This window comes from Spirosoma migulaei (assembly GCF_054776855.1).
This window is the reverse complement of the sequence record NZ_BAAHBG010000001.1, coordinates 256,926-300,057: the sequence shown is the minus strand read 5'-3', so window position 1 is coordinate 300,057 and position 43,132 is coordinate 256,926. Positions and strand designations below refer to the sequence as shown.

At 47.8% G+C, this 43,132-nt stretch carries 28 protein-coding genes and 1 pseudogene; 15 read left to right on the top strand and 14 right to left on the bottom strand.

Annotated elements, in window-relative coordinates; genetic code table 11:
• Positions 1–40 precede the first annotated feature (40 nt).
• Positions 41–100, top strand: a pseudogene (locus ACYVGO_RS01110) (two-component regulator propeller domain-containing protein); the annotation flags it as partial.
• 72 nt (positions 101–172) lie between these two features.
• Positions 173–2,329, top strand: coding sequence for a hybrid sensor histidine kinase/response regulator transcription factor (locus tag ACYVGO_RS01105; protein WP_460966927.1), 2,157 nt, complete (start codon positions 173–175; stop codon positions 2,327–2,329).
• 94 nt (positions 2,330–2,423) lie between these two features.
• Here the strand turns inward: ACYVGO_RS01105 and solA are convergent, their stop codons facing one another.
• On the bottom strand, positions 2,424–3,584 hold the full coding sequence (gene solA / locus ACYVGO_RS01100) for an N-methyl-L-tryptophan oxidase (RefSeq protein WP_460966925.1): 1,161 nt from the start codon (positions 3,582–3,584) through the stop codon (positions 2,424–2,426).
• Between the two features lie 249 nt (positions 3,585–3,833).
• On the opposite strand from solA, the gene ACYVGO_RS01095 reads away from it, so the two are divergent.
• The gene (locus tag ACYVGO_RS01095; RefSeq protein WP_460966923.1) at positions 3,834–6,272 is read left to right on the top strand and encodes a PAS domain-containing sensor histidine kinase; all 2,439 of its coding nucleotides are present in this window, start codon (positions 3,834–3,836) and stop codon (positions 6,270–6,272) included.
• Between the two features lie 133 nt (positions 6,273–6,405).
• On the top strand, positions 6,406–6,843 hold the full coding sequence (locus ACYVGO_RS01090; protein ID WP_142773916.1) for a response regulator: 438 nt from the start codon (positions 6,406–6,408) through the stop codon (positions 6,841–6,843).
• 62 nt (positions 6,844–6,905) lie between these two features.
• Here ACYVGO_RS01090 and ACYVGO_RS01085 read toward each other — a convergent pair whose 3' ends face one another.
• Positions 6,906–7,115 carry a hypothetical protein gene (locus ACYVGO_RS01085; RefSeq protein WP_460966921.1) on the bottom strand — a complete coding sequence of 70 codons (210 nt, stop codon included), beginning with the start codon at positions 7,113–7,115 and terminating at the stop codon, positions 6,906–6,908.
• A gap of 339 nt (positions 7,116–7,454) precedes the next feature.
• Between ACYVGO_RS01085 and ACYVGO_RS01080 the strand changes: the two genes are divergently transcribed.
• From ACYVGO_RS01080 to ACYVGO_RS01070, 3 genes are all read left to right on the top strand, one after another.
• Positions 7,455–8,057: a TetR/AcrR family transcriptional regulator gene (locus ACYVGO_RS01080; protein ID WP_460966919.1), complete on the top strand. Its 603-nt coding sequence runs from the start codon at positions 7,455–7,457 to the stop codon at positions 8,055–8,057.
• Between the two features lie 141 nt (positions 8,058–8,198).
• The gene (locus tag ACYVGO_RS01075) at positions 8,199–8,732 is read left to right on the top strand and encodes a YceI family protein (protein WP_460966918.1); all 534 of its coding nucleotides are present in this window, start codon (positions 8,199–8,201) and stop codon (positions 8,730–8,732) included.
• 12 nt (positions 8,733–8,744) lie between these two features.
• Complete coding sequence (locus ACYVGO_RS01070; protein WP_460966916.1) at positions 8,745–9,449, top strand: DsbA family oxidoreductase; 705 nt, start codon at positions 8,745–8,747, stop codon at positions 9,447–9,449.
• Positions 9,450–9,549: 100 nt separating this feature from the next.
• On the opposite strand, the gene ACYVGO_RS01065 is transcribed toward ACYVGO_RS01070, so the two are convergent.
• Complete coding sequence (locus tag ACYVGO_RS01065) at positions 9,550–10,227, bottom strand: outer membrane beta-barrel protein (protein ID WP_460966914.1); 678 nt, start codon at positions 10,225–10,227, stop codon at positions 9,550–9,552.
• Between the two features lie 280 nt (positions 10,228–10,507).
• Here ACYVGO_RS01065 and ACYVGO_RS01060 point away from each other — a divergent pair, with 280 nt between their 5' ends.
• The 7 genes from ACYVGO_RS01060 to ACYVGO_RS01030 all read left to right on the top strand — a co-directional run bounded on the left by ACYVGO_RS01060 (position 10,508) and on the right by ACYVGO_RS01030 (position 23,513).
• A complete protein-coding gene (locus ACYVGO_RS01060; RefSeq protein WP_460966912.1) occupies positions 10,508–13,690 on the top strand; it encodes a SusC/RagA family TonB-linked outer membrane protein in 3,183 nt (1,060 codons plus the stop codon).
• A gap of 23 nt (positions 13,691–13,713) precedes the next feature.
• Positions 13,714–15,177 carry a SusD/RagB family nutrient-binding outer membrane lipoprotein gene (locus ACYVGO_RS01055; RefSeq protein ID WP_460966910.1) on the top strand — a complete coding sequence of 488 codons (1,464 nt, stop codon included), beginning with the start codon at positions 13,714–13,716 and terminating at the stop codon, positions 15,175–15,177.
• Positions 15,178–15,205: 28 nt separating this feature from the next.
• Positions 15,206–15,721, top strand: coding sequence for a hypothetical protein (locus ACYVGO_RS01050; protein WP_460966909.1), 516 nt, complete (start codon positions 15,206–15,208; stop codon positions 15,719–15,721).
• A gap of 944 nt (positions 15,722–16,665) precedes the next feature.
• A complete protein-coding gene (locus ACYVGO_RS01045; protein WP_460966907.1) occupies positions 16,666–17,070 on the top strand; it encodes a hypothetical protein in 405 nt (134 codons plus the stop codon).
• Between the two features lie 85 nt (positions 17,071–17,155).
• Positions 17,156–18,385 carry a helix-turn-helix transcriptional regulator gene (locus ACYVGO_RS01040; RefSeq protein ID WP_460966905.1) on the top strand — a complete coding sequence of 410 codons (1,230 nt, stop codon included), beginning with the start codon at positions 17,156–17,158 and terminating at the stop codon, positions 18,383–18,385.
• A 377-nt stretch (positions 18,386–18,762) separates the two neighbouring features.
• Positions 18,763–21,816, top strand: a complete 3,054-nt coding sequence (locus ACYVGO_RS01035; RefSeq protein ID WP_460966903.1) for a SusC/RagA family TonB-linked outer membrane protein — start codon at positions 18,763–18,765, stop codon at positions 21,814–21,816.
• Positions 21,817–21,827: 11 nt separating this feature from the next.
• Positions 21,828–23,513: a RagB/SusD family nutrient uptake outer membrane protein gene (locus ACYVGO_RS01030; RefSeq protein ID WP_142773928.1), complete on the top strand. Its 1,686-nt coding sequence runs from the start codon at positions 21,828–21,830 to the stop codon at positions 23,511–23,513.
• A 104-nt stretch (positions 23,514–23,617) separates the two neighbouring features.
• On the opposite strand, the gene ACYVGO_RS01025 is transcribed toward ACYVGO_RS01030, so the two are convergent.
• Both ACYVGO_RS01025 and ACYVGO_RS01020 read right to left on the bottom strand, forming a co-directional pair.
• Entirely contained in the window at positions 23,618–23,980 is a 363-nt protein-coding gene (locus ACYVGO_RS01025) for a hypothetical protein (protein ID WP_460966901.1), read from the bottom strand.
• Positions 23,981–24,629: 649 nt separating this feature from the next.
• Complete coding sequence (locus ACYVGO_RS01020) at positions 24,630–25,268, bottom strand: deoxynucleoside kinase (RefSeq protein WP_142773931.1); 639 nt, start codon at positions 25,266–25,268, stop codon at positions 24,630–24,632.
• Positions 25,269–25,446: 178 nt separating this feature from the next.
• On the opposite strand from ACYVGO_RS01020, the gene trhO reads away from it, so the two are divergent.
• The gene (gene trhO / locus ACYVGO_RS01015) at positions 25,447–26,424 is read left to right on the top strand and encodes an oxygen-dependent tRNA uridine(34) hydroxylase TrhO (RefSeq protein WP_460966899.1); all 978 of its coding nucleotides are present in this window, start codon (positions 25,447–25,449) and stop codon (positions 26,422–26,424) included.
• 132 nt (positions 26,425–26,556) lie between these two features.
• Here the strand turns inward: trhO and ACYVGO_RS01010 are convergent, their stop codons facing one another.
• The 9 genes from ACYVGO_RS01010 to ACYVGO_RS00970 all read right to left on the bottom strand — a co-directional run bounded on the left by ACYVGO_RS01010 (position 26,557) and on the right by ACYVGO_RS00970 (position 43,024).
• Positions 26,557–27,516, bottom strand: a complete 960-nt coding sequence (locus tag ACYVGO_RS01010; RefSeq protein WP_460966897.1) for a D-2-hydroxyacid dehydrogenase — start codon at positions 27,514–27,516, stop codon at positions 26,557–26,559.
• A gap of 203 nt (positions 27,517–27,719) precedes the next feature.
• Complete coding sequence (locus ACYVGO_RS01005; RefSeq protein WP_460966896.1) at positions 27,720–28,631, bottom strand: sugar phosphate isomerase/epimerase family protein; 912 nt, start codon at positions 28,629–28,631, stop codon at positions 27,720–27,722.
• Positions 28,632–28,650: 19 nt separating this feature from the next.
• On the bottom strand, positions 28,651–30,420 hold the full coding sequence (locus ACYVGO_RS01000; RefSeq protein WP_460966894.1) for an L-lactate permease: 1,770 nt from the start codon (positions 30,418–30,420) through the stop codon (positions 28,651–28,653).
• A 154-nt stretch (positions 30,421–30,574) separates the two neighbouring features.
• On the bottom strand, positions 30,575–32,752 hold the full coding sequence (locus ACYVGO_RS00995) for an alpha-amylase family protein (RefSeq protein ID WP_460966892.1): 2,178 nt from the start codon (positions 32,750–32,752) through the stop codon (positions 30,575–30,577).
• 111 nt (positions 32,753–32,863) lie between these two features.
• Complete coding sequence (locus ACYVGO_RS00990) at positions 32,864–35,047, bottom strand: hypothetical protein (RefSeq protein WP_460966891.1); 2,184 nt, start codon at positions 35,045–35,047, stop codon at positions 32,864–32,866.
• Positions 35,048–35,357: 310 nt separating this feature from the next.
• Positions 35,358–37,067: a GMC oxidoreductase gene (locus tag ACYVGO_RS00985; RefSeq protein WP_460966889.1), complete on the bottom strand. Its 1,710-nt coding sequence runs from the start codon at positions 37,065–37,067 to the stop codon at positions 35,358–35,360.
• A 189-nt stretch (positions 37,068–37,256) separates the two neighbouring features.
• On the bottom strand, positions 37,257–37,817 hold the full coding sequence (locus ACYVGO_RS00980; RefSeq protein WP_460966887.1) for a gluconate 2-dehydrogenase subunit 3 family protein: 561 nt from the start codon (positions 37,815–37,817) through the stop codon (positions 37,257–37,259).
• 142 nt (positions 37,818–37,959) lie between these two features.
• A complete protein-coding gene (locus ACYVGO_RS00975; protein ID WP_460966886.1) occupies positions 37,960–39,411 on the bottom strand; it encodes a RagB/SusD family nutrient uptake outer membrane protein in 1,452 nt (483 codons plus the stop codon).
• A gap of 154 nt (positions 39,412–39,565) precedes the next feature.
• Positions 39,566–43,024, bottom strand: coding sequence for a TonB-dependent receptor (locus tag ACYVGO_RS00970; RefSeq protein WP_460966884.1), 3,459 nt, complete (start codon positions 43,022–43,024; stop codon positions 39,566–39,568).
• Positions 43,025–43,132 lie beyond the last annotated feature (108 nt).

Below are 43,132 nucleotides of genomic sequence, written 5' to 3'. Positions count from 1 at the left end.
TGAATGAAAGAGTAAACTCCTTCGTCCTCTACCAAAATGCCTGCCCAATAATGTTATTTATTCGGCCATTCCCGACCGGCAGGGGAATCTGTGGGTTGCCACCAATAAGGGAATCTGCCGATTCAATAGACAAACCTTCCAGGTACAGAACTATACTATCGAAGACGGGCTGATGGCCAATGAATTTAATCGGCATCATATTCTGCAATTGCCGGATGACCGAATTATTCTGGGTGGAATAGAAGGGATTACAACGTTTAATCCTTCTCAGGTCAAAAACGACACGTTTCAACCCAGGGTTGAACTAACGGGCATACAGATTAACAACCGCCAAATTGAACCTGGAAAGGGCTCACCACTGGGCGAATTGCCCATCCATGCCCTTTCTGAACTCTCCTTACTGTCTAATCAGAATTACCTGAATTTTGAGTTTGCATCTTTACAGTACAACAAAGAAAAAAAGACCAGATATCGATACCGCATGGAAGGATTGGATGCTGATTGGATCGTTGTCAATCGGCCAATGGCAAGCTATACCGATCTAAAGCCAGGATACTATACCCTGTTTATCAATGCGTCCAATTCGTCCGGGGTCTGGAGTAAACACGTACGAACATTCAGGATCAAGATTCATCCACCCCTATGGGCCACCTGGTGGGCGTATACGATATACGGACTTTTACTCGTAGCCTTACTTTACGGCATATTCCGAACCTATGCTAACCGATTGCAGCTACAACAGTCCGTAATTCTAAAACAGAATGAGGTAGAATTAACGATAAAAGAAGCCCAGCAGCTTAAGAATATCGACGAAATTAAAACCCGTTTTTTCACCAATATAACCCACGAATTTAAAACCCCACTTACATTAATAATAGCCCCCACACACTACTTGATCAATGAGTTGAGTCAAACTAAATATGCTCGTCAGCTAGCTTCCATTGAGCAAAATGCGAATCAGTTACTACGGCTCATCAATCAGTTACTGGATCTCTCGAAGATCGAAGCCAGCGCTATGGAGGTACATGAATCACGCGGTAATCCAGGAGTATTTATCGGGCAAATTCTCGACTCATTTACTGAGTTGGCTAACCAAAAAGGGGTTGAACTAACCTATCATAATCAGGCAACGAGCGATTATCTATTCGACGCTTCGTTACTCGAACGAATTATATATAATCTGGTATCGAATGCCCTGAAATTTACTCCAACGGGTGGAAACGTAACTGTCCAGCTTAACGCAGCGAACGGTATCACGCTGGTAATTGCCGATAACGGAATTGGCATACCTTCCGAAAAAATAGCGGCTGTTTTCGAGCGTTTTGTTCAGGCAGATACGTCGTCGACCCGTACCCATGAAGGTACGGGCATTGGATTGGCACTGGTGAAAGAACTGGTAGACTTGCAGCAAGGAACAATTCGGATAGACAGCGAAGTGGACTCGTTAACGAACCAACATGGAACCACTATAACCCTTCAGTTGCCTTATCGGCAGGTTGAACCGTTAACAGGTCCTATTGATAAAGCGCTCGATATACGAGAAAGCCGATCAGAAGCGGTACCTATTGTGCTGCTGGTTGAAGACAACCCAGATATGGCCACTCTTATCATTGACTGTCTGCCCACAACTTATCAATTCATATGGGCTAAAAACGGAGTTGTCGGGCTGGCTCAGGCTGTCTCACAACTTCCCGATTTAATAATCAGCGATGTGCTTATGCCGGAAATGGACGGCTACACGCTCTGCCAGACGTTGAAAGCAGATGTCCGGACAAACCATATTCCCCTCATATTGCTGACGGCCAAATCATCTGTCGAAAGTCGATTAGAAGGCTTATCAGTAGGTGCCGATGATTACCTGACCAAACCGTTTTTATTGCCCGAGCTGCAACTACGAATCCGAAACCTGCTGGAAAGACAAAAGCTATTACGGGAGTTGATCCGCAAGAGTTTTATCAAAATTGATCAGGACGACATGCAACTAACGATCGTCGATCCTTTTCTGGCAAAACTCTACGCATGCATCGACGCTAAATTGGATGATTCAGCTTATGGAGTAGAAGAACTGGCAAATGACATTGGCATGAGTCGCTATACACTGCACCGAAAAACAAAAACGCTCACTACCATGCTGCCCAATGAGCTTATCCGAAACTATCGATTGAAACGCTCACTGTCTTTTCTCCGCAAAGGCAATACAGTAGCCGAAACCGCCGTGCTGGTTGGCTTTGATAGCCCTTCCTATTTTACCAAGTGTTTTCGAAATCACTACAACATAACCCCTAAACAACTGCTGCAACAAGCGGGCACCGAAAACAACATCGAATAAGGTATTCTCATCATTTACGAACGTTGCCGCAACGACTACGATTAGAGGCTTTGTATGATTTTGTAGCTGGTAAGCTAACGCTAAACCCAAAGAATTAGCGATCAAAACTAGCCAATCGAAACGCCTGGATATCAAACATGGTCTGTTCCTGTAGGGCCAATTCCGCTAAAATTTGGCCAACGGCAGCTGAATGCTTAAACCCATGACCCGAACAGGCAGAAGCCAGCAGTACATGGGGATTAGCCGGATGCTGGTCAATGATAAAATCGCCATTGGGCGTCATGGTATATAAACAAACTGCCGACTTAACACAGCCAGGCCCAATTCCTACAAAATTAGGCGCAACAAACCGTTCGTACATCGCGTGTGTCTCGGCCTCACTCACTTCACGATTCACCGACTGGGGCGAAGTAGGCTGAGCATATACTTCTGTTGCTAGTTTAAGCCCGCCAGCCGGACCACCAACTGCCGGAAAACCATACACTTCCCGATCGTTCAGAATAAAGACCGGCATCCGGTCGGGCGTATAGTGCTGGTAGTTATCCTGAATGTCGAACCAGTACAGAACCTGTCGGTACACCCGAAGCAAATCAGCAAAAGGTGTATCCCGGAGCGATTCGCTTATCCAGGAACCAGTCGTAAGAATTAACTTCCGGGTCTGATAAGTAGTGTGGTCAGTCCGAACGGTAAGCACTCCGTCCTTCCATTCATAGGATACCATTCGCTCGTTGGTTCGGATGGATGCTCCATTGCGGATGGCCTGATCAAGTTGCACAGAAAGGTAGCGTTCAGGATTCAGAAAGCCAGCTTCCTCTTCATAATAGCCAATATCATCCGGGCTAGTCCTGATTTGAGGAAACTCGTGCCGAAGTGTCGCGGTATCCAGAATCCGATGAGCGATGCCATAGGTTTTAGCCGCGTCAATTGTTGTTCGGAGCCAACCGGGTTTATGGCGGGTTTGCACATCCGACTGCTCTTTACCAATAAACAGGCCACCTGTAATGGTTAGTAGTTGCTCGCCCGTACGTTGTTCTAACTCTCGCCAGATTTGATAGGACCGCAACGCCAATGGTACAAAATAAACGCCTTCGCCAATGGCCTGTCGGGTAATTCGGGTTTCCCCATGCGTGGATCCCAACGTATGAGGTGGCCTAAACTGATCAATACCCAGCACGTAGGGTGTCTGTTTAGAAAGCTGGTAAATGGCAGCGCTGCCCATTGCCCCCAACCCAACTACAATCGCATCAAGAATCATAAAGCGTCACCGTCTGTATTTACTGACGAATAAACACCGAATGGTTAATAACCCCAAAAAGTCCTCGTTAAAAGAGGAGCTGTGGAACAAAATCAGATGAAAATAAGGAATAAAAGAAGTAGCTACTACGTTTACACCAAACGTTAAATAAGCAAACTTTCAAGTACCGGTTTTCCTTAAACGTAAAACCTTACTTTCTATATCTAGTTATTCACCAAGATAAATTTACTTGTAATCACTGTGTAATCAATGACCGACGAGCAAAAGCCCTTCGATCAGGACATGGCCGCAGAACTTGAGCGGTTACAATTTACTTTACAGGCTGCCGGTATTGGCACCTGGGATCTTAATTCGAGCACTCAACTCGTTCGCTGGAATGATCGTTGTCAGGAATTATTCAACTTCCCGGGTAAAGACACCCTTCCGTTCCAGCAGGTACTGAGTCGAATCCATCCTGATGATCAGGATCGGGTAAACGCGGCCATACAACAGGCACTCACTGCACAGTCGGATGGACTCTATGACGTACTTTTCCGTACCCTCGGAACCGACCACACGCCGTCACGTTGGTTGAATTGCAAGGGCAAAGCCTATATTGATCAAGCAGGAGTGCCTCAGCGACTTTCGGGTATTGCCCAGGATGTAACTCTTCAGATTCAGCAACAAGCGCATTTAGCCACGTCTGAGCAGTTCGATCAATTAGCGAATGAAGCCGCCGGCATTGGCACGTTTCATCTTCATCTGGCAACCGGCTACTTAACGTATAAAGCGTTACTGGCTAAAATCCTGACAGGGCAGGAAACCACCCGCTTTGATCATACAAAACTAACTAGTTTTATACACCCCGATGATCGCTCTATTCGGCAGAAAGCCTTTGCTGATGGGTTACTGACAGGAAAAATTCGATATGAAGTTCGATTTATCTGGCAGGATGACTCCGTTCATTGGATCCGCATGCTTGGCACGTATATTTTTGATGAATCAGGTAATGCCCAGGATGTTATTGGCGTTGTTCAGGACATTACGGATCAGGTTCTTTCCCGGCAACGACTTGAAGACAGCGAAGCCCAAATGCGTAGCCTGATCGAAAGTGCCCCCTTCCCAATTGGGGTTTACGTGGGCCGTCAAATGCAGATCCAGTTTGCCAATCAGTCCATTAAATCGGTCTGGGGAAAGGGCGACGAGGTGGTTGGTAAGTTGTATTCCCAAATCTTACCGGAGTTGGCTAATCAAAACATCTATGACCAACTAGATAGCGTATATTCTACAGGTACTCCTTTCCACGCGAAGAATCAACGGGTAGATATTACTATAGATGGGAAATTACAGCCTTACTATTTCAACTACAGCTTTACACCGCTCTATAACGCGGCTGGCCAGGTATATGGTGTAATGAACACGGCCGCCGAGATAACAGACTTAATTTTGGCCAAGCAACAGGTAGAAAAAACAGAAGCTGCGCTGCTTGGCGCTATTGAGCTGGCTGAACTGGCTACCTGGAGTCTGGACATTGAAACAGGCATATTTAGTTATTCAAAGCGATTTATGGATTGGCTCGGCTTCTCCGAATCGACCAAAAGTATGGATGAAGCCTACAATCCACTGCCCGATGACTATCGTCAGTCTGTTGCGGATGCCATAGCCGCTACTGTTGCGCCAGGCTCATCAGGTTATTACGAGAATGAGCACCCAATTATCAACCGGCTCACCGGGCAGATACGTATTATTCATGCCCAGGCCCAGGTATTTTATGATACGGATGGCAAACCTCTAACGCTCACAGGTACTGCGCAGGACATTACTACGCAACGTCAGTTACAACTCGCACTAGAGCAGCAGGTGCAGGAACGAACTGAAGAACTAGCCGCCACCAATGAAGAGCTTTCGGCAATTAATGAAGAACTGGCAGCTACTAATGAAGAATACGCGGCTACCAACGAAGAGCTAGAGGAAGCCAATCAATTGTTTAGCCGGTCCAATGAGAATTTACAACGATTCGCTTACGTTGCCAGCCATGACTTACAGGAGCCGTTGCGAAAAGTACAACAATTTGGCGATCTGCTGAAAAGCCAGTATGCCAGCCAATTAGGGGATGGCATCGGTTACCTGGAACGGATGCAGGCGGCAGCCAGCCGAATGTCGAACCTGATTAAGGACTTACTAAGTTTTTCCAGAATCTCCACCCGGCAGGAAGTTTCTTCATTAGTATCCCTGAATGGGGTGCTCAGCAGCGTTTTGAGTGATCTAGACCTTCGTATACAGGAAACAGGTGCGCTTGTGACCGTTGATTCATTACCAAGAATTCACGGCGACAAATCTCAGCTCGAGCAATTATTTCAGAATCTGCTCAGTAATGCATTGAAGTTTCGCCGAACGGATAGGCCCCCTTTAGTTCATGTCCGGGCCCAGCTTATAGCCACAAACGAACTTCCACTTTCTATAAAGCCAACCCGGATCACATCAAATTACCATCGTATTGATGTATCTGACAACGGAATTGGTTTTGATGAAAAATATGTAGATCGTATTTTTCAGGTCTTCCAGCGACTACATAACAAAAGTGAATTTGCGGGAACAGGTATTGGACTGGCCATTTGCGAGAAAGTAGTTGCTAACCATGGTGGTGCCATTACGGCACATAGTAAACTGGGGCAAGGTGCCACCTTTAGTTTGTATTTTCCGATATAAATCCACGGGTAATCGTAAGTTGCACATGTGGACTTTACTGCCTCTTTCAGCCTAACTACAGCGTAAACATGTAGCTATCAGAACAGTAAAGCCTAAAAATATTAGTTGAACTTAATTTTGTTTGATTGTTTATATGCCCAATCAGTTTCCAATTTTATTGGTCGATGATGACCCCAATGTAGCCGAGATATTAACTAAGGCTGCCCAATCCAGCTTTGCTGAAGCTTCTTTTATTCATGTAAGTAGTTTCGAAGAAGCGAAACGGTACATTGAAGAATTGGAAGGCAAAGGGCCCAAAATTGTATTACTCGATATTGACTTACAGGACAAGGTTGACGGATTAGACTTTTTGACGCTATTACGCGCCCATCCAAAAGGGCGCATCTTACCGGTAGTAGTACTCTCAGCCAGTAAAACGGCTCAGTTAGTAGAACGGGCTTACTCCTATGGAGCGTCTTCATTTACAGTAAAGCCATTTAGTTACTCAGATTGGAAAACGTATTTGAGTAACTTAAAAACGTACTGGTTCGAGACGGTTACGCTGCTGGATGTCAGGCATTCCAATGACTAATAGGCTGCCTGATCAAAATAGGCTCAAAATCGGAGGACGAATAGCTACTTTCAGAACCAGGCTTAATCATCATAGCTGGTTTCAGATTCCAGGCCAAATCCAATTTTTTGCAGGCTCCTAATGGCATCCTGGATAAACCCTGTAGCCTCCGTGATCTGACGGGCATCTGGATGACTCCCATCTACATGGCCCACTAAGCTGTTTGTCTTCAGGCGAAGCACTTCCAGCTCAGCAATTAGTTCGCTAAGTACAGACTTCATTTCCGGGTTCATAATTTCCTGTGCTTTTACATTATTTCCCCAAAGATAACTTGGCAAAAGGACTCATAGAAAAAGGAAAAAGGATTTTTAGGAATCTTCCAATGCAAAAGAGCAACAGGAGTATGCCCAGAAAGCAATGGGTATAGCCCCAAACTTTACTATCCCGTTCAGCTTCACTTTCATAAACCCTTCCACTTGCTTTATAACTAAACAAGGGGTACGGCCGCTCACTTGATACTACTAGTTTGCCCCATAAAGGCATTATATCTGGATTAGCTAAAAAGATAGTTGCTTGAACTTTCTATATGATAGAATAGTTAACACTGTTATAGATACTAACAGCACCCCAAAATGGGAATTCTAGAGCGTAGGCAACGCCAAAAAGTAGAAGTAAAAACCAGCATTTTACAGGCAGCCTGGCAGCTGGTTCTGGAAGAAGGCTGGCAGGCACTCTCTATCCGTAAAATTGCCGACGCCATTGAGTATAGTGTCCCGGTGATCTACAGTCATTTTGAGAACAAGGACGCTATTCTACAGGAATTCACCCGAGAAGGATTCAGCCTACTAACCGAGGAGGTTACACGGCAACGAGACAGCCAGCCAGAAGCCAGTCTGCAACTGGAAGCAATTGCAAAAGGATACTGGAGCTTTGCTTTTGCGAATAAAGAGTATTACCAACTCATGTTTGGGTTGGGCATTCCTCAGTGCGAGCAGGTCAATCAGGTTGCTGAAATGAAGCAATTCTCGGATGTGCTGGTTGGGGTGATTCAGGAAGCCATTAGTCAAAGCAAACAGCCTCAGGTCAATGCCTTTCTGAAGTTCCACACGTATTGGTCTATTTTGCACGGATTGGTATCAATTCAGATGATTGACCGAAATGCATCCACGAATCCATGGAGTCAACTTGTGCTTCAGGACGCAATCAGTGGGTTTATCAAAGCACTAAACGGCTAATTTTTTTATCCTTACCCTAACAGTGTTAGTATTTATACCACCATTAAAAAAACTGCTAAACGAGTAATTTCTTTAGTACAAAAACCGAAAAAAGAGTCAGACAATCAATCAGTTACAAACCTAAATTAATCAATTACAAGTATGGCAACTACAAACTGGGTCGTAGACCCAATGCACTCCGAAGTACAGTTCAAGGTAAAACACCTCGTTATCTCCACTGTAACCGGCACATTCCGGAATTTTGAAGGGGGCGCTACCACAGCCCACGACGATTTCGACGATGCCGAAGTTCATTTTTCCCTGGACGTAGCCAGTGTGGATACCAATCAGGAAATGCGGGATAATCACCTGAAGTCAGCTGATTTTTTTGATGCGGATACCTATCCTAAAATTGCCTTCAAATCGACCTCCTTCAAGAAAGTGGACGATGATGAATACACACTAACAGGCGAATTAACCATGAAAGGAGTTACCAAACCCGTAACCCTGAAGGCAGAATATGGTGGAGCAGCCAACGATATGCACGGCAACAAAAAGCTGGGATTTGAGGTTACCGGTAAGATTAACCGGAAAGAATTCGGCCTGACCCATAATGCGCTCACCGAAACCGGTGGATTGGCTCTCGGCGAAGACATCAAATTGATTGCGAATATTCAGCTGGCTCAGGCTGCTTAACCTAAACGAACAATGGACGTAGAAATCTGGAGTGACGTGATGTGCCCCTTTTGCTACATTGGCAAACGGAAGTTTGAGAACGCACTCAATCAGTTTCCCCATAAAGACCAGGTAAATGTTGTCTGGAAAAGCTTCCAGCTTAACCCGGACATGAAAACAGAACCGGGCAAAAACATTAACCAGTACCTGGCAGATATAAAGGGCTGGAGCCTGGATGAAGCTAAACGCATGAACGACCGGGTTACAGCCATGGCCAGCGAAGTTGGCCTATCGTACGACTTTGACAAAGCCGTTGTGGCAAACTCATGGGATGCGCACCGACTCATCCAACTGGCCAAACAGCACGGCCTGGGCGATGCCGCCGAAGAACGCCTATTCCGGGCGTATTTTACCGAAGGTCGCAATACATCAGACCACGCAACCCTGCTTGAACTGGGCACTGAAATTGGCCTGGATGCCACTGACGTTGAGCAATTGCTCAATAGTAATCAGTTTGCAGAAGCGGTAAGTCGGGATATTTACGAAGCCCAGCAAGTAGGTGCTCGGGGTGTTCCCTTCTTTGTGCTGGATCGCCGGTACGCCGTTTCAGGCGCTCAGCAACCCGAAACGTTCTTAGGTGCCCTCAATAAAGCCTGGTCAGACTGGGAGAAAACCAATCCTGTAGTTGCCTCAGAAGCAGCCGACGGCCCAACCTGTACACCAGGTGAAGCATGTTAACCCTCTGTTAGTCAATTACTAATGAACAATGGATAATGAATAACGATCTACATTACATTGATTCGTTATTCATTATCCATTGTTCATTAGTAATTGTTCATTAAAAAGTATATAATAGCTGCGTGCTCAGCCCCACAGAATACGCATGATAATACACATACGTTGGGTGTGCTTGCACATTATAACTAAAGCCTGGTTGAACAAGTAACGAGTAATGTTCATTCAGTCGATAAATGAGGCCTACGCCCACCCCTGGCGTAATGGTTACGGGCTCACCAAATTTCACCGCCACCTCCTGACCGTTCCCCAAGTCAACATAGCTCTTTGCACGAAACCCCAGTGATGCCCCTACCGAAAAATAGGGAGAGAGTCGTTTGGTCGATGATTGATAATTAATCTGAACGGGTATACTATACGCAAATTCATTCCGATGCGTATTGGTGTAATTAACCGGAATCTCATTCCCATTCTGAGAAAAACAACCTTTTGCCGACAGACTCTGGCCTGCTGCAATCCCTGCATTTACCGACCATTTTGGCGAAAACGCATAGCGAACTAAGAGTCCAAAGCCATATCCCTTACCGTTCGAAGAGGCAACTAGTTCTGTTGGTGATAGCTGCGTAATTGGGTCAGGTATTGGAACAATGCTTTTATAATCGCTATGACTCTGACTATACCCTAAACTTACTGCAAGGGAGAATTTACGTTGGCCAAAAGCAGGGCTTAGTATGCATAGTATACTTAGCCAGACGAGAATAAAGAGAGAGGTGATTTTCATAGGGTTGAGGGTTTCGATTCATACGTTTACGGTGCCCAAATTAACACAAAACCCTGTAATTTATGTTGCCAACTCCAATTTTTAATCGCCTTCTAATTACGAGCTAAAACTACGTATTAGCTAATGACTTTCAGGCAATTAACAACGACCTGGTGTTTCTACTCAGGCGGCAAAAAGAGTTAATCTTTATCGGGATTACCCAAATTCAGAAATCATCCCCCGTCATTTGGCAAAGTTGCTTTAGTGTCAACTTCTCTATGTATTCTAGCTCTACTCAAACATGAAAAACAGTCTACCAGGTTGTTGGCTATTTATATTCCTTCTTTCGCTACCAGCGATGGCACAGGAGGTAAACATAAGTGGCCGCGTCACCTCATCAGAAGACGGGTTAACCTTACCCGGTGTAAGTGTTCAGATAAAAGGAACAACCCGCGGCACGACAACGGATGCCAATGGAGCCTATAAAATCAGCGTCCCATCCAGCGCTCGACTGATCTTCAGTTTTATTGGTTACACCAGCCAGGAAGTTTCAGTAGGGAGTCAATCCACTATTAATATAGCCCTGGTCAGTGGGGCCCAGAGCCTGGACGAAATTGTGGTAACGGCCCAGGGCATTGAACGTGACAAGCGATCGCTGGGGTATGCTACCCAGGAAGTAGGCGGCAATATTCTGGCTCAACGCTCTGAACCGAACCTGCTTAATGCACTCCAGGGTAAACTTGCCGGGGTTAGCATTACCAGCGCCAGTGGAGCACCAGGGGCCTCAACCAACATCAACATTCGCGGAATTACTTCCTTTACGGGCAGCAACCAGCCACTGATTGTGGTCGATGGAATTATCTTCAGCAATGATGTTAATCTCACACAGAACACCCTCTTTGGTACCCAGCCCTCCAACCGACTAGCCGATATCAACCCGGAAAGCATCGAGTCGGTCAACGTACTGAAAGGTCCCGCAGCGGCCGTGCTCTATGGTTCGAGAGCTTCAGCGGGCGCTATTGTAATTACCACTAAATCGGGGCGGAACCAGAACAACAAGACGGAAGTAACCGTCAATTCATCCTACAACGTCCAGACTATCTATGGCCTTCCCAAATTCCAAAACGACTACGGGCAGGGAGCCAATAACCTGTTTACGGCTAATTCGGCCAACTCATGGGGGCCAGCCTTTGCTGGTGGACCTACCTCGGTTACGAACACACAAGGATTAGTGGTGCCTTATCAGGCTTATCCAAACAACGTCAAAGACTTCTACAAGCAAGGGAGCATCATCCAGAATTCGGTCAATATTGCCTCGGGTGATGCTACCCGAAACTATATTCTTGCTATTGGGAATACCCTTCAAAACGGGGTCATCCAAAACTCGAAGTTTAACCGAACCAATGTCCAGCTTGGGGGGGAATCACGTCTGCAAAATGGCCTGAAGATTAGTGGAACGGGCACTTATGTCCAAACCGTATCGACGGGTATTCCGGGAGGGAATGGTGCCAGTGCTTTCGGCCAGATCACCCGTATTCCCCGCAGTTATAATCTGCCCGGCGAGCCTTATCAGGATGCGAATGGGAAAAGTATTTATTATTCCACAACCAGCAATAATCCGGAATGGAGTGTAAATAACGAGCGGCTCGATAGCCAGGTCGACCGGTTTTTCGGCAATTTCCAGATCAGCTACGACATTACCAAGTGGCTGAACGTAGCCTACCGGGTAACGGGCGACACCTACACAGATCGCCGTAAACTGATCCTGCCAATTGGCGCAGGGCGCTCTCCTTTAGGCGAAATTTCCCAGGACAACTTCTTTCGAAATGAGCTGAACGGGGATTTATTGATTTCGGCGCGTAAAGACAATTTATTTCTGGAAGGTCTGAATGCAAACCTGCTACTGGGCAATAACATCAATCAGCGAAAATCGCAGGAAACGTTAGTCGATGCCGCTTCGCTTACCATTCCAGGTTTCTATAATGTTGGCAATGGCTCTGTCTTTACGGCTAGCGGAGAATTTTCCACCCTTCGCCGACTAGTTGGCTACTATGGTCAGTTATCGCTGAATTACAACAACTATCTATTCCTTGAATTGTCCGGTCGGGCCGATCAGTCTTCTACCCTACCCAAAGCGAGCAATACGTATTTCTATCCTTCAGCCTCGGTTAGTTTTGTTCCTACCGATGCCTTCAAGCTCAACTCAGATGTGCTTTCGTACGCTAAAGTTCGTGCCAGCATTGCCAAGGTAGGTCGTGATGCAGATCCTTACCTGCTGAATTCCGTGTATACAACAGCCGCTTACGGGAACAACACCGCCAGCATTACCTTTCCCTTGCAGGTGAATGGAGGGAGTATTCCCGGCTTTGTTGTGAGCAACCGGATTGGCAACAATAACCTGACACCTGAGTTTGTTACATCCTATGAAGTGGGCATCAACCTGGGATTCTTCAAGAACCGACTGAGTATCGATGCTTCTTACTTCGATTCGCACAGTAGAAATCAAATTTTCAACGTAGCCATTTCCAACTCAACGGGGTATGACACCCGGACAACCAACGTTGGGGAGTTGCGTAATCAGGGCGTTGAACTGGTTCTGAATGCCACACCAATTCGTATTGGTGGCTTTAAATGGGATGCTACCCTGAACTATACGCTTATTCGCAACAAGGTCATTTCAATTGCGCCGGGTGTCAAGTCGTCAAATGTGGGTAGCTCAGCAACGAATCTGGTTGGTTCAGGTGCCAATGCATTCACGGGCATCATCCCGTCTATTTACGAAGGGTATCCGTACGGCGTGGTGGTTGGAACGGCCAATGCACGGGTGCAAAGTACGGATCCAACCGGCCTCTATTATGATCCAACCGGTCAGTATGCAGGTCAGAATGTTATTAACGGAACCTCTGGACAATTCGCGCCAGGCATTTCCAATTCAGTTATCTCGAACCCGCAGCCTAACTACACGGCAGGTTTGACCAACACCTTTTCCTACAAAGGCCTGGCGTTGTCGGTACTAGTTGACACCCGGCAGGGTGGTCAGTTGTACTCCTTCAGCGTGACCGACGCCCGCGCTAACGGCACCCTCTACGTTACAGGTATCGACCGCGATCAGCCCCGCATTTTGCCCGGTGTTATCCAGAATGCCGATGGCACCTTCAGGCCAAATAATATTCAGTTAAGCTCTCAGGTATACTGGAATTTAGCCCTTGGTGGATTGGCTTCGGAAGCAGCTGTATTCGATGCTACGGTGTACCGACTGCGTGAAGTGGCCTTAAACTACACGCTGCCGAAGAGCTTACTGGGTAAAACTCCTTTCGGCTCGATTTCGGTGGGTGTAAGTGGCCGGAATCTATACTTCTACGCGCCCAACTTCCCCGCCGATCCTGAGATCAATACCCAGGGTGCTGGTAACATTCAGGGACTTGACCTCAACGGCCCTCCCAACACGCGCAACTTTGGGGGTAACATTCGACTCACGTTCTAATCACTTTTCCACTCGACTGACTCATGAAATTCATAGATTATAAAAGCTATCTGCTCATCCCTCTTTTTCTGGGATTGGGTGCCTGTAGCCAGTTCCTGGACGTTAACGTAACACCCAACAATCCTACTTCAGTTACCCCAGCGGTATTGTTACCGGGTGCTCAGGCAGGTACGGCGTTTGCCAACGCCAATGAGCTAAATCGCTTTGCCTCCACGCTGGTTCAACAATTGGCCGGAGCCGCTAATAACCCACAGAACTACGATATTTTCCAGACCAACGGGGCGGATATGGAAAACCAGTGGCGCTTTGAGCTCTACGGAGGTGGGCTGGTAAACTATCAGAAATTGATTGAACTGGCAGATGCCAATAACGCGAAAGCTTATTCGGGAATTGCCAAGATCATGAAGGCGTATACCTTCAGCATTGCCACCGACTTTTGGGGCGATGTGCCGTATTCCCAGGCTTTACAGGGCGAAACATTTACCGCTCCTCGTCTGGATAAACAGGAGGACATCTACAAGGGAAATGCTACGTTGGGCATTCAGAGTCTGTTCGATCTGGTCCGCGAAGGTATCAGGGATCTCGATGCCACATCGGCCGTAAAGCCAGGCGCGGACGACCTTATTTACGGGGGCGATCTGGCCAAATGGAAACGGGCAGGTAACACACTGCTATTGAAATTTGCCATGACCATTAGCCGCAAAGAGCCAGCGCTGGCCACCAGCGTAATCAATGAAGTGCTGACAGGAAATAACTACATAAACACCAATAGTGGCGATATGAATTTTACCTTTGGAGCAAGTGTGGGCAGTCAGGATCCCCGCTATACGTACACCGTTGTGAGCACCTTTAAAGACGATATTATTCTAAGTACGCGTTACCTGAATCTGCTCAACAGCCTGAATGATCCACGCCTGCCGCTCTTCTTTACCAAACCCGCAGCCAACTACGTCACCATCGACAATGGGTTTCGGGGTACACTACCTTCGCCCGTAACGAACTGGTCGCGTTACAATAAATATGTAACGGGCAACAGCGGAGAAGGACCGGTTCGCTTAATTACCAACTTCCAGCGGGCTTTCATTCTGGCCGAAGCCGCCCTCCGGCTGGGTACCCCTGGCGATCCACAAGCACTTTACAAAGAAGGCATTACCGCGTCGATGACCCTGGCTGGCCTTACCGCCGATCAAATCGCGGCTTACTTCACCGCTAACCCAACCGTGGCTACCCTGGCTGGAACCACGGAAGAGAAAATTGCGCAGGTGATCACCCAGAAATACATCGCCTTTACAGGGAATGGGCTGGAACTCTGGAACGACTATCGCCGGACGGGCTACCCGGTTCTGCAACCCTCCCAGAATGCAGCAGGTATCGATGGAACACGTCCTGTTCGGGCTGTTTACATCAACAACGAAATTCAGCGCAATCCGAATTTCCCCAATCCAGCTCCCCAATCAAACGTTCGCGTTTGGTGGGATGTCGATTAATATTTGTAGACGTCAAACGCTAGCTTGAATGAAAAAATATCTTATAAAAGGCTTGTTTCTGGTCTTGTTGGCCGGTAGCAGCTTCTCCTGTAAAGACGATTATATTTATAGCGATCTGGTGCGGGATAATCGTCCGGCAATTCCGGTATCGTTTCCGGGCACAACAACCTACGGATTTAACCCCTTTATTACTACCTCGATAGCAGCTGGTGGCCCTATTGAGTTCACTTTATCGATTCCGGCGTCAAGTGGTCGTACAATTAAGGAGATTACCAGGATTGTGGGTGGGGCCACGGGGATCAATGTAGCCACTCTGAATGCGGCCACAGCCACCAGCGCCTACAACGCAGCGCCCATAGCGGGTACCGGCACCACGGCCGTATTTACCACAACGCTGGCAGCTTTCAAGACAAAGTACCCAACGGTGGCTACGGCACCGGTAGCACTGCCGAACTACACCGAAATCCAGTTTCTGTTTCTGGTCACGTTGGACGATGGCACGCAAATCGTTCCGGAACCGGTTCGGGTACGTATTTTGGCTTAGCAGGCTCGCAAGATTCTAATACCAAACCCGTCATTGTCGATTTTGCCATTTCGACTTTAGAAGAAATCTTGAGTTTTATTACTATAAACTCAAGATTTCTTCTAAAGCCGAAATGGCAAATTTTTTTATATATTCATTCCAAAAAATCTAAAACAGGCGTTCTATTAATAAATACCTGATACACTTTATGTGGCTATAATTTTATAATATCACACCTCTATAAAAAAATAAATTTTTCATAGCAAACTATCGTATTTTCAAGCTAGTTTTTTTGGTATATAGGCCGCAGAATAACAACCATTACGTTTAGCTCTTTAGCCTCTGTGCCTCTGTAGTAAAAAGAATTACGCTTCATCGTATAATTCTGCAAATAATAGCTAACTCCAAAATAAAATAATAAAATATATTATTAAGTGAAAAGTATATAACTCAATAAATTATCGCCTTACCTAATTTATCATTTGATCACCTTCATTTTGGTCAATATAGACCTTTATTTTTCATAAATAGGTCACTATTAGTCAATTTTCTACCCAACAAATGAGTAGGCTTATTCATCTGGCCAGGCAAACTAATGACCAAAATATTAGCTAATGGCACAAATAATATTTTGGATTGTTTAAACGCTACCCATCCTTCAAGTCAAATAGCTAAAAATCAATTAATTAAATAAAAATAATTACTTCACTCGTTATAGATTCCTCTGGTTTTAATAGGCAGTATTTTACATGTAACAACATTCGATTGTGCAAGAAACTTCCAGGCATACTATGTCGAATTAAAGGCACTAAACTCTCCTTTTATACTCGCATTTTTACGTCATTACCGTTCTTGGACTATACTGACCATTTATACAAAAAAAACCAAACATCGTATCATTCACTTGTCTTTAGGTCATAAAGCAAAAATTAAACTAGTTATAACCTCTTTTCTACAACACTACTATGAACACCTTTGTCATGCCTCTTTTACTGCTATGCAGCATTAGTTTCTTTACACTTGAAACGCCAGAAAAACCGCAGGCAACTAAGAAAGACCACCCTACTAAACTAGCTCATTATCAGGTGGGTGCTTATTTAACTGCCGATGGCAAGAAATTACGCATTAATGTCAATAAAGATCTGGAAGGGCGCGTATCTCTCCAGCTCCTCGACCAACGTGGAAAATTGTATTACGATCAAATCCTGGATACCGGAGAAACAATTGCACGCCTTAGCCTCGATATAACAGATTTAGCCGATGGCGACTACAAACTAAAAATATCCAATGGGCTGGAGATGGAAATTCGTGAGATTAAAATCATGACTAAACAGCCAACAACATTTACACGCTCTATCACTGTATTGTAGTGTAAGCAAGCTTCACTTGGTAGTGTGCAGCTATGCTGCTCTAACGGATTATTCCAGACTTTACCTTATTGGCTTTACCTTTCTAATGAACAAACCCGACCTCGATCAGTGGACAACAGCTTTTGCGCTCATAGCTTTTTTAGGGCTATTTCTGGCACCTCTGCTCCTAAAACAGGCTGGTCAGCGCAGGCACCAGATTCGCTACGTTGTAGCGATTCTGGTGCTATTTTCAATCGTATTAGTTTATTATGTACTCTATTGGAGTCATTATCTACAGTATTTCCCTGTCCTGAATCGGCTGGCGGAGCTGCTCTTTCTCTCATTTGGGGTATTGTTCTATTTTTATCTTAAAGAATTACTACACCAGCCTATTCCGTTCCGCTCCCGATTGATCCATTTCCTTCCGTTCCTAATTGCTTTCAGCGCACATTTTTTCATACTTCTGGTAGACGCTATATTACCAGATTCACTAAGTCAATCTCCTCCCTTTTCTTATTACCGCTATTTCTACAAGGGCCTCCCGTGGCTTGTTCTAGTCCACCTTTCTCTGTACGCTATTGCCATTATCCGGCTCCAGCCATCCTTCCAAACCCTGCAGGAGGTTGCCCGGTGGGCTCGCTGGTTCAGTTTCTGTTATCTAGGCTTTGTGGTGGCTAACTGGTCCTATTATCTGTTGGTTGATATGCCGTTTTTTAACCGGGAATGGGACTATGCTATTTCGCTGAGTATGGCCATTTTTATAGGTCTGGTGGCCGTATTGGCTTATGTACAGCCCCATATTTTTCAGACCAGTCAACTACCGCTTACTGAGTTGAGCACCTTGACTTCGTCGATTTCGACAGCATCAACGGCGAGATCAGGCCCAGTTAGTACCCGCACATCCATTCCAGAGCCAGAGGTCCGGTATCGGCATTCGGGCTTACCGGCACATGTGGCCCGCCAGTTTGCTCAACAGCTTCAGGGACTTATGCGTACCGAGCAGCTTTATCACGACAATGAGTTGCGGTTAGAGACAGTAGCCGACCGGCTCAACATTAGTCGCCACCATCTCTCGCAGGTACTTAACGAACAATTGGGTATGAGCTTCTTTGAGTATATTAATTCTTTACGGGTGAACGAAGCCAGGGAGCTATTACGGCAGGTGCCCCGCCAGCAACTGAACATCATCGAGGTGGCCTACCAAGTCGGTTTCAATAATAAAGTTTCCTTCAATAAAGCGTTTAAGCAGGCAACCGGGCAAACACCAAGTGAATTCCGGCGCTCAATGCAGGACACTCCCAATTACAATTGCTCCAGCCCAGCCGATGAAAATTAGAATCCAGCCTCTGTAAGGAAGTGTCATGCCTCCGTATAGACGGTACCGGCAACCCATGCTAAACACCGATGAACTGATCAAATCGTCGGATTTAATAGAAAAATTTACGGCATTCTATACGTAACTAACTATGGAGCAAGAATAGCAATTTGGTCACAGAACAATGTCATTTTGTACTCTTTCAAATCAACCAATCTACTTAACTGACTCAATAATAGTAGATTAAAAACACTATTAGCTGACAAAACCGTGGGTTACGTTTTTCATTATTTTATATATCTAGTATGGATATGTTAATTTATTTTTAATATTTGATCCGCTCAATTGATATCCAGCAGGAAGATCTGAGCTTTGCACCCTTAATTCATTTTTACACTATGATGCTTTTTTACTCCTCCCCTCCTCCATTTACGCGTAAATGGAGCTTTTTTTTCTGTTTTCTGTTCGCCTTCACCTCACTCGCTGTTGAGGGGAAAAGTCCTTCATCGACAATCACGAAAACGACTGAGTCCCGTACCGAAAACCCGTCGGCAGACATAACCATCAGCGGACGGGTTACAGATGCAACAACCAACGAAGCACTCGCTGGCTGTACTGTTGTGCTGAAAGGTAGCCAGAAAGGAACCACCACCGATGCAAACGGAGACTACAAAATTGCCGTACCAAACGGCAATGCAGTTCTGGTATTTGGCTTCATTGGCTTTGTTTCTCAGGACGTTCCGGTAGGCAATCAAACCACCATCAATGTAGCGTTGAAAGCGTCGGCCTCTGAACTTTCTCAGGTTGTCGTTATTGGTTATGGCAGCGCTTCCCAGAAGGATATGACGGGTTCGGTGAAGTCGATTAAAAGCGCCGATTTCAACCGGGGGATCATCAACTCACCCGAACAACTTTTACAGGGAAAGGTAGCCGGGGTCAATGTCACTTCTACCAGTGGTGAACCTGGTGGTAGCCAGAATATTACGATCCGTGGACCTGGCGGTGTTCGAACAGGTAGTACTCCTCTTTTCGTACTGGATGGTATCGCATTAGATAATTCAAGCACGGGTGGAGCAACCAACCCACTGAATTTTTTAAATCCGCAGGATATTGAGTCCATCGATGTGTTGAAAGATGCATCGGCAACAGCTATTTACGGTTCGCGCGGTGCGAATGGCGTTGTACTGATTACAACCAAAAAGGGAAAAGCGGGTTCGTCTAACTTCACGCTTTCATCCAGTTTCGGTATCTCAAATCTGACCCGAGCCTTACCTGTGTTTTCAGCCGATGAATACCGCCAGCAGGTTCCGGCAGTGGGTGGCGTTCTGGAAGATTTCAAAGGATCGACCGACTGGCAGAAGGAGGTAACCCAGACAGCCAAAACCCAGAACCACAACGTATCGTTTGGCGGGGGTGCCAATAAATTAACCTACTACGGTTCTTTCGGGGTTCAAAATCAGGAAGGGATTCTGAAAGGCAGTAAACTTGATCGGTACACAGGTCGTCTTAATGTGTCGCAGAAATTTCTGGACGATCGGCTCACGGTCGACGTTAACCTCAATACGACCTACACCTTAAACAAACGGCCACCAACCGAGGATCTGATCGGTGGCGCTATCTCGACAAACCCTACGATACCCGCCTACGATACCGATGGAACGCCTTTTAAATACCAGGCTGGTACGAATCCGCTCATTACACTGGCACTGAAAAAAGACATTACCACCATCAATCGGACAATTGCCAATTTTTCCCCTTCGTTCAAGATCACCAAAGATCTGGTGTACAAACTGAATCTGGGAATCGACAACTCCAGTGCGGTGCGGGATCTGGAACAGCTGCCCAGCGCAGTACCGTTGATTGATGGAAGATTAGAGTCGATCTACACCACCAATCGGAACATCTTGGTTGAGAACTATTTCACCTACACACTGGCGAAACAGGATCATAACCTAACCGCATTGCTGGGGCATTCGTACCAGAAAATTTTTGTGCAGGAACGGCGCTCCAGCATCAACAAATTTCCGATCTCCCCCATCGATCCTATTTACAACGCCGGTTTAGGTCAGGAACTCACGCTGGCGAACAACAAGCCTAGTGGATTCGCTACAGAAAATGAATTACAATCGTTTTTCTCGCGGGTTAGCTATCATTACAAGGATAAATACCTGATGACAGCCACCGTACGGGCCGATGGATCGTCCAAATTTGGGGCGAACAACAAATACGGGGTCTTTCCTTCCCTCTCGGCTGGCTGGCGGATTTCAGAAGAGGCCTTTATGAAGTCAGGGCCATTCACCGACCTGAAACTTCGGGCAGGCTGGGGTCAAACGGGTAATCAGGAGATTCCGGCCAAAATTACCCAGGCCCTGTTTACCTCCCAGGTGTCGGCTTCAGCGAGTTATCCATTAACGGCAACAGGCCCCTACCCGGCTGGAACATCGTATACACGCCTTGCCAACCCCGACATTCAATGGGAAGTGTCTACCCAAACGGATCTTGGTCTGGATTTTTCGCTCTTCAAAGGAGGATTGTCGGGTTCGGTTGATTATTTCCGAAAAGTCTCCAACAACATCCTGCTGGAAGTTATTCCGTCTGATCCCGTTCAGCCAGCAGGTACGTTCTGGACTAATGTTCCCGATATGACCATCACCAACCAGGGTGTCGAACTGGATTTGAACTATCGGTATGCCAGCCTGAGTGGTTTCCGGTTCGATGTTGGTGGTAATATTACGTTCATCGACAACGTGGTTAACAACTCCCCGTATACGGTTATCCCTTCCGGCTCTGCCTCTGGTTCTGGCCTGACATCGGCTACCATCAATGGCTATATCAACGGGCAGCCCATCGGGACATTCTTCCTGAAAAACTTTATCGGTCTCGACGACAAGGGGATCAGTAAGTTTCAGGATGTAGATGGTGACGGGATCATAACCGATAAAGACCGTCTGGCCGTTGGAAGCGCCTTACCAACGAAGCAGTTTAACTTCCACACGAATGTGGCGTACAAAGGATTCGATCTGTCGGTCAATTTCAATGGTGTATCCGGCAACAAGCTATATGACAATACGGCCAATGCGAACTTCTACAAGTTGCGGTTGTCGAAAGGGCTGAACGTCACCCCGGAGGCCATTGCCTTACAGAATGAGTCGATCAACAATTCAGCACCGGTTTCGAGCCGATACCTCAAAACGGGTGCTTTCCTGCGGTTGAATAACCTTTCGTTAGGCTATAACCTCAGCCCTAAACTCATTGGCATGGGCAAGTGGATTTCAGCAATCAGGCTGTCGGCTACGGGTCAGAACCTGTTCGTGATCACGAAATACGACGGCTATGACCCCGAAGTGAACGTAACCGACCGGAACATCAACGGGATTTCGTCCTACGGTATCGATTACCTCAGCTATCCGAAAGCCAAAACGTTTGTATTCGGCCTGAACCTTACTTTTTAATTACAGAAGTCATGAAAAAAATAGTCATTTCGACGCTGGCTCTGGTTAGCGTACTCTTTATATACGGTTGTACCAATCTGGCCGAAAACGTGTTGGACGAAGCCTCGGTTTCCGGTTTGTCCGACCGTCAGGCAGCCGATGGAATAATTGCGCCTGTGTACGCCCGTTTGCCCGATATTTTCCTGCACACCAATTACTTCGCTCTTCAGGAAATTTCGACGGATGAAGCGATTCTACCGTATCGGGGTGGTACCGATTGGGGTGATAATGGCATTTATTTAGCCCTGCACCAGCATACAACCATCAGTACCGATCCTAACCTGAACAGTACCTGGAACCTGATTTTGCAGGGTGTATCGAGATCCATTACAGCGATCAATACGCTACCGACCCTGAAAGATCCAGTTACGAAAACCTATCTGGCCGAAGCCAGAGGAATGCGCGCCTACTATTCCATGCTGACATTAGATATGTTCGGTTTGGTGTTTGTGAAAGACGATCTGGGGGCTACATCAACCATTCTTCGGGGTGATCAGGCCGTTGAGTACATCAAAGCCGAATTGCTCGCGGTAGAGCCCAATCTGGAAACCACGGTTGGACCCGGCCGGTTAACCAAAGGGGCCGTTTGGGGGCTGCTGGCCCGTTTGTATATGAACGCTGCGGTTTACCGCGACCGGTATGCAACCCAGTTTACATTTAAGCCAGAAGACATGGACAAGGCCGTTGAGTACTGCGACAAGATTATTTCCTCAGGCCAATACACACTGTCGAAGGATTTCTTCTCCATCTTCAACTCCGATAACCACGACAACAAAGAGTTGATTTTTGCGGTCGATCAGCGGGCCGACCTGAATGGTACGAACCGGATGGCCTATTTTTCAATATCGGGCGATCAGTTTCCAATACCAGCCTATCCGGCAGCTAACGGCACCGATGGACCGGGCATTACACCTGATTACTATCAGAGTTGGGCCACGGCTTATGCGCCTAAAGATCCATCGGTAGATCCTCGTTTTTACAAACAGAATCTGACCATCTACTCCAATCCGGCGGATTCGTGTGTGGCCGAAGCCGACTTTAACATTAACCGGGGCATTCTGCGCGGTCAGCAATATGGTTTGATTCGGCGGAATGGGGTATTTTTGAAATGCCCGGATGGGAAATATAAAGTAGGCAAGCTGGCTTACGACACCCGCAATAAACCTACGCTGGCCGTTAATTTTACCGAGCAAATTGACTTCTCGGTTGCCGGAAGCAATTACAACACGGGCTATCGGGTTGAAAAATATGAGTTCAGCAAGAAATCGGCCAGTGGCCGGAATTTCGGTGATGCGGATATTGTGATCCTTCGATTAGCCGATATTTACCTGATGCGCGCGGAGGCTAAACTTCGCAAAAGTGGCGATGCGGCCTCTGCTTTAGCCGATGTCAATACGGTCAGAGCTGCGCGAACGGTTACGGCTCCTCCACCAGCCCTCACCACCATGAACCTGGATCTGCTGTTACGGGAACGTGGTTTTGAATTATACTGGGAAGACCTTCGTCGTACTGATCTGATCCGATTTGGCAAATATGAGAGCACGTGGACTGAAAAAACGAACAGTGATCCTAAGAAGCGTATTTTCCCAATCCCGCAAACGGCAATTGATGGGGCCTCTAACCTGCCAGGCTATCTGAAGCAAAACGATAGCTACTAATTAGTTAAACGTATTAACCACAGAGGCACAAAGAACACGGAGTTAGGATCAGTTATCTTAACTCCGTGTTCTCTGTGCCTCTGTGGTTAAATAATATACTACTTCTATACCTCAAAAGGCAACTCGTACTCTCTGGAAATCACTTTAGATGAGCGCGTCTTCACTTCTACCTTCGCCTTCAGGGGAGAGCCAAGTACCAGGTAGTTTTTCACAAATTGGTCCTGATGAACCATCCAGGATTGGTCTTCCAGCAAATACTCATCTACTCCGGTTTTAGACGCCTGATAGGCCCAGCGCTCAACAATCAGGGGTTCATAGTTAATAATATTACCCATGTAATAGACCTGAATACCCGGCTGCGACTGGTTGCCCAGTTCAGTGCAGCTTACTGCTGTGATTGTTAACGAGGACCCATCTTCCAGATCACGAACGGACCATTCGTCGATAACGCTTTTTTCGTTTGCCATTGCCTTGTATGTAGTTCAGTGTTTATTAGCTATTGCTACTTACAAAGCAACGTGGCCTACGGATGCAATCAATGTGGGAGTTGGCAACTGGTAGAAATGACTAAACAAATAGCAGGTTTTATGTCATTTCATGTGGCTATACTTTTAAAGAAACCAGGCAGGACTATAATCTATAAATCAGGCAAACACAATGGCAGTCTGCTACTGAGTAACGTCACCAGTAAAATGGCTAGGCAAGGCAAAAAAGATATAATATTTATAAACCAATAATTACAAGTTTACTTAATTTCATTTTTATATCTTTACCTACCATCATCAACCACCCCTTGCAGCCTTCGTCGTCTTTTATAAGCCTTCTGGCATGTTTCTTTATGATACTGTGTGCCAGCTATGTCTTCTATCTCCTGGATTGCGAAAACCCAATCGTACTCGTAGCAACAGGGGTAATTATTCTACTTTATTGCCTGTATAACAAGCAGTTAAAATAAATTTCTAAATGAACAGGTTTGTGGTTTCGATTCGACAACCAAACTTATTCTCAAAATCAAGCAACGAAATACACGACCATCGCGTACATAGTACATATAAGCTTTATTATGTAATTCAGAAAAGCCGGGCCAGTTGAGTCCGGCTTTTTTTTGACTAAATTTTAATGTTCTTCTCTCGAACCATCTAGCCAGCCGTCGACCTGTCGAATAACTTTAGCGAGATCCAAAGGCTGATTCACATAATCCAATTCATTTACGTCCAGGATTAGCAAAGGGCCGAGGTCATAGGCATCCACAAATTCTTCATAGAGTTGGTTTAAACTAGCCAGGTAGTCATCGCTAATAGCCAGCTCAAACGACCGGCCCCGTTTCTGAATCCGTTCACGAAGTTTAGGCAGGCTGGCCCGGAGATAAATCATCAGATCGGGTGGGCGAACGAGGCTCATCATATTCTCAAAGACCTGGCGATATGTGAAATAATCCCGTTCAGACATGGTTTCGTTCTGATAGAGATTACGGGCAAAAATGGCAGCATCTTCGTAAATAGTCCGGTCCTGCACCAATGTGAGCCCTTGATTTTTTCGCTTGCTGTCCATGATTTTTGTCATCTGCACAAAGCGGCTATTGAGGAAATAGATCTGCAGATTGAATGACCAGCGCGGCATATCTTCGTAGAAATCGGCCAGATAGGGGTTTCCCTCTACAGCCTCATAAAGTACTTCCCAGCCATAGTGAGCAGCCAGCAATTCGGCTAGCGTTGTTTTGCCAGCCCCAATATTTCCAGTAATAGCAATATGCATTGTTTAGTCGATAGTCGTTAGTTGCCAGTTTGCCGGGTAATTTCTGGCCAATAAATGTAGATAGGTCATGCCACCTGACCAACATCAGGGAACTAATCACTGTTTTAATTTAATTTTGTAATTGAGACTGGACATTGAGCTGCACACGTTCGCTCATTCACCCTTTCGCTCTTTGCTAATGAAACCGTACCGCGTTCTTCTTTACTATATTTATTCGCCGATTGAAAACCCGGAGCAATATCGGGAAGAACATCATTTGTTGTGCCTGCGCCTGAACCTACTCGGACGCGTTATTGTGGCCCCTGAAGGGTTGAACGGAACGGTATCGGGCCTAACAGCTGATTGCGAAGCCTACATAGCCGCTCTCCATGCCGATCCTCGTTTTGCTGATACAGAATTTAAGATCGATGAAGCTGACGGGCATACGTTTCAGAAACTGCACGTTCGGGTGAAGGCCGAGATTGTTCATTCTGATCTAGGCGTTGATCCACTCCGGCAAACAGGCATCCATCTCGAACCAGAGGAGTTTAAGCAACTTAAAAATGACCCCGATGTCGTGCTGGTCGATATGCGATCAAATTACGAACACGAAGTTGGCAAGTTCAAAGGAGCCATTACGTTCGATATGGATAACCTGCGCGAACTACCCGAACACGTGGCCGAAATCGAGCATCTGAAAGGCTCCGGCAAGAAAATCATTACCTATTGCACGGGGGGTATCAAGTGCGAGAAAGCGTCGGCCTATCTCCTTTCGCAAGGCTTCGATAATGTGTATCAGCTTCATGGCGGCATTATAAAATACGGTATGGAAGCCGGTGGCGAGGATTTCGACGGCGAATGCTATGTGTTCGATAACCGCGTAACGGTACCAGTCAATCATGTCAATCCCGTCATTGTATCAACCTGCTACCGGTGTGGTACGCCCACTAGTCGCATGATTAACTGCGCCAGCCCAGTCTGCAACAACCATATTACGCTTTGCGACGATTGTGGACACGAGCACGCAGGCACTTGCACAGATGCCTGCAAAGAAGATCCAAATCTACGCCCTTACGACGGCACGGGCTATTACGGTAAACAAACCCAAAGCTACTCCCCTATCCAGGGCTACAAAAGCCGACAGGGGCAGAAGGCGGAAGTCGTCATCAATAATTAAATTCAGATACTTTTTTTGTCATTCCGACGCCAGGAGGAATCTCAAGCTTGACTAATGAGAAGCTTGAGATTCCTCCTGGCGTCGGAATGACAAAAACTCGTCATCTAGCCTACTAAATCAAAAAGTTATAGTCTACCTGTTCACCACATTGGCCGGCTTCCCATCCATAAAGGCAGCAAGATTCTGCACGGTGATGTCCATTAATCGGCCTCTGGCTTCTATGGTTGCCCAGGCGATGTGTGGTGTGATCAGGCAGTTCTTCGCGGTAAATAACGGATTGTCGGCGGGTGGCGGTTCTTTCGACAGTACATCGATTCCGGCTCCGGCAATGACCCCCGCATTCAGTGCATCGGCCAGGTCCTGATCGACAACAATGGGACCTCTCGATGTATTCAACAGGAAAGCCGACGGCTTCATCAGGGCCAGATTCTCTTTATTGATCAGGCCCTGCGTTTCTGGCGTTAACGGGCAATGAATACTCACTACGTCCGATTCTTTCAGCAATTCGGGAATTTCAGCCCAACGGAAATTAGCCCGGTGCGATTGATCGGACTGGTGTCGTTTTGAGCCAATGATGTTCATACCAAAGGCCGTGGCAATGTCGCCCACTTTCTCGCCGATACTGCCAAACCCAATAATCCCGATGGTTTTGCCCGCCAGTTCAACTAATGGAAAATCCCAGAAACACCAGTCAATCGACTTAGCCCATTTGCCATCCCGCACCGCATCGCTATGGTGTTTCACGTGTTGGGTTAATTCGAGCAGCAGGGCAAAGGTTAACTGAACTACCGACGCGGTTCCATAACCAGGTACATTGGCGACAATTATTCCCTTCTGTTTGGCAACATCCGTGTTGATGATATTATACCCAGTGGCCAGAACGCCAATAAATTTCAACGCGGGTAGCTGCGTTAAGAGGTCTTCGCCAAGAGGTGTTTTATTCGTAAAAATGACTTCGGCGTCTTTTGCGCGTTCCACCACCAGCTCGGCGGGGGTTCGATCGTACACCGTTACATCTCCCAGTTTTTCTAAGCCTTCCCAGGATAAATCGCCCGGATTCAGGGTGTACCCATCTAATACGACAATCTTCATTGTTGGTTTTTTCTTGTTATGGAATAAAATTCAATTCCGCACGTACGCATGTTCCTCACGTTCTCGCTTGGCTACGCCGAGTGAGGCCTATTTTTTTTACGGCCTCTGGCCGGAGATGGGTGACAAAAACGGGCCAGAGGCCCTTGAAGGAATAGCACTCACTCGGCGTAGCCAAGCGAGAACAAGGGAATCCACAGGATTAACTACACCCGCGCCCAGGCTTCGTTCAGCGTCCGTTTGGCGTTGGCAATTACGACATCCGGGTCTTCATCACCAAAGGGTTTCACCTCAAAACTGACGATAGGTGGGTTTTCGGTATTCAAATAACCAATATCGAGCAGTACTTTCAGGTAATGCGTTACTTCGGGCACGTCGTTTTCGCCGTTTGGGAATCCGAATCGTGGATGCACATCGCCATAGGCAGGCATGTCCGGACTTTTGACCACGCAGTTGCCAATGTGGGCGTGCGTAATATACTCCTTAACGGGCAGCAATGACTCTTCAATCGTTTCGTGAATCAGGGGTATATGGCTCAAATCGACCATTAGGCCAAAATGATCATGCTCTTTCCGAACTTCCTGCACGTAACGTAACGCCAGATCGGCGGGGCCAATCAGGGATTTCTTATCGACATCATAATCAAACACTTCCAGCGAAACTTTCATATCACCCTTGCTTTTTGCATAGGCGCAGATTTCGTTGGTCGATTTTACGAGCAGGTCAAACGCTTCTTCTTTTCGGGCCTCTTCGTACTTTCCGCTCAGGAACGAGTAGCCGGTAGCCCCTAGCTCATAGGCTTCATCGATACCTTCTTTCACATTGGCGAGTGCCCGTTGCCGCCCTTCTTCATTGGTGTCATTCAGGTTAAGACCCGTTGTTAGCAGTCGGGGTTGAGCCGCGTACGCGACTGTCATGTGCGAGGAATCCAGCAGACTTTTCACGTTCCGGCGAACCGCCAGGTCGTTGACGGTCGTAATTTCTATAGCCGTGAAGTACTCATCTAACACAACTTTTTTAATGGTTTCAAACACGGGCCCTTCGCCCTTCATGGTTTCGGGAAATGCCATGAAATGGACCAGACCAACTTTCATGTAGTTACAAAGTGGTGCATTCATATCAATTCAGGTGCAATCATTAATTAACTAAATCGGGAGTTTGTACTTTCTTTTTGGCAGTCGACAGAACGGAAATGGCTATTCCGACTAACAATACCCCTAATACAATCAGGTACATGTAGCCTTTCGATAAGTCGGGGATGGATGCGGCTTTCTTGCTGCCAAGCATTTCGTAGACCGGAATTATCCATTTCATGGCGTATGCCTGAGCCAGAACAATAAGGCAAATGAAGATTAGCATGTAGAAACTATGCTTCACGGTAAAGCGAAACAGTTCGGATTCTTTGCCCACCAGATTACCCGCAGCCGCAGCTACAGCAATGGATTGGGGCGAAATCATTTTACCAACCACACCGCCTGATATATTGGCGGCTACGGTCACTACCGGGTCAACGCCGATAGACTGGGCTGTGGCATATTGGAGTTTACTAAATAACGCATTAGCCGATGTATCGGAGCCGGTAATGAACACACCCAGCCAGCCTAGTACGGGCGCAAAAAATGGAAATAGGTAACCCGTATTCGCCAGCACTTCGGCCAGTGTGAGCGTAATGCCCGAATCATTCAGGATGTAGGCGAATCCTAACACCGCTGCAATCGTCAGAATAGGAAACCGGAGTTGGTTTAGCGTGGCCCCAAATACTTGCGCACCCTCCCGATAACTCAAACCAACCAGCGGAATAACCACTAGGGCAGCAATCAAAATGGCCGTTCCGGCGGCAGAGAAGTAGTTGAATTTGAATATTTTAGGCAACAGATTTCCATCTTCTCCCTGAATGGCATTGTGCAGGCCCGGAAATTCAAACTGGGTCATCCCCGCCGAATTTAGAACATCCTTTATGGGTTGTATTCCCCAGGCAATGACCATGATTGTCAGCACAATAAACGGCGACCAGGCTCTGATGAGCTGTCCGTTTGTATAGCTAATGTCGGTATTGATTGTGGCTGCGGGTTCATTGGCAAAGCGCCAGATCGTCTTCGGTTTCCAGAAGCGCAGTAAAACCATCAGGCAGATAATTGAACCAAGTCCGCCAATCACGTCGGGTAAAGCAGGACCAAGAAAATTCGAGGACAAATACTGAAGGATAGCAAATGAAAGACCAGACACCAGCACGGCTGGCCATATTTCCCGCGCTTTTTTGAAACCGGCAATAATGCTCACCAGATAAAAGGGCAACATGATCGACAGAATCGGCAATGTCCGACCAACCATCTGTGAAATAGGCAATTCGGGAATACCCGACACTTGCGAAGCGACCGTAATAGGAATACCGATAGACCCAAAGGCAACGGGTGCCGTATTGGCAATCAGGCAAATACCCGACGCATAGAGTGGATTGAATCCCAGCCCGACCAACATCGCTGCCGTAATAGCCACGGGCGCGCCAAATCCGGCGGTACCTTCCAGAAAAGACCCGAACGAAAAGGCGATCAGCAACGCCTGCAACCGTCGGTCGGAGGTGATCGATGCCATGAAGTGTTTTATGATCTCGAACTGTCCACTTTTCACGGTGACGTTAAATAGAAAAACGGCCATGGTCACCAGCCAGCAAATGGGGAATAGCCCATACAAGGCCCCGTGAGCCGCCGACAAAAGCGCCAGTTTTATGGGCATTCCGTACACAAGAATGGCAATAATCATGGCCAATCCTGTAGCGATCAAACTGGCCTGATACCCCTTCATTTTCCTGATAATCAGCGCCCAGAATATAAATAGAATCGGCACTGCCGCTACGAGTACGGATAAAGCAATGCTGTTAAATGGATCAATAACTTGTTTCCAGACCATGAGGTATATTCTGTTAATGAATTGATTTTCAATCGACCGTGGCGTCGGGTTCTTAAACCCGACGTGCGAGGTTTTTCAAAACCTCGTGTACTGATTAGGTTTTGAGAAACCTCATATGTCAGTTTTAAGAAACTGACATCACAGTCCTACTCAGCTACACCAAATCCAACGCAACAATCTCGTGATCGAGAATCTTGGGCACCGTTACGGTTACTTTGTTGCCCTTTAGCTCAAATTTAGGCTTTTGGTCGCTCATCAGTAGTTTCACACCAGTCACTTTTGCACCAGTTGGAACCGCAATACTAACCTGAGCTTCTACGGGTATCAACTCGCGGAAAGGGCCTTTCATCATCATTGGATTGGTCAGGTTTACCAGATGGACAGTCATGGAATTAGCCTGCCGCCAGGCAGTAACATCAATCACGCCCGGCCCCGTTACGGTAGCAATGGGCTCCTCGTTCAGCGCCCAGTTGACCACATTACTTAGCAGTTGGCCATGATCGGTACCCATCATTTGCCAGAACGAGCGATCCAGATCGCCGGGAATATAGGCCACACGACCTTTGCCAACCTGCCGAAGGTAGAGTTCCCGCGTATCGGTTTCGGCCACGCGTGGGTACACATCCTCCATCGGCAAATCGGGGTAGGTAGGTATCAGCGTGATCGGGCTGGGGAACGTGGTCGTTGGTTTCACATCGACTTTATAAATCGTATTGATAATGCGGGGTGTATCGTCCAGTCCTTTCAGAATCAGTTGCGTCTGGCTGTTTTTGGCATCGTTCCGCAATTGCAGATAACTGTTTCGCAATGGTCCTTCTACTTTCTGGTCGTACGAAACACCGAACAAGCTGGCTAAACCGAAATCAGGCCGTTGTTTGCCTTCTTCGTCATACAATGATGTTTCAAAGGTGGACACAATACTACCGCCATTAGCTACGAACGCCTGAATCTGTTGGCATTGCGCATCCGAAAGAGCCGCAATGTTGGGTAGAATCAACAACTTGAATCGCTTCAAATCCTCGGGGGTAAGCAGCCGATCATTCACCATATCGAAGGGAATGCGGCTCTCTACGAGGGCGTGATACATACCGTCCAGGTGGTCGCTGCTTTTCTGCTGCCAGGGTTTGCCACCGTAATTACGGTCAGTTTGTTCCGAGTAAACAACGCCCACGCGTGATAGCGAAGCAGTGTTTCGCAGGTATTTCTCATTTTTATAGTAGCCTTCGTACAGTTTGGCGACGGCCTCTATCCAGCGTTTGTCGTAGATGTCCCCTCCGAACTTCACGAAGCAGGGGCGCATTCCGTTGGCGGTACCCTCTGCCACCCAAATCCGAATTTCGGCGTCGCTCTGCACCGAATCTTTCCACCGAAATTCCTCTTCGATGCCCACACTAAAGATACCGATCAATGGCTTCAGTCCCAACGTCGAACGGAGTTCTTTGGCCCCTTTCCCATTGGACCAGGGTGCCATCAGACCGCGTCGGGCCTGTTGGTCGGCGAAGAAAAGATCGGCTTCTTTGCCGGTCATAACCTTATCCGGAAATCCGTTGGGAATGAAACGAGCCGTCGGTTTCTGCTTACGGATGCCCGCGTCCCACACAGACCATACTTCTCGTAGGCGCTTCATTCGCCAATCTGCCCATTTGCGGTACGTTGGATCGAGCTTGTCGGCAGTCTTGGGCAATTCCAGGCCGGAGGCTGCTTTGAAGTTACGAGTACAGTGTTCACAATAGCAGATATCATGACCATGCCATCGGTTCGAGAAAATACCTTCGGGCTGGAATTTCTCCATGATTTCCTGATTCACCTGTGTCATGAACTCAAAATTATACGGCCCTAAGGCGCAGGTGACCCACAACTCCGGGTTGGCCCAGTGACGGCGCGGCTTTCTATCGACGGTTACGGCTATCCAGTCGGGGTGTGCCGCATAAACATCCTGCCGGGCGGCATGCGGATCGGTACGGAGCATGATTTTCATGCCCTGTTTTTTGCAGCCTTCCACCAGATACCCCAACGTGTCGGAATTACCCATGAAGTCGCTGCGGTGATGCAGAGGAATTTTCGTTGGATAAAAAGCGACGATACCCCCAGCACTGAGCAAGGCACCATCGGCGTGAATCCGTTTGAAGTAGGTGAGCCAGAAATCCGGATCGTAGTGGCCGGGGTCGCGCTCGACAAAAGCAAGCTGCGCCCACCGCATCGGGCCATCGAGCCAGTACGTTTCAGTTGGAGCCAGTATATTGGCAGATGAACTAGCCAGAGCCGACGGCCCAGACAATGCATAAGCGCTGCCGATGAGGCCGGTGGTTTTAATAAAATCTCTTCGTTCCATAAGTAAAAATTTCAATTAACCACAGAGGCACAGAGAACACAGAGTAATTCTTTCTCGGACTTCGGCCTCTTTACCGCTTTGTGCTCTCTGTGACTCTGTGTTTACTATTTTTTATTCTTTTGCCAGGACAATGTCGCGTTCGACCTGCGGCAGGTAATTGCTCCACAAAAAGCGCTGGGAGTCTTTATAGGCATTCTCTTTCGAGATATAGCCCTCATTGTAAGGCACTTCGTGATAATGACTGGTCGTAATTTCGCTGACTTTCTGCCAATGACGCAGACACTGATTTAGGTAGGTAATCGCCTTCTGTTGCTGCGTTTTATCCTGCGAAAATCGGTAGGTTTGAAGCGCCACGGCGGCCCGGAGTTTATCTGCAAAATAGCGGCTTAAGTAGGCCCAGGTTTCCAGATCGGCTAACTCACAAGCCAATGTAGGAGAAGCGCCCGAACGAAGCTGCTGCACTCGCTGGAGAACCGTTTTACAATCCGCATCCAGTAAATCGGCTACCGCAATTGGCGTCATTTTACCAGCGGCTATTTTCTTCTTTGCGACTATCTGGCCAACGTAATCTTTAATCGACAAATAAGCCGGATCTAACGTAGAATGGTCGATTAACTCATTGATCGAAATAAAGCTTGACACCGTATCCTGCGCGCCTTTGCCAGCCGAAAAGGGAGCCAGGAAACCTTCCGAATACAAGGTATAATCCCAGGTTGAACCGTAAAAAGACGCCAATCTCAACGGCATCTGGCTAGCCGCTGCATATGCTTCAAGCATCGATTTGCCTGATTTCAATCCATAACGGTTCGCGAAAGCCGCTTCAAAGACCGCATCGGGCGTGGCAGGATCATAAAGCAGACGTCCCCAAAGCTGATAAAACAGCCATTGTTTCTCGAAGGCATACGTCCAGGTCTTATGTGCGCTGGCCACATGTGAATAATCATTAGCGGGTATATACCCTTCAGAGCCAACGAAATACCCATTGACGTAAGGAGCCGTATTCTGCGCGATGTGCCGACGAATGAAATCCGGCTGCCCCCAGCGAAGAATGAAAAAATCCTCGTTCCGAATCATCCACTGAATGCGGTAATTCGACGGCATCGGGTTCCAGTAGCCATCATCCCGCTTCCCCGAATGCGAATCGTGGGTCAACGCCAGCACGGGTGTCGAGTGCCCGTGCGACCAGTTGAACTTGATTTCGACCAGCGTCGTATCGGGCAAGTGAGCGTTGTTGATCACGCGTCGCATTTCGCCGGGATCGGCCGAGAGTACGGAACGGTGAAGCAACTTAACCGGACGATTAGCCGATTTGATACCGGCCACTACCGTCTCTTCAATCCAATCCTCACGGTCTTTGGGCGTCATCTCCGGCAGCGTTGAATTGGTACCACTGAAGTTGCTCATCCAGTCCGCCAGAGTGATTCCGATGCCTGCTAAATCCGGGTATTCGTTAATAACCTGTGTAACCACTTCGCGTGTGTACCGCTTCACCACCGCCGACGTATCGTTCCGCTCCTTCACGCCATACGCCTTCGCAAACTCGGGCGATACGGCAATGTTCCAGTTTACAATATACGGTTCGATTCCCCGCTCTTTCGCCATTCGGAACAGGCTTGTCCAGAAGTACTTCCAGTCGGCCATTTCGTTGGGCGAGAAGCTGTTAGCCTCCGGAAAGTTGGTCGGCTTCACCATGTAGGAGAACGGATGGACATTCCAGAGCGATAGAACGTTGAAGCGATTTTCAGCCATTTGGTCCAGCATACGCTGCCAATACGCCAGATCGCGGCATACATCTTTGTGTACGTCCATCGCAGGGCCCTTTCGATAGGACGACCAGGGCAAATTCACCTTCAAGGCCCGAACCGTAAAATGTGGATTAACAGCCTTGGGTGTCAGCGTTTTCCAGCTTTTACCCATCTGGATTTGTTCCGCTACATCCAGAACCCCATACATGGCACCGGCATCATCGACGGCAGTTATCAGCAGATTATTATTCTGATAACTAATCCGGTAACCCTCATTCCGAATGAACAACTCACCCACGGCTGATTCAACCACAATAAAAACGCCGGTTACTTTTTTCCCTAGCGTAAATTGCATTTTCCGAACAGTCTGGCCAGACTCTTTAAGTACTTTTTCTAAATGACTGACACCAAACTGAATAGGCTTACTGGCTATATCGAACGAAATAGTTAGCTGAGGTTTCTGGCTCGTTGCCTGTGCGGAGGCAATCCCCGGCAACGTGAGGGAAAGAGCTAGAACGTATAAAAAATGAACAATGTATTGCCTGTGCATTCGGGGCTATGGGTTTGGCGTAGTCGGAGAAACAGTTAGAGAAAGTAAAGTCCTTATTCTTAGGAGTGCCATACCCCTAAATCCCCTTCAGGGCAGGGTTGTTAAGTTCTAAATTTTCTTCTCTTAATAAGATTCTTTTGTTGGTTTGCCTTTACCCCCAGCCCCCTGAAGGGGGAGAAAACCCACTTCGGAGTACTCCCCCTTCAGGGGGCTGGGGGGTAAAGACGCTAGAACTTAACAGCCCTCCCTTAAAGGGAACTTTATCCGCCAATGAGCAAAGTCCCCTTTAGGGGATTTAGGGGTAAACCAATCAAAGACTCCGCGCTTTCAATTGATCGACGGCGTGTTTAGCGGCCCGCGCCGTGAGCGCCATATACGTAATGGATGGGTTCACGTTCGAGGCTGAGGTCATGGCCGAACCGTCTGTGACGAATACGTTCTTGCAGGCGTGTACCTGATTGAACTTGTTAAGCACCGACGTTTTCGGATCTTTACCCATGCGGGCCGTGCCCATTTCATGAATACCCAGGCCCATGTGCGCAACGGCATTGTCGTAAGGAACCACGTTTTTGCAACCAGCCGCTTCGAGCATTTCGGCCCCGTCGTTCATGATGTCTTTCCGCATGGCGCGTTCGTTCTCGCCAAAATCTGCATCGAACACCACTTTAGGTAAGCCCCATTTATCGGTTTGGTCTTCGCTGAGATAGAACCGGTTATTCGGATCGGGAAGCACTTCGCCGAAGCCGCTCAGGTTAATTTTCCAGGGACCGGGTTGGGTCATCTTCGCCTTGAAATCAGCACCAAAGCCCGTTTCTGCAGCTCCCCGCGACCAATCGGCCCGCGATGCACCACCCTGGTAACCGAACCCACGGAGGTAGCTGCGTTTGTCGTTCCCCCAGTTTCGGAAACGCGGGATGTACAAGGCATTGGGTCGGGCACCAAAATAATAGTCGTCTTCAAAGCCTTCGATGTCGGCACGAGCGCCCACGCTGAGGTGGTGATCCATGAGATTCCGGCCCAGTTGATCGCTGTCGTTACCTAATCCGGTTGGGAAACGCGACGATTTTGAGTTCATCAGAATGGACGTAGAGCCAATCGTACCCGCGTTCAGGAAAATTACTTTGGCGTAAAACTCCCGAACCTCCATCGTATTCTGGTCAATTACCCGTACGCCTTTTGCCTTCTGCCCCTGACTATCCAGCAAGATCTCTTTCACAATGGCGTTGTGCACAATCGTAAGCCGATTAGTTTGGCGAGCCGCTGGAATGGTAGCAGCCAGCGAACTGAAATACGCGCCGAACGGACAACCTCGCGAACACCGGTTTCGGAACTGACAAGTAGCCCGTCCTAATGCCGTATGCCAGGGTTGAGGCTTCGTCAAATGCGCCACGCGACCAATCGTAATGGGTCGGTTCAGCTTCTGCCCTACCGATTTTTTCAAATGCAATTCGGGGGCTGTCATGGCCATCGGTGGCAGAAACTTACCGTCCGGCAACACGTCGAGTCCCTCTGCCTGACCGCTCACACCCACAAACTTTTCGACGTAATCGTACCAGGGCACAAGATCGTCGTAGCCAATTGGCCATTCAACACCAAGTCCCTGTTTGGCATTGGCGAGGAAATCCTCACGATTCCAGCGGTAGGATTGTTTTCCCCATAACAACGACTTGCCACCCGTATGATAGGCTCGAATCCAGTTGAAGGGCCGTTTCTGGATATACGGGTTCTCGGCGTCGTTGGTGTACAGGTATTGCGTGCCTTCTTTGGCCGAGAAGTACATACTAGCGTAATGCTCTTCGGCCGCGAGGTTGGTTATTTTGCCCCGATGTTCGAACTCCCAGGGGTCTTTCATGGCGGTTTTATAATCCTCAACGTGCTTGAGTTCGTAGCCCCGTTCGAGCATCAATACCTTTAACCCTCTCTCGGTCAGCTCTTTAGCCGCCATGCCGCCGGTCATGCCCGAGCCAACCACAATGGCATCGTATGTTTGTGCCTTGTCGGATTTTATATTCAGATTCATGTTTTAGAATGATTGAATTAGTGAATGTGTGAATGATTGAATTGCTGCTAGTGCTGTCAGCGGGGCCGCCCGCGCGGTGCTTACATCTGACATATTAGGTTTCTCAAAACCTAATGACACGAGGTTTTAAGAAACCTCGCGCGTGTCAGGTGTAAGTACCCGACACCACACTAACCACACTAGTTTATTTCACACTTGATTTCCGTACATAAAATCTTTCTGGCCCGGCTTGATCTTAATGGCCTCGAATCGACCTGGAATGGGCTGATAATCAAATGATGCTTTAATGCCCGCTTCCGACGTGAAATAGCCCAGTAGCGTAACCTCCTTGACAATTTGCCAGAACGACGGGCTGGTGGCGCTGGGCGTAGCACTGGCTTCGACCTGCTTCAATAGGGCCGTCTGCTGATCCGGTTTAAGACCTAAGAAGTTCTTGCGTTCCAACTCCTGCACCCCAGCAATAAAGGCATCCTGAGCAGGCTTTTTGTAACAATCGCGGAGCATCACATCCATGAACTCGGGTACGCCGACATCAATTGCACCCGGCGTATCAGTTTTGGGAATGATCATATCCGATACGCGAGCCACGATTTCGCGTTGTCCGTCGTCCAATATAGAATCGGCGGTTTGAGGCCGAGTTTTTTGATTGTCAATTCCCTCCTCCCAACGGCTCATGGCCATCAGGGTTGGTGCCGACAGCGTTCCGCCCATCAACCAGGCCACTCGCGCTACTGCTTCCCGTCTGTTCATTTGTTTATCAATTACGTTTGGCTACAATCTTTTTTTTGACAGGATTTACAGGATGAACAGGATTGGTTTATTGGAGATAATCCTGTTCATCCTGTAAATCCTGTTAAAAAATATAATACTAGAAGGCGACAACACCGATTATCTAATACCCTGGATTTTGCTTGATCTTGTCTTTGTTGACATCGATCTGCGCCTGAGGGACCGGGAAGACCAAATTATTCTCCGTAAGCACGTTGACTAATCGAATCTGGTCTTTCTTGCTGTTCAAAAGTGGAATAGCCCGGCCCGTACGAACGAGGTCATACCAGCGATAGCATTCAAACGCAAGTTCGACCCGGCGCTCCTGTTCCATAGCCAATCGGAATGACTGCTGATCTGGAATATCGGTAGCGGTTTTCGCTTTCAAACCTGCCCGGGTACGAATCTGATTCAGGTAGGTAAAAGCCTCGCCCGTAGGCTGATAGCCCACTTCGTTTAAGCTCTCGGCATACATCAACAGCACATCGGCATAGCGAATGATTGGAATGTTGTTGCCGTTATCATTATTCGTGGCGGGCGTATCGAAATACTTCTTTACGTAGTTCGCCGTCACGACCTGACCGCTGGCATTGACATACGAGATGGCCATCGAAATATCCCTGCGTATGTCACCTGGCTCATAGGCTTTGTACAAATCTTCTGTCGGTTGATTATTCCCATTACCGCTGAACGCAATGACCGAATTACCCGAGCTTTGGGGCGCAAACAGGTTCGGCCAGGGGTTTCCTTCGGCTGATCCACCCGATTTGTACTGCACATCAAACACCGACTCTTTGTGATTCTTATTGCTCACTTTAAACACATCGGCGTAGCTGGGCAAAATAGCGTACACGTTCAGGTCAATCACCTCTTTCAACTTGGCCACTGCCTGTGAATACTTCTTCTGGGTCAGGTACACTTTACCCAGCATGGATTTAGCAGCGCCCTTCGTGGCCCGACCCACATCAACCCCGGTATAGGTAACAGGCAAAGCAGCTTCGGCCTCCGAGAGGTCCTTTTCGATCTGTGCATACACTTCCGTTTTAGGGTTACGGGTATACGCGTACCCATCGTCGGGGTTGTTGATCGGCTTGGTCACCAGGGGCACATCGCCGTAGGTTTGTACCAGAATGAAGTAAATCCAGCCCCGCAAAAACTTCACTTCACCAATGTAGCGACTCTTGATGGCTGCGTCCATCGTAATCCCGTCAATTTTATCCAGAATGGTGTTGAATCGCGCAATGGCCGAGTAACAGTCATTCCATCGGCCAGAAATGTACGGGTTCGTCGTTTTGATGTAAAAGCGATCAAACTCATCCTGATCGGTGATGGAACCGGAGGCTACCGGTACTGTATTGTCGGACGCTATATCGCCAAATACGTAGCTGTTGCCCGCAATACCATCGGCTTGCAGGGCGGCATAGCTTCCGCTAAGCGCGTTTTTTATATCGTCGCCCGTTTTGTAGAAATTATCGGTCGTGGCATTCGAAATCGGACTTAAATCCAGGAATTGCTGGCGGCACGAACTGATGAAAAATACCATCAGGACGCTCGCAAGGATTCTATATATCTTCATTGTTGAAACTGATTAGAAGGTAATTTAAACACAGAGGCACAGAGTGTTCCACAGAGAATACAGAGGGTTAAATGAGGTATAAATCAGTGTTTTTCATATAATTAAACGCTGTGTTCTCCGTGAAATCCTCCGTTCCTCTGTGTTTAACTCTGTCTCAAAATCCCACATTGATACCAAACGTATAGGTCCTTGCCAGTGGATACGCGCCGTAGTCGATACCAGCCGATAAGGGACTTTCGTAGTTGCTCACTTCCGGGTTGTAGTTCAGGTACTTCGTCCAGGTGTAGAGATTCTGAGCCGATACGTACAACCGCAGTTGCTGGATCTTGACCTTGTTCAGCAGCTTTGTTGGCAGCCGATACCCCAGATTGACGTTCTGAATCCGCACATAACTGGCATCCTCAACCCAGCGCGACGACACGGCATTGTTGTTACCCGTGCTACGTTCATTGGCCCGTGGCGTGATACCATCGCCCGGATCACTCGCCGACCGCCAGCGGTGCAAGGCCGTTGTCATCTGATTCTGGTTACCCTCCATATTGTCGAAGTACCGGCGACCGATGTTCAGAATTTTGCCGCCCTGCGTACCCTGAAAGGAAATATTCAGATCGAAACCTTTGTAGCTGAACGAGTTGGTAAAGCCGTAAATGAAATCGGGCTGGTTGTTGCCCAAGATAGTACGGTCGGTTGCCGTGATTTTGCCATCGCCATCGATATCAGCGTATTTCACATCGCCCGGCCGGGATGTAACATCGTGCGGGTTGGCATCTAAATCGGCCTGATTCTGGAAAATTCCGAGTTGCTTATAGCCGTAAAAACTACCGATGGGCGCTCCGATCTGCGTAATGGTTAAATCGGCCAGACTGCCGCTGGTTGTCCGGATCGGGTCGCCGGTTGGGCCGAGTTCCAGCACTTTGTTGCGGTTGAATGATAAGTTAAACGTCGTATTCCAGATAAAGCCTTTGGTCATGTTGCGGGTATTGAGCGCAAACTCCATCCCCTTATTTTCCATCTTCCCGATATTCTTATAGGCCGATGTAAAACCCGTCAGCGAAGGCACATTGACCGACAACAACAGGTCTTTGGTAATCCGATGGTAATAATCGACACTCAGGTAGATGCGGTTATTGACCAGACCCACGTCAATACCAGCATCGAACTGCTGATTTTTCTCCCAGCCTAGTTTCGAATTCGCCAGCGAAGACGGCGCTAACCCATTGACCAGATTATTGTTAAAGCTGTAGTTGTCTGGTCGCAACTGGCCTACGTAGGGATAATTATCCGAGAATGCGTTGTTTCCCGACAGCCCGTAACTAACCCGAAGTTTGGTTTCGGAGATGGCTCGTATATTTTTCATGAACGATTCCTCGCTCACGCGCCAGCCCAACGACCCCGCCGGAAATGTACCCCAACGATTATCAGGTCCGAAAATGGACGACCCATCCCGACGAACCGACAGATTCGCCAAGTACTTGCCCTTGTAACTGTAGTTGGCTCGGGCAAAATACGAGACCGATGCATTGGCTGTTTTGAACGACCAGGCAGTCGTTGTGGAACCACTGGCGCTGGCATTCAACGTCTCGACAACGTCATTGGCGTATGAACTCCCCGAAGCACTGCTCGACTGAAACTTGGTTGACGTAGCTTCCATACCGACCAGAGCCTCAATGTTGTGTACCGAGTTTATGTTTTTGGTATAGCCCACAACCTGGTTGAACAACCAGCTCAAATTCTGATCGGAGTAAACCGTCCCCATGGCCGTAGTCGGTGGCAACAGGTTGCTCAACGGCATTCTCGACGTGCGGTAGGTATTGCGTCGGTTATCGCTGAAGTTTACGTTGGCCGATGCCCGGTAATTGAAATTCTTCAGGAATCCATAGTCTGCGTAGATATTTCCGAGCAGGTTTCCCGACAGATAGGGACTGTTATATTCGGTAATATTGGCCAGCGGATTCGTAACGCCCGGCAGGTTATACGGTGCCGCCAGCGCCAGTTGTGATGAATAGGAGCCATCGGCCGCATAAACAGGAGCCATCGGAATAGCTGCCAGTGCTGCCGTAATGATGCCCTGATTAAACCACTGATTTTCAGCCGTAACCTCCTGAACATTTTTGAAAGAAGGGTTCAGGTTCATACCCACTTTTAACTTCGGTAATAGGTTCACTTCAACGTTAGCCCGGAAAATGTACCGATCCAGCGACGATTTCAGAATGATACCGTCCTGCTTCAGGTAACTCCCGCTTACCAGATACCGCGCTTTTTCATTACCGCCCGATACCGAAAGCTGGTAGCTGCTCATCTTGGCCCGGCGAAAAATCAAATCCTGAAAATCGGTGTAGGGCAGATTGGCGACTTTGGCTGGATCGTCATAATTGAACCAATCGAACAAATCACCCCGTGGGTAGCGATACCGCAGGTAACTGGACGGCCGAACGCTGTTTGGATCGGATGCGTTGCCTCCCTGAACATTGTCTAGATAAGCCGTATTGGAGGCTTCCTTGGCAAATTCAGCATATTGCTGCGAGTTCAGCAGGTCTATTTTCTTGGTGATTTCCTGAAAGCCGGTATACACATCCAGGTTCACATTCATACGCCCCGGTTTCCCGCGTTTCGTCGTGACCAGCAGAACGCCATTAGACCCTTTAGACCCGTAAATGGCTGTGGATGAAGCATCTTTCAGGACGTCAATGCTTTCAATATCAATACTACTGAGCAAGCCGAAAACGCCGGAACCAACAATATTTCCGTCGACCACGATTAGGGGCGAGGTGCCCGCACTGATCGAGCCGAAGCCTCTCACTTTAATGGCTGGCGTGCTACCGGGAGCGCCACTGGTTTGCTGAATGACAACCCCCGGAATTTTCCCCTGCAAGGCCGTAGCTACGTTCGATACGGGCATGTCTCGAATCTCGCCCATCGGTACGGATGCAATGGCTGCGGTTACGTCGGCCCGTTTCTGGGTTCCATAACCCACCACAACCACTTCCCCTAAGGCTTTGGTATCGGTGGTTAGCGTCACCGTCAAGATAGACTCGTTCCCGACAGTGACTTCTTTCGGCAAATACCCAACCGAGCTGAATACGAGCGTGGTTTCGGTGTCGGGCAGTTCCAGTTTAAACTGACCCTGTGCGTCGGTTGTCGTGCCTTTCTGCGTTCCTTTTATGACGACGTTTACGCCGGGAAGTGTGACGCCGGTCTGGTCACTCACCGTTCCCGATACCGAGCGGGCAACCTGTTCAATTGGCGTTACCAAAGACGCCTGATCGACATCAACGGGTGCCGGTTTAGCCGGACGATCGGGCCGGATGATGATCATGTTGCCACTCACTTCGTAGGCGAGTTGAAGCGGTTTCAGCAGTTTGATCAATACCTGCGAAAGTGGCTCTGATTGGCTTTTAACGGATATTTTACGATCCGACTGGATAATTTGCGAGCTAAACACAAAACGGGCATCAACCTGTTTTTCAATCTGATGCAGTACTTTTTTTACATTCTGACTCTCTACCGAAAGCGTAATTCTCTGGTCGAGAAGCTGCTGGGCTTTCCCATCACGTGCCCACGAAATTCCGGCTAGTGCACAGACCAGAAACCATTGGATGAGGGTTATACGCATGATTCTTAAAAGCCTTTCATCTACAAAGCGTAGTTTTTGCATACATTTGTCATGTTTTGTTGGGTGAGCAAAAAAATTCAACAAAATCCCCCCAACCCATTCATTGTC

What these genes read in the sequence shown, in the direction of transcription:
- ACYVGO_RS01105 (WP_460966927.1), top strand. Translation starts at nt 173, where the DNA reads ATGGCCAATGAATTTAATCGGCATCATATTCTGCAATTGCCGGATGAC.
- solA (WP_460966925.1), bottom strand. Translation starts at nt 3,584, where the DNA reads ATGATTCTTGATGCGATTGTAGTTGGGTTGGGGGCAATGGGCAGCGCT.
- ACYVGO_RS01095 (WP_460966923.1), top strand. Translation starts at nt 3,834, where the DNA reads ATGACCGACGAGCAAAAGCCCTTCGATCAGGACATGGCCGCAGAACTT.
- ACYVGO_RS01090 (WP_142773916.1), top strand. Translation starts at nt 6,406, where the DNA reads ATGCCCAATCAGTTTCCAATTTTATTGGTCGATGATGACCCCAATGTA.
- ACYVGO_RS01085 (WP_460966921.1), bottom strand. Translation starts at nt 7,115, where the DNA reads ATGAACCCGGAAATGAAGTCTGTACTTAGCGAACTAATTGCTGAGCTG.
- ACYVGO_RS01080 (WP_460966919.1), top strand. Translation starts at nt 7,455, where the DNA reads ATGGGAATTCTAGAGCGTAGGCAACGCCAAAAAGTAGAAGTAAAAACC.
- ACYVGO_RS01075 (WP_460966918.1), top strand. Translation starts at nt 8,199, where the DNA reads ATGGCAACTACAAACTGGGTCGTAGACCCAATGCACTCCGAAGTACAG.
- ACYVGO_RS01070 (WP_460966916.1), top strand. Translation starts at nt 8,745, where the DNA reads ATGGACGTAGAAATCTGGAGTGACGTGATGTGCCCCTTTTGCTACATT.
- ACYVGO_RS01065 (WP_460966914.1), bottom strand. Translation starts at nt 10,227, where the DNA reads ATGAAAATCACCTCTCTCTTTATTCTCGTCTGGCTAAGTATACTATGC.
- ACYVGO_RS01060 (WP_460966912.1), top strand. Translation starts at nt 10,508, where the DNA reads ATGAAAAACAGTCTACCAGGTTGTTGGCTATTTATATTCCTTCTTTCG.
- ACYVGO_RS01055 (WP_460966910.1), top strand. Translation starts at nt 13,714, where the DNA reads ATGAAATTCATAGATTATAAAAGCTATCTGCTCATCCCTCTTTTTCTG.
- ACYVGO_RS01050 (WP_460966909.1), top strand. Translation starts at nt 15,206, where the DNA reads ATGAAAAAATATCTTATAAAAGGCTTGTTTCTGGTCTTGTTGGCCGGT.
- ACYVGO_RS01045 (WP_460966907.1), top strand. Translation starts at nt 16,666, where the DNA reads ATGAACACCTTTGTCATGCCTCTTTTACTGCTATGCAGCATTAGTTTC.
- ACYVGO_RS01040 (WP_460966905.1), top strand. Translation starts at nt 17,156, where the DNA reads ATGAACAAACCCGACCTCGATCAGTGGACAACAGCTTTTGCGCTCATA.
- ACYVGO_RS01035 (WP_460966903.1), top strand. Translation starts at nt 18,763, where the DNA reads ATGATGCTTTTTTACTCCTCCCCTCCTCCATTTACGCGTAAATGGAGC.
- ACYVGO_RS01030 (WP_142773928.1), top strand. Translation starts at nt 21,828, where the DNA reads ATGAAAAAAATAGTCATTTCGACGCTGGCTCTGGTTAGCGTACTCTTT.
- ACYVGO_RS01025 (WP_460966901.1), bottom strand. Translation starts at nt 23,980, where the DNA reads ATGGCAAACGAAAAAAGCGTTATCGACGAATGGTCCGTTCGTGATCTG.
- ACYVGO_RS01020 (WP_142773931.1), bottom strand. Translation starts at nt 25,268, where the DNA reads ATGCATATTGCTATTACTGGAAATATTGGGGCTGGCAAAACAACGCTA.
- trhO (WP_460966899.1), top strand. Translation starts at nt 25,447, where the DNA reads ATGAAACCGTACCGCGTTCTTCTTTACTATATTTATTCGCCGATTGAA.
- ACYVGO_RS01010 (WP_460966897.1), bottom strand. Translation starts at nt 27,516, where the DNA reads ATGAAGATTGTCGTATTAGATGGGTACACCCTGAATCCGGGCGATTTA.
- ACYVGO_RS01005 (WP_460966896.1), bottom strand. Translation starts at nt 28,631, where the DNA reads ATGAATGCACCACTTTGTAACTACATGAAAGTTGGTCTGGTCCATTTC.
- ACYVGO_RS01000 (WP_460966894.1), bottom strand. Translation starts at nt 30,420, where the DNA reads ATGGTCTGGAAACAAGTTATTGATCCATTTAACAGCATTGCTTTATCC.
- ACYVGO_RS00995 (WP_460966892.1), bottom strand. Translation starts at nt 32,752, where the DNA reads ATGGAACGAAGAGATTTTATTAAAACCACCGGCCTCATCGGCAGCGCT.
- ACYVGO_RS00990 (WP_460966891.1), bottom strand. Translation starts at nt 35,047, where the DNA reads ATGCACAGGCAATACATTGTTCATTTTTTATACGTTCTAGCTCTTTCC.
- ACYVGO_RS00985 (WP_460966889.1), bottom strand. Translation starts at nt 37,067, where the DNA reads ATGAATCTGAATATAAAATCCGACAAGGCACAAACATACGATGCCATT.
- ACYVGO_RS00980 (WP_460966887.1), bottom strand. Translation starts at nt 37,817, where the DNA reads ATGAACAGACGGGAAGCAGTAGCGCGAGTGGCCTGGTTGATGGGCGGA.
- ACYVGO_RS00975 (WP_460966886.1), bottom strand. Translation starts at nt 39,411, where the DNA reads ATGAAGATATATAGAATCCTTGCGAGCGTCCTGATGGTATTTTTCATC.
- ACYVGO_RS00970 (WP_460966884.1), bottom strand. Translation starts at nt 43,024, where the DNA reads ATGCGTATAACCCTCATCCAATGGTTTCTGGTCTGTGCACTAGCCGGA.